Below are 54,279 nucleotides of genomic sequence, written 5' to 3' on the forward strand. Positions count from 1 at the left end.
GCTGCGCCGCGCGCGCCAAGGCGCGGCGGTCGAGGTGGCTCCCCGGCGGGAGGGGAGCCCGCACCTCGACCTCGGCGACCACGCCACGGGCCGACGCCACGCGCCACAGCGAGGCGAGGAGCGTGTCGTCGCCGACGAAGGCCGGTGCGGTGGCCGGGGTTCCGCGCGCGCTCCGGTAGCGGATGCGCACCGGCTGCACCGGCACCCGGGCGTCCAGCGCCGCCTGGAAGACCGCGCGGCGGAAGTGCCCCCGGGCCAGGCCGCACCAGGTGCTGCCCTCCGGGAACGCCGCGACCGCCGCGCCGCCGCGCAGGACCCCGGCGAGCGCGGTGACCGTGCCGGGCAGGGCGCGCAGCCGGTCACGGTCGATGAACAGCACGCCGCCGCGCGCCGCCAGCACCCCCGCCACGGGCCAGCGCCGTATCTCGGTCTTGGCCAGCATCCTGGCCGGACGGACCGCCGCGAGCAGCGGCACGTCCAGCCAGGAGATGTGGTTGGCGACGAGCAGCAGTCCGCCCGTGGGCACGGCGGTCCCGTCGATACGGACCCGGACCCCGGCGGCCCGTACGATCCACCGGCACCACCGGCGCACCGCGCCGGCCGGGATCCGCCGCCCGAGCGGGAGCAGCGCGATCCCGGCGAGGAGCAGCAGGCCCACCGCCGCCAGCCGCAGCACCGCCAGCGGTACGGCCGTCGCGGACGCCGTCGGTTCCACACAGCCCCGCGGGGTGCAGGGCGCGCCCGGCAGCCAGACGCTCATCAGGCGGGGACGAGGGAGAGGAAGTGCCGCAGATAACGGGGGTTGACCCGGTTCATCGGCAGCAGCACATAGAGGTCGGCGACACCGAAGTCCACGTCGTGCGCGGGCTCGCCGCAGATCCAGGCGCCGAGCCGGAGGTAGCCGCGCAGCAGGGCGGGCAGCTCACCGGGGGCGGCGGGTGCCGAGGTCCTCGGCACCCAGGGCAGCAGCGGGCGCACCCGGTACTCCTCCGGCGCGAGGTGTCCCGCCCGCACCCGGTCCCAGGTGGCGGAGGCGAGCGCGCCGCCGTCGGCGAGGGGGACGGAGCAGCAGCCCGCCAGCCAGGCGTGGCCGCGGTCGGTCATGTAGCGGGCGATGCCGGCCCAGATGAGCCCGATGACCGCGCCGTCGCGGTGGTCGGGGTGCACACAGGAACGGCCGACCTCGACGAGGGACGGCCGTATGGCGTCGAGGGCCGACAGGTCGAACTCCCCTTCGGCGTACAGCCGCCCGGCGATCCCGGCGCGCTCCGGCGGCAGCAGCCGGTAGGTGCCGACGACCTGCCCGCTCGCCTCCTCCCGGACCAGCAGGTGGTCGCAGTACGCGTCGAACGGGTCGACGTCCAGCCCCGGCTGCGAGCCGGACAACAGGGCGCCCATCTCCCCCGCGAAGACGTCGTACCGCAACCGCTGAGCGGCACGCACGTCCTCCTCGTCGCGGGCGAGGGTGACGGTGTAGCGGGCGGGTGCGGTGGGCTTCGGGGGGTGGTCGACGGTCAGCACGCCGGTCATGGCTCTCTCCTGATCACGCGCCGGAGCGGGGGTGGGGACACCCCTGTTCTCCCGACCGGGGTTGGCGTGTACGTGACCGGAGCCGGGAGTACGGATGTGGAGATGCTGAATGCCGGGAGCGCAAGCGAGACGGGGCCGGAGGGAGCACCTCCCCCGACCCCGTCCGTCCGCACTTCCGGCGAACGTTCACTGAAGCGCCCCTCCAGGGGCGCGGGGCTGTATCGATATGCGGCTCCGCCGCGTGGGCGCGACCAGCCACCGACGGCCCGCGGTCAGAGCACGGCCCGCCGCCGCACGGCGCTACCGCTTGCCCACCTTGCGGGTGGCCCGCAACCACTCCTTGTTCATCCCGGTGATGGAAGTGAGCGGAATGCCCTTCGGGCAAGCGGTCGCGCACTCGCCGGCCAGCGTGCAGCCCCCGAACCCCTCCTCGTCCATCTGCGCCACCATGTCCAGCACCCGCGTCTCCCGCTCGGGCGCCCCCTGCGGCAGCACATTGAGGTGATTCACCTTCGCGGAGGTGAACAGCATCGCCGCCCCGTTGGGACACGCCGCCACGCATGCGCCGCACCCGATGCACTCCGCGTGCTCGAAGGCGAGGTCGGCGTCCGGCTTCGGCACCGCCGTGGCATGGGCCTCCGGCGCGGCGCCCGTCGGTGCCGTGATGTAACCGCCGGCCTGGATGATCCGGTCGAAGGCGGACCGGTCGACCACCAGGTCCTTCACGACCGGGAAGGCGGACGCCCGCCACGGTTCGACGTCGATGGTGTCGCCGTCCTCGAAGGACCGCATGTGCAGCTGGCAGGTGGTGGTGCGCTCGGGCCCGTGGGCGTCGCCGTTGATGACGAGCGAGCAGGCGCCGCAGATGCCCTCGCGGCAGTCGTGGTCGAAGGCGACCGGGTCCTCGCCCTTGAGGATGAGCTCCTCGTTGAGGGTGTCGAGCATCTCCAGGAAGGACATGTCGGGTGAGATGCCGTCCACCTCGTACGTGGACATGGCGCCGTCGGCGTCGGCGTTCTTCTGCCGCCAGACGCGCAGGTTGAGCTTCATGCGTAGCTCCGCTGGGTGGGGTGGACGTACTCGAAGACCAGGTCTTCCTTGTGCAGGACCGGAGCCTCGCCGGTGCCGGTGAACTCCCAGGCGGCGGCGTAGGAGAACTCCTCGTCCCTGCGCGCGGCCTCGCCGTCGGGGGTCTGGGACTCCTCGCGGAAGTGGCCGCCGCAGGACTCGGAGCGGTGCAGCGCGTCGAGGCACATCAGCTCGGCGAGCTCCAGGTAGTCGACGACGCGGTTGGCCTTCTCCAGCGACTGGTTGAACTCCTCGCCGGTGCCGGGGACCTTGATGCGGCGCCAGAACTCCTCGCGGATCTGCGGGATCCGCTCCAGCGCCTTGCGCAGCCCGGAGTCGGTGCGGGCCATCCCGCAGAACTCCCACATGAGTTCGCCGACCTCGCGGTGGAAGGAGTCGGGGGTGCGGTCGCCGTCCACGGACAGCAGCAGGTTCAGCCGGTCCTCGGTCTCGGCCAGCACCTCCTGCACCACCGGGTGTTCGTCGGTGACCTCGTCCTGGTGCGGGTTGCGGGCCAGGTAGTCGTTGACGGTCGCCGGGAGGACGAAGTAGCCGTCGGCCAGGCCCTGCATCAGCGCGGAGGCGCCGAGCCGGTTGGCGCCGTGGTCGGAGAAGTTGGCCTCGCCGACGGCGAACAGGCCGGGGACGGTGGTCTGGAGGTCGTAGTCGACCCACAGTCCGCCCATCGTGTAGTGCACGGCGGGGTAGATCCGCATGGGCACCTGGTACGGATCCTCGTCGGTGATCCGCTGGTACATGTCGAAGAGGTTGCCGTACTTGGCCTCGACGGCCTTGCGGCCCATCCGCTTGATGGCGTCGGCGAAGTCGAGGTAGACGCCCTGCCCGCCGGGGCCCACTCCCCTGCCCTCGTCGCAGACGTTCTTCGCGGCGCGGGAGGCGATGTCCCGGGGGACGAGGTTGCCGAAGGAGGGGTAGACGCGCTCCAGGTAGTAGTCGCGCTCGTCCTCGGGGATGCTGCTCGCCGGCCGGTCGTCGCCCTTGGCCTTCGGCACCCAGATCCGGCCGTCGTTGCGCAGCGACTCGCTCATCAGCGTCAGCTTGGACTGGTGGTCGCCGGTGCGCGGGATGCAGGTGGGGTGGATCTGGGTGAAGCAGGGGTTGGCGAAGTACGCGCCGCGCCGGTGCGCCCGCCAGATCGCGGTGGCGTTGGAGTTCATGGCGTTCGTCGACAGGTAGAAGACGTTGCCGTAGCCGCCGCTGGCGAGGACGACGGCGTCCGCGAAGTACGTGTCGATCTTCCCGGTGATCAGGTCCCGGGCGACGATGCCGCGGGCCCGGCCGCCGACGACGATCAGGTCGAGCATCTCGGTGCGCGGGTGCATCTCGACGTTGCCGGCGGCGATCTGCCTGCTGAGCGCCTGGTAGGCGCCGAGGAGCAGCTGCTGGCCCGTCTGGCCGCGGGCGTAGAAGGTGCGGGAGACCTGGACGCCGCCGAAGGAACGGGTGTCGAGCAGTCCGCCGTACTCGCGGGCGAAGGGCACGCCCTGGGCCACGCACTGGTCGATGATCTCCACGGAGATCTGCGCGAGGCGGTGCACGTTGGACTCGCGGGAGCGGAAGTCGCCGCCCTTGACGGTGTCGTAGAACAGGCGGTGGACCGAGTCACCGTCGTTGCGGTAGTTCTTCGCCGCGTTGATGCCGCCCTGCGCGGCGATGGAGTGGGCGCGGCGCGGGGAGTCCTGGTAGCAGAACTGGACGACGCGGTAGCCCTGTTCGGCCAGGGTGGCACCGGCGGAGCCGCCCGCGAGGCCGGTGCCGACGACGATGACGGTCTTGCCGCGCCGGTTGGCGGGGTTGACCAGCTTGGCCTCGAAGCGGCGCTTGTCCCAGCGCTCGTGGACCGGTCCCGCGGGGGCCTTGGTGTCGGTGACCGGCTCGCCGGTCGCGTACTCGGTGTAGGAAGTCATGGTCAGCTCACCACTCCGGTCATGACGCCCACGGGTACGGCGAGGAAGCCGGCCGTGAGCAGCAGCGCGAGGGCATTGGCGGTGGTCTTGAGGGCGCGGTCGCGGGTGCGGCTGCCGACGCCGAGGGTCTGGGCGGCGCTCCAGAAGCCGTGCCGGATGTGCAGGCCGACGGCGAGCATCGCGACGATGTAGATGACGTTGCCGTACCAGGTGGAGAAGGTGTCCACGACGTTCTGGTAGGGCTTGCCGGACTCGAAGCCGCCGGAGTGCACGGTGCCGGTGGTCAGGTCGAGGAGGTGCCAGACGATGAACAGGGCGAGGATGACGCCGCCCCAGCGCATGGTGCGCGTGGCGTAGCTCGTCCGCGCCTTCTTGTGCACGTACTTGCTGGGGCGCGCCTTGATGTCGCGGCGGCTGAGCTGGTAGGCGGAGACGGCGTGGGCGATCACGGCGACGACGAGGACGACGCGGACGAGCCACAGCGTCCACTCGTAGTGCATGAACGGTTCGCCGACGGTGCGCAGCCAGTGGGCGTAGTGGTTGAACTCGCCCGCCCCGAAGAAGATCTTCAGGTTCCCGATCATGTGGGCGACCAGGTAGAGCAGCATGACGATGCCGCTGACCGCCATCACCGTCTTCTTGCCGACGGTCGAGTCCCACACGGTGCGTGCCATGGACGGCCGTCGGTCCGTCCGCGTTGCCAGAGCCATGTCACCAGACGCTAGGGCCGGAGGGCCCCATCGGTCCAAGACATGGTACGGCTCGTTTCGATAGGGCGAGCCTATGATGAGGTCATGCAGTTCCAGCAGCTCCAGTACTTCGTGGCCGTCGCCGAGACCCGGCACTTCACCCGGGCCGCGGAGCTGGTCCACGTCGCGCAGCCGTCACTGTCGCAGCAGATCAAGGCGCTGGAGCGGGAGCTGGGGGCGGATCTGTTCCGGCGGGCGCGCGGGAACATCACGCTGACCGACGCGGGTGAGGCGCTGCTGCCGCTGGCCCGGCGGATCCTCGCCGACGCGGACACCGCGCGGCACGAGGTGCAGGAGGTGGCGCAGCTGCGCAGCGGGCGGGTGCGGCTGGGGGCGACGCCGAGCCTGTGCACCGGGCTGCTGCCGGACGTGCTGCGCGCCTTCCACGACCGGTATCCGGGCGTCCGGCTGCTGATCGAGGAGGGCGGCTCGCACGACCTGGTGCGGGAGCTGGCCCGCGGGGCGCTGGACCTCGCCCTGGTGGTCCTGCCGCTGCCGACGCCCTCCCCCGCGCTCACCACGGTGGAGCTGCTGCGCGAGGACCTGGTGGTCGTCTCCTCCCCGGACGCCCCGCGGCCGGGACGGGGCCGGCGCACCGTGCGCATCGCCGACCTGGAGGGCGAGCGGCTCGTAATGTTCCGGCACGGCTACGACCTGCGCGAGCTGACCGTGGCGGCGTGCCGGGCGGAGGGCTTCGAGCCCGGATTCGCGGTGGAGGGCGGCGAGATGGACGCGGTACTGGGTTTCGTACGGGCGGGGCTGGGGGTGGCGGTGGTGCCGCGGATGGTGGCCGCGCGGTCGGGGCACGGGCTGCGGGTCACTCCGTTGGCGCGGCCGGGGCTGTACCGGGCCATCGCCCTGGCCCACCGCAGCGACGTGGCCCCGCCTCGGGCGGCGCGGGAACTGCAGCGGATGCTGCTGGAACGCTGACGCGGGTGTGCGTGGGGGGCCTCGCCCCGCCGCCCCTTCCCTCCCCGTCCCTGGGGGCTCCGCCCCCAGACCCCCGTGCGCAGTTCCCCGCGCCCCTGTATGCCCGGGCCCCGTGCCCCTTCAGGAGGCCGGGGTGCCCTGGTGGTAGTACATACGCCGGCCCGTCCGGTCGTCGTGCTTGCGCCGGAGGGAGCTGCGGCGGGCCCGGTGGCCGTCGAAGCGGGTCTCGTACGTGAGGTGCACCCGGCCGGGTGCGAGGAGGACGCCGGTGATCTCCGACGGTTCGCAGACCGGGCCGTCCGCCGAGCCGCCCGGGTGGCCGGGCAGCTCGGCGATCATCTCCGCGTACGTGTGGCGCCGGCCCGAGGCACCCGCCTCGGTGGACTCCGGATCCAGCAGACGCACGCCCTCGGCACGCGAGGAGCACACGACCGGGTCCATGAGCCGCAGCTCTCCTTCGATCGCCGCCCTCACCGGACCCCTCTCCCGGTCCATCCCCACCTGGTCCTTCTCCGTCCGTGAGAGCTTCCCCCGGGGGCGCGGGGCAGACACATGTGCGGCTCCGCCGCGTGGGCGCGACAAGCCCGACCGGCCCGCAGCCACCGTACGACCCGCACCCCGAGCCACTGGGCGGCTAGCCCGTGGCATCCACCAGCGCCAGCTCGTGCAACCGCTCCGGCGGCCCCGGCCGGGCGTAGTACCAGCCCTGCGCCGTGTCACAGCCGAGGATGCGCAGCTGCTCGGCCTGCGCCCCCGTCTCCACGCCCTCCACCGTGACCGCGAGGTCGAGGCTGTGGGCCAGGGAGACGATCCCCTCGACGATCTTCAGGTCGACGGGGTCGGCCGGGAACCGCTGCATGCTCTGGGTGAAGGAACGGTCCAGTTTCAGGACGCTCACCGGGAGCCGGCGCAGGTTGGCCAGGTTGGAGTAGCCGGTGCCGAAGTCGTCCAGCGCGATGTCGACGCCCATCTCCGCCAGCCGGCGCAGCGGCTTCAGCAGGTCGTCGTCCGCACCGATCAGCGCCGACTCGGTCACCTCCAGGCACAGCGCGTCCGGCGCCATCCCCGTACGTTCCAGGATCTCCACCGTGTCCTGGACCAGCCCGGGATGCGTGAGCTGACAGGGCGACAGGTTCACGTTGATGCGCAGCGGGCCGAGCGCCTCGCCCCCGTGCCGGTCCCGCCACTCACGGGCCTGGCGCACCGACTGCTCCAGCACCCAGCGGCCCAGCGGAACGATCAGCCCCGTGTGCTCGGCGAGCGGGATGAACCGGTCCGGGGACAGCACCCCGTGCTGCGGGTGCAGCCAGCGCACCAGCGCCTCCGCGCCCCGCACACTGCCGTCGCCGAGGTGCACCAGCGGCTGGTACTCGATGAAGAACTCGCCCCGGTCCAGGGCCGTCGGCAGCGCCGTGGTGAGCCCGTGCCGGGTGATGGCGCGGGCGTCCGCCTCCGGGTCGGCGAGCTCGAACCGGTTGCCGCCCGCCGACTTGGCCCGGTACATGGTGATGTCGGCGCTGCGCAGCACCTCCGCCGCACTGCGTTCCCCGGCCGGTCCCTCGACGATGCCGATGCTGCCGCGCACGGTCAGCTCCCGGCCGTCCACACTGATCGGGGCGAGCAGCGCGTTCATGATGCGGGCGGCGAGCTCGTCGACGGTGCGCTCGGTGTCGGGACCGGTGGTCAGCGCCACGAACTCGTCGCCGCCGAGCCGGGCCACCATCTCGCCGGACGCGGTGGCGCAGGCCTGCAGCCGGTCGGCGACCTCGACGAGCAGCCGGTCGCCGGCCGCGTGCCCGAGACTGTCGTTGACGGTCTTGAAGCCGTCCAGGTCGAGGTAGCACAACCCGAACCGCCGGCCCTCGCCGGCGCCGAGCGCCTTCTCCAGCCGCTCGAAGAAGAACGCCCGGTTGGGCAGCCCGGTGAGCGCGTCGTGGGTGGCCTCGTAGCGCAGCCGGAGGTTGAGCAGCCGCCGCTCGGTGGTGTCCTCCATGAGGGCGAGCTGGTACTGCGGGTCGCCGTCGGCGTCGCGGAGCAGGGACACCGTCAGATTGGTCCACAGGACCGTTCCGTCCGGGCGGTAGAACGCCTTTTCGAGGTGGTAGTGCTCGCGCTCGCCGCTCACCAGCTCGTCGTAGAGCCGCCATGTCTGCGGGGCGTCGTCGGGGTGGACCCACTCCTTGACGCTGCGACCGCGCAGGGCCTGCTCGGACAGGCCGAACATGCGCCGCAGCGCACCGTTGACCTGCAGGACGTTACCCTCCAGGTCGGCGATGCCGATCCCTATGGCCGCGCCCTCGAACACCGCCCGGAACCGGGCTTCGGTGGCGTGCAGCGCCTGCGCCACCACGCCCTGGGCCTCCAGCGCGGCCCGCGCGATGGCCTCCTGCTCGGCCAGCGTCCGCTCGCGCAGCGCCTGCGCGAACCCGGCGGCCATGGCGTGCTGGAGCCTCGCGGAGCGCGCCCGCAGGTCCTCCCGGTCGCCGTCCTCGCCGCAGTACAGGACGAGATAGGCGTCCACGCAGTCCAGGGTCCGGCTGAGCGCCTCCGGGGCGGTGCAGTGCGCCTCCACCAGCGCGGCACCGGCCGCCCGGCCCGCGTCCGCGTCGAACGACCGGGCCCGCAGCGCCTCGCTCAGCAGCCGGGCCAGCGGCAGCAGCCGCTCCTCGAACTCCGGGCGGGTCGACGACGTCGAGGTCACCGGGAAGACCGCCCGGCTCCAGATCGTCACGAACCGGCGCAGTCTGTCCTCCGGCCCGTCCGGCTCCGCGCTCACGCCGTACGCCCCACGCCCGCGAAACCGGAGAACGCGTAGGGATCCTCGTCCTCCGGTGCGGTGTCCGGCCGCCACTGCGGCATCGGCACCAGTCCCGGTTCCACCATGTCGTACCCCTCGAAGAACCGCGCGATCTCGTCGCGCGTGCGCATGATCAGCGGGTTGCGAATGTCCTGGTACACGTCCACCGCCCCCTCGGCCCGCTCCGCCGGCAGCGGGATTCCCTCGTACGAGGCATGGGTGAGCACGAGCATGCTGCCGGGCGCGAGGGCCCGGCGCAGTTCGGCCACCGCCGCGTACGGGTCGTCCGCGTCTTCCACGAAGTGCAGTATGGCAACGAGAAGCAGCGCCACCGGCCGATTCAGGTCGATCAGCCGCAGCACTTCGGGACTGTCGATGATCTCCCGCGGCTTCCGGAGGTCCGCGGCGACGATGTCCGCGCCGTCGTTGCCCTCCAGAACGGCCTGGCTGTGCGCCACGGCCACCGGGTCGTGGTCGACGTACATCACACGGGCGTCCGGTACGGCCGCCTGCGCCACCTCGTGGACGTTGCCGAACGTGGGGATACCGGAACCGATGTCCAGGAACTGGGTGATGCCCTCACCGGCCGCGAAACGCACCGCCCGCCGCATGAAGGCACGGTTCGCCTGCATGATCTTGGGCAGGCCCGGCATGAACTCCATGGCCCTGCGGGCCGCTTCCCGGTCGACCTCGAAGTTGTGGGAACCGCCCAGGTAGTAGTCGTACATCCGGGAGACGCTGGGCACCGAGATGTCGATGCTCCGCGGGGCCCAGACGGGACGCTCCATGTACCTCTCCAAGGCGTAGGCGATCCGGTGTTCGAGCAGAGGCTACTGATCGCCCGCCAAAGGAGCGACCCCAAACGGAAATTGACCATCCGTTCCCGGTCACTGCCAGTGGCACGTGCCTATTGGACGCCCGCGAAAGCGTGACGACATGTGTCCGCGGCGTTCCGGAGAGTTCCGGCACGTCGAGAGGTACGCGGAGAAGGGTGCCGATGATTCCACGGGTGCCGGGGAATCACGGCAGAACGGTCCGCCCCTCCGCACGCTGCGGAGGGGCGGACACGGGGCCGGCGACGTCCGGAGCGGACGACACCCTTGGGGGAGGTTGCTACTTCTCCGAAGCGCCGACCGGCTTTCCGTCGGGCCGTACGGCGTACCAGGTACCGCCGACGCCCTGACCGTTGGTGTCGCCGGGAGCCTTGTCACCGGCGAAGGTGTAGATGGGCCAGCAGTTGATCGTCTGCTGGTCGGCGCCGTCCGGGCGGGTGAAGGTCATGTAGCCCTTCTCCTGGATGCCCTTGGTGTCCTCGAAGTCGACCGGCGAGACCACCGGCCACTTCTCCAGGCAGGCGCCGGTGCAGGCCGACACGGGTTTCGGCCAGGCCTCGTCCTTCATGAAGCGGTAGACGGTCATGCCGTTCCCGTCGACGACGATCTCGCCCAGCTTCGCGTCCTCACGGGTGGACAGTCCGGGCCGGTCGGCCGCCTGGGCCTTCTTGCCCTGGGGGTTCAGCGCGTACCACTTGCCGCCCACGCCCTGGCCCTTGACGTCGCCGGCGTTGACGTCCTTGACGTAGCGGTAGGCCGGCCAGCCGGCGACGGTGAGCTGCTTGGTGCCGTCGGCCCGGTCGACCGACCCGAGCAGCGCCTTGTCGATGCCCTCGCCGGCCGTGGCGTCGTCGGCGGGCACCGGCGGCCAGGTCTTGGCGCAGTCGTCCTCGCAGTTGGAGGCGGGCGGCTCGGCGGTGTCCTGGTCGAAGCGGTACAGGGTCAGGCCGAGGCTGTCGGTCACCACCTTGCCCAGTTCGGCGTTGGTGGAGACGTTCAGCTCGCCCGCCGTGTCGGCGGGGCTCGCCGACGCCTGGGCGCCGCCGCCTCCCGCCTGGCCCGCGCCGATGCTGCCGAGGTCCCCGGCCCCGGTCGTGGCACCCACGTTCTGGCTGGCGGCGGGCGGCGGACTGTCCTGACCGCACGCCGTGGTCAGGGCCAGCACCGCCGCGGCGCTCGCCACCAGTGAGGCGGTCCGCCAGGAGGTCTTCATCGTCAACTCCACATCATCGCAAGGGTCGTGCAGCGCCCTGCTGTGCCGCCGCTCGACGATGGGTACGCATGGAGGCACGGGTCGTGTTCAACGGTGGCCCGGATTTCTTTTGTTAACTCCTTCGGGGCAATCACCGGGATCCCGGGCGCGGCCCGGCGGTTCACGATTCATGATCTTCGTCGTGCAAGCACTCGTACCGACCCAATCCCGCGCCACCGCACGCGCGTTGGCCGTGACGACGCTGATCTGGGCGCTCGTCGGCGCACCCGGCACGGCCGCGGCCGACGCCTGCGCGTACGCCTCGACGGGACCGGGCGGCACGGAGGCGGTGGCGGTCGCGGGACACGTCACCTGGACGGACCCCCCGTTCTGCTCACCACCGCCACCGTCCCCCACGCCCACACCCGCCCCTGCCCCCACACCCACACCCACGCCCTCTCCGAAGCCGCCGCCCCCGCCCGAGCCCGCGCCGGCCACCCCGCCGCCGAAGCCCCGCCCGACCCCGGAACCCGAGCCACCGCCCCCGCCGGCCGCCCGTCCGGCACCACCCGCGGCCCGTCCGACGCCGGCTCCCACCCCGCCGCCGCGCCCGCGCCGCCCGCCGCCGCCACCGCCGTCACCGGCCCCGACGCCGTCGGCCACGCCGAAGCCGCGTCCGTCCGTGACGCCCGTGCACTACCCGCGGTACCGCGCGGCCCCGGTCCGGCGGTCCTCCGGCGGTGCCACGTCACCGCTCACCTTCGTCCTGCTCATCACGGTTCCCGCGGTGGTCGCGATCGCCGCGCTGCGTCCGCGCTGAGGCCCGGACCGACCCGACCCCTTCTGGAGGCACCTCTTGCCGGAATGGCTTGTTCTCACCCTCGCGATGCTCGCCGCCTGTGTCGTCGTGGTGGTCATCACCCTCGTACGGCACCGCAGGGCGGCCGACGACGAGGACCCCAGCGAGACCCCGGACGTCATCGAGTACATGACGATGTGGATCGGCGTGGTGTACGCCATCGTCCTGGGTCTCGCCATCGCCGGCGTCTGGGAGGGACGCGGCGCCGCCCAGGAGCACGTACGGGCGGAGGCGGTGGCCCTGCACGAGATCTCGGAGCGGGTACGGGTCTACCCCGCCGAGGTGCGTGACCGTATCCGGGACGATGTCAACGCCTATGTCGGACACGTCGTCACCACCGAGTGGCGGGCCATGGCCGACGACGGACAGGTCACCGGACGCGGCACCGAACTCCTCGACCGTGTCCGCCGGGACGTCACCGACTACGAGCCGCGGACGGACTTCGAGGCGCAGGCCTACCAGCCCCTCGTGGACCAGGTGGCCGCCGCCGACCAGGCGCGCAGCGCACGGGCCGAGTCGACCGGGGAGACCATGCCGGGCGTGGTGTGGTTCGGGCTGCTCACCGGGGCCGCCGTCACCATCGGGATGATCTTCGCGCTGCAGATCCGGCGCACCACCCGGGAGATGGTCCTCGCCGGGCTGTTCTCGGCGCTGATCGCCTTCCTGCTCTTCCTCATCTGGGACTTCGACGCGCCCTTCGGCCGGGGCCTCGCCGCGTCGGCGGACCCGTTCCTGCGGCTCTTCCCGCACATCGAGGGCTGAGACCGCCCGCGGGTGAGCGGAGTGCCGCCCCGGATCCCACGGGATCCGGGGCGAGCGGTGTGCGAACTCGTGCGAAACGGCGGCCCGGAGGGGACAGCGGTTCAGATCCGCTTCTCGGCGCGGCGGCGCATCCAGAAGACACCGCTGCCGGCGACCGCGGCGGCCACCAGGGCCCCGCCGATGGCCATGTCGGTCGGAGTCGCCCCGCTGGTGCTGCTGCCGCCGATACCGCCGCGGACGCCGCCGATGACGGTGAAGGCGGCCGGCCGGGTCAGGCTCCGGCCGGAGCAGTGGACCGTGACGTCGTAGGAACCGGGACGGGCGTCGGCGTCGACGGTGGCGGTGCCCTTCGAGGTGTCGTTGGCACCGCTGATGGGCGTCAGGTTCGTCCGGGGGAAGGCGTTGGAGGTCGCCGTGCCGCCGTTGGGGCAGCCGTCGACCGTGATGGTCAGCTGACCGCCGCGGGGAACGACGCTGGGCAGGACGACGATGTTGGACGGGTTGGGAACCCGGCCGCCGTCCGCGACCGCCGCCGGGGCGGCGAGCCCGAGGACGGCGACCGCGGCACCGGCGGCCGCCAGGGCACGTGAATTGCGCATGTGATCCTCCGCGGAAGACGCCCCGGGTCCCGTTCCCGGTCGATCGGCGAGAAAGCGCCTCCCGGAAAGACCCTCAGTTGCCCTGCGCACGCCCGCATTTCGGGAATGGTCCGTACCGGTGAGGCGAACCCCGCGCGGAGAACCGCGAGAGGGGATATCACCGCAGGTCACGGACCGTCAGAAAATCTTCGTCCGGTACCGCCTCGGATGGCGCACCCGGCCGCGCCGGGGCCACCCGTTCGCCTCCGTCCCGTCGCCGGTTGCGCGCACGGCATTTAGCGTTTTCATCATGCGCGAGTGGTACGGCGACGGCCGTGTCGAGAGGGGAAGGCGAATGTCTGCTTTCGAGCCGGACGAAGCCGAATGGGAGGCACGGCGGAAAAAGCGCGCCCCGTGGGGCGTGATAGCACTGGTTCTGCTCACCGGCCTCGCGCTCATCCGGAACGGTTCGGGGGAATTCGACGTGGGCCCGCCGCAGCCGGCCGGCGCGGCCGCCGCCGACAGCCGGGTGCCCGGCACCGTCACGGCCGCGTCGGTGCGGCCACTGCCGTACGCGGTCCCGGACCGGGTCGTGATCCCGGGGATCCAGGTGGACGCGCCCGTCATTCCGGTGGGCCTGGACGTGGAGGGCTGGGTGGACGCGCCGCCTCCCCAGGACCCCAATCTGGCGGGCTGGTTCACCGGCGCCGTCTCACCGGGCGAGAAGGGCACGGCGGTCGTCGTCGGCCATGTCGACAACGCTCAGGGACCGGCCGTGTTCTACGGGCTCGGGGCGCTGCAGAAGGGGAACCTCGTCGAGATCACCCGCCAGGACGGGAAGACCGCCGTGTTCGAGATCTACGGCATCGAGGTCTTCGCGAAGAACGACTTCCCCGGCGACCGGGTCTACGCCTCCAAGGGGGTGGCGGAGCTGCGGGTCATCACCTGTGGCGGCGGTTTCTCCCAGCAGAACGGCTACGACGGGAACGTGGTCGTCTTCGCCCGCCTGGCCGAGGTCCGCTGAGCGGGCCCGCGTCCGGGCGGGGCCCGCTCAGACGTACTGCCGGCGGGGCACGGTGACGTGGTAGCCGGAGTCCAGCAGTTCGGGCAGGTAGGCGCGCAGGGCCCGTACGCTCTGCGAGCGGTCGCCCCCGGCGTCGTGCGAGAGCACCACGACGCCGGGGGCGGCGCCGTCCTCCACCCGCTCGACGATGGTGCGGGTGCCGGGCTCGGTCCAGTCGAGGGTGTCGACCGTCCAGGCCAGCGGTTCCATGCCCAGCTCGGCGCCGAGCTGGAAGGCGGCACGGTTCCAGGCGCCGTAGGGCGCGCGGAACCACTCGGGGCGTTCGCCGCAGATCTGCTCGACGATGTCGCTGGTGCGCTCCATCTCGGAGCGGATCCGGGCGCGCCGCAGCCGGGTGAGCAGGGGGTGGGACCAGGTGTGGTTGCCGACCACGTGTCCCTCGTCGGTCATCCGGGCCAGCAGGTCCCTGTTGTGGGCCGCCATCTCCCCGCACACGAAGAACATCGCCCGCACCTCGTACCGGGCCAGGGTGTCGAGGATGTGCGGGGTGTAGCGGGGGTCGGGGCCGTCGTCGAAGCTCAGCACCATGGTGCGGCCGTGTCCGGGCACGCTCAGCAGCGGTTCGCGCCGTACGGGCGTCCTGCCGTGCGGGGTGTGCGGGGGCCCGTAGCCGGTCAGGGGCCGCAGGCGGTACTCGGAGGGCCTGAGCGGGCGGCGGGCCGCCCGGGCGCCGGCGGCCGGCGGCGGCGCGGGGGCGGCACGGTTCCCGGCGCCCGGCACGAACGCCGCGGCCACACCGGCGGCGCCCAGGGAGACGGCGCCGGCGAGCAGCACCCGGCGCCGGGTGAGCAAGTGATCCTTCTGCATGACTCATCAGTCGCCCCGCGGAGGGCCGACGCACCTCAGCGACACCGGTGCGGCGGCACGATTCCACCCGATCGGCGCAGTGCGGGGTGACGGACCCCGGCGGGCGCGTGGGGGCCGGTGAACCGGACTCCGATAGCCTCGCTGTCGTGACGGAACAGCGGTTCGAACGGGGCACGGACGGCCCGAAGGTGATCGTGGCCGGCGTGGACGGCTCCGACTCCTCGCTGCGCGCGGCGGCGTACGCCTCCGGTCTGGCACGCCGTCAGGGGGCGCTGCTCGCCCTCGTGTACGTGCAGCCGGTGCTGGCCGCGGGAGCGGCCCTCGGCGCGCCGGTGACCGACACGACCGAGGAGGTGGCCGAGGACCTGGTGGCGCAGGTCCGGGAGGCGATGGAGCGGATCAGGGGCATCTTCGAGATCCGCTGGGAGTTCCACACCTTCCGCGGCGACCCCTACAACGGACTGGTGAAGGCGGCCGACGACCTGAAGGCGGACGCGGTGGTCGTGGGCGCCTCCGAGCAGGCCGGGCACCGGTTCGTCGGGTCGGTCGCGGTGCGGCTGGTGAAGGCCGGGCGGTGGCCGGTGACGGTGGTGCCGTAGTCCCGTACGGCGGGCCCGGGTGCGGTTCGCCGTCAGCGGGAGCGGAGGGAGCCGAGGAAGTCCAGCAGGATCTTGTTCAGCTCCTCGGGCCGCTCCAGGTTGGGGTAGTGCGCGGTGCCGTCGATGATCACGGAGCGGCCGTCGCGGACGATGCGGGCGAACCGTTCCGCCTCGGCGATCAGGTCGGGGGCGTCGAGGGCTCCGTTGACGGTGAGGACCGGGACGTCGATCTTCGGGACGCGGGCCCATGTGCCGGTCACGGGCACGTGGTGGTCCTCCTCGTCCGGGGTGTGCTTGGCGAGGGTGCCCAGGGCCATCCCGCGCAGCCGGTCCGTGATGTCCGGGTCGATGTCGGCGGCGGTGCGGTGCTCGCCGGGCACGTAGCGCAGGAACGCGGTGAGCCAGCCCTCCACGTCGCCCGCGCCCAGGGCCGCGGCCTGCTCGGCCAGCACCTGGCGGACCCAGGGGTCGGTGTACTGGAAGTCGCTGGTGGCCGCGGAACAGGCCACCACGGCGCGCACCAGCTCCGGGTACTCCAGCACCGCGTCGGTGGCGATGGCGCCGCCCATCGACACGCCGACGAGCACCGCAGGACCGGTGTCCAGGTGGCGCAGCAACGCGGCGAGGTCGTCGGCCCAGCGGAACGGCGCGGTGGCGTTGGCCGAGGCGCCGTGGCCGCGGACGTCCGGTGCGATCACCCGGTACCCGGCGGCCAGGGCCGGGATCTGGGCGTCGAAGACCCGGTGGTCGGCGAAGCCGGAGTGCAGCAGGACCACCGGGTCGCCGGAGCCGGTGTCGAGGTAGGCGAGGTCGCCGTCGGCGGAGGGGAAGAAGCGTAGATCCGAAGCACCATTCACGACAACCGAGGTGTCATGTCGACACGACTTTGGCAACCCAGGTGTCACGATGGCGGGATGAAGGACATCGACGCCCCCCTCCCCCCGGACGAGCTCGGCCGCCGCCTCACCGAGGTGTACGACCTGGTCGGCCCCCTCTACCGGCGCGCCCAGCGCAGCGTGGAACAGGGGCTGACCACCGACGACCTGTCCGTGGGCGTACGCGCCGTGCTGACCCTGCTGCACCGCAACGGGCCGATGACCGTGCCGCAGATGGGCAGGGCACAGGCGATCAGCCGGCAGTTCGTGCAGCGCATGGTGAACGACGCCGCGGCGCAGGACCTGGTGGAGGCCGTCCCGAACCCCGCCCACCGGCGGTCGTCGCTCATCCGTCCGACCGAGCGGGGCTCCGCGGTGGTCTCCGCCGTCCTGGAGCGCGAGCACCTGCTCCTGCGGGAGGTCGGCGGTGGTCTCACGGACGCCGAGGTGACGGCCTGTCTGCGGGTGCTGGGCGAACTGCTGACGGCGCTCGACCACGTCGACCTCGGCTGACGGTCCTCACTCCCCCATCACGAGCCCGTCCTGCGCGGCACCCCGGCTGAGCACCACGTTCCGGATCCGGTCGCGCACGGACCGCACCTCGGCACCCCGGGCGAGTGCCCGGTTGAGGTTGACGACCCGGCCGGCGTCCACGTCGAAGAGCTGCGGGACGAACTCGGCCCGGGTCACCTCCCAGCGCCCGCCGGGGCGCTCCGGCGGGGCGAAGGTGAAGCGGCCCAGGGTGGACTGGTTGCCGCGCGGATCGTGGACGCCCTCGCGGCCGATCATCTCGCCGGCGATCTGGTCGCCCATGCCGTAGACCACCCAGGTGCCGTTGACCTTCTCGTAGGCCTGCGGGACATGGGCGTGGGTGCTTGCAACAGGTGCAGGCGTCCCGGAGAAAGGGTCATCAGGCACAATGGAACACATGCACGAAAAGAACACAGAGCGCGAGCGTTGGGGGATATTGGCGCGCAAGTCAAAAGTCCTCGGCGAAGAAGACGCCCGCCGCGAACTCAGCACCGACGCACAGATTACGCAGGGCCGCCGAGCGGCCGAGCGGGAAGGTGCTGACGTTCCGTCAGAATTCATCTGGACAGAGCTTGGCTCCGCGTTCAAGGCGCGTCAGAGAGATGAATTCGAAAACGCCCTAGCAGCACTCGCCTCCGGGGAGATCAACACCCTGTGGTGCTACGACCTTTCGCGGTTCTCCCGTAAGGGTGCCGACGACCTAATCGGAATTCTGCGCCCCGGCAAGGGCCGCGTGATCTTCGACTATGACGGTCTCGACTCGTCCAACCCCCGTGACCGGCGCTGGATCATCAACCGGGCCGAGGAAGCGCGCGAATACTCAGAGCGGCTGTCCGCCAACGTCAAGAACACCAAGCGTCTGCAACGCGATTCCGGTAAGTGGCTCGGCGCCCCGACGTACGGCTACACCGTCCACCCCAAGACTCGGAAACTCCACCAGGACCGCAGCACCGAGGCTCACGAAACGTGTCCCGCTGCTGTCGTGTTCCGCATCTTCACCGAGGCAGCCGAAGGCGGAAAGAAAAACAGCCTGCGCCAGATCACGGCCCGACTGAACAGCGAGACAATCCCCGGACCGGCGGGCGGCGCGTGGAACGTCACGGCCGTTTATCGCATCATCCTTCACCCCGTTTACGAGGGTTGGCAGATTCTCAGTCAGTGGCCAGCGGGCGCACTCGCGTACGTCTACCGCGACAAGAACGGCGACAAAATCGCCGTTACCGACGAACCCATTGTGCCGCCGGAATTGGCCGCTAAGGCACGCGCCAATGTCCGCAAGTCCAAAAACCCCGCGTTCCTCGGAGCGCTCCCCCAACCCACAGCCGCAGCACACACGTTGACCGGTCTCCCCCGGTGCGCCGGTTGTTACGGCTCGTCACAGAAAACAGCGGGGGCATGGATGTGCGGAAAGCACCGCCGCTCCCCCGGCTCGTGCCCGGCCCCGGTTTCGCTTGATGGCAAGCACCTGGATTGGTGGGTAATCGAGACTTGGAAAACGCGCCTTTCCTCGCTGGACACCGACAATGAGGCGGACATGGAACTTGCCATGACCATCACCGCCCGGTGGTCGGCCCTACAGGCACCGGAGGAAACCGCCGAGGCAGCCGAGGCACGGCGCGCACTGCTGGAAGCTGAGGCAGCACTACAGGATCTTGTGGACGGCCGGTACAAGCGCAAGGAGTTTGAGGGGCCCATGCGCAAGCTGTACCAACCAATGTTGGATGACGCGCTGGCCGTAGTCGCAGCAGCCAAGGAAAACGCAGACAAGTACAGCGCGGGGCCGCTGGTTTGCCCGTTCATCGGTGACCGTGACTTGGTGGATGAGGCATGGGAGATAGCGACGCAGGAAACCCGCCGTGCATTGCTGGCACTGGCGATTAACTGCGTGGTCATTCGCAAGCGTCCGGACGGCCCCATGCCGAACCGGTGGACTCCGCTGGACATTACGGAGCGGGCGGAGATCTATTGGCACGGTGACCCGGTACCGCCCGAGCTTGCCGAGGCGTTGAAGCGTCGCCGAGGCGGACGGCGCAAGTCGAAGTAGCCCTAGACCCTGAGAGAGCCTGAGAGCCCCGTTCGGTCCCTGTGATCGGGCGGGGCTTTCCCATGCCCTCAGACGGGCCCCTGCGGCTCAACGACGACCAGGTGCCCAACTGGCCTACAGAACATGGGTTGTTGGGTGCCGGTGCTGCTCAACTGGCCAGCGAGGTAAGGCGACTTCATGAACTGGCTAAAGGGCCGTTCAGTCGACCGGGGCAGGTGCGGACGACCGGCGGGGCAGGGGCCAGAGAGCATCCAGGAAAGCCCCACACGTCCGACTGGCGGCCCCGAAGGCTCATTCCGGCACCCGAGGCCGTCGGGGTCGAGATAGGCCGTCAGAACGGCACACAGAGCCGTCGGCAAGGCAAGCCGGAAGGCAGTAGCGGCAGCGAGGAGCCTAAGCAGCCACGAGGAGAGCCCAGAGAGCCCGCCTACGGGCCGTTGAGCCTGAGCAGCGCCCTCACGGCCGTCCGACCGGCGGGCCGTCCTCAGCGAGGGGCAGGAGCGGTTTCCCGTGCCCGGCTACGCGCTGAGGGACGAGGGTGACGACTTGGGCAGGGAGGGTGACGAACAGCGCGAGGCATAACGGCACCGCTGCAAGCCTCTGACCTGCGGAAATACCTTGATGAGTGACGAAGTGACGAATATGACTGAAATTCTAGATCCACCTATACAGAGCCTCTTTTCCCTCTACGTAGGAACAACAGTGACCTAGTGTCACCTCGTCACCGCTGCCTATAAAAACCCGCCTGACCTGCGCTTTTGCAGTTTTCAGTTCGTCACCCTCTCCGCAGGTTCGTCACCCATTTCATAACAACAAGGTAACGCATTCCGTTCATACCTCATATAGGGCCGTTTTCGGCAGCCTTTGCGCTCTAGTGCAAATTGAGGAGACACCCCCGGTGTTCCTGTGAACGGCATCACTCCGGTTCACGCCCTAGGCACCGATTGCGCGTCGGTTTATAACGCGCAACTGAGACGCCCCTATCTGGGTTGACTTGCGCATTGGTAGTGATGCCCCGATGCGTCGAGTCCCTAGGTGGGGGCGTCTCTTGTTATCGGCATCACAGAAACGGACTTACGCAATGAGCGCTGAGTATGAGTACGCCCGGATTCACCGGGACGTGGTCATGTGCCACGGAAAAGCTAACGTCAACGCGTGCACCTTTTGCGGGGGCACGGCTACCGATTGGGCGTATAACTGGCGGGACTCTAAGCAGCGTGAGGCAGACGGCCGAGTCTGGTCTGAGAGCACCGCTTATTACATTCCGCTGTGCCGGACGGATCACAAGCTTTTTGATGCCGCTTATCGTCGTGTCGGTCTTGCTGGCCTTGACGCTGAGGTTGAACGGCTAAAGCCCCTTGCTTGGGCTCGTCTGACGGATGAGCGCCGGGAGGTTGAGGCTCAGCAGCGAACCCGACAGTTCGAAATCAACGAGGCTGTCATTGCTGCGAACGAGGAGCGTGTTTTCGCGCGGCATGAGACCCGGCAAGCCAAGCTGAGGGAAGAGGCAGCAGCGCGGGCAAAGCGTGAGGCTGAGCGGGCAATGACTCAAGAGTCCACGCTGCATGGCTTTTTCCCGGGCATTCTCGTTCCTGCCGACGAGAGCGCGCGACTGCTGGCGGACGAGGCTTTCCGGGCGTATGCCGCATGGTGCGAGCGTGAGGCATTCCCCGCTCGTTTCCGCATGGGACGCAGCACGTTTTACCGGGTGCTCGCCGAGCACGGTGTTGAGCGCCGCAAGACAAGTGAAGGCGTGACGTTCTTCGGAATCGCGCTTATCTAGCTACTGAAAGGATGAGCCCGCATGGACCCATACGCGTCCTTTCACGCATTGAGCGTGCTGGAGACTTTTACGTCACTACCCGTGAACGAGAGGGACCGTGCAGCCGTTCTGAATAGCTTTGCTGTGCTTACCGAGCTTGCCCGGCTTTATCGAGAGACCATGGACCCTGGCGAGCCAGAGCAATTCGTCACGGCTTGATAAAGAAATGCAAGGTGGCGGCCGGCTTCGACCTTAATTGTCCATTTTGCGGGCTGCGCTTGCGCTCTAGTGCTATTGAGGGGGACGGAATGAGCCCCGGTCCTCTCCAGCGCTTCACATGGCGCTCTCTTAGGGAACAGCCCGGATTGAAAACGTCCGGGCTGCACCCCCAATTCTCCCCTTGCGTGGTGTGAGGGTGTGGCGGCCCCGGTAGTCAGAGTGATTGATTGCCGGGGCATTGCCGCTCAGTTACTGAATTCAGTAACTGTCCGCCGCGCAGGTTCTCAGCGTCTAGAGCAGTGACGCTTTTCTGATTCTTCGGTAGGGCCTGTAACCACCCTGCCGACATGCCCGACCAGTGAACGCTACTGCTCCCACGCGTTCACCGGTCGGGCATTTTGCTATCTCACACCACATCCCAAGGATTCATCCCATGAGCGACGAAACCAAGAGCGAGACTCCTGCCGACACGCCCGACAATGAGGCCGCTAGCCCGAATGCTGAGGCTGCTAAGTACCGGCGAAAGCTGCGTGATGCTGAGGCGAAGCTAGAGACGGCGAACACGCGTATTGAAACTCTGCTGCGTCGGGATATCGAGCAGCGTGTTTCGGATCGGCTCGCTGTCCCGGCTGATCTCTTCGAAATCGGCAAGCGCAGCGTCTCGGATCTTCTGACTGAGGACGGCGAGGTTGCCGACGATGCGATAACGGCTGCTGTTGAGTCGCTACTAGAGAACCGCCCTGGTCTGGCAAAGGCAACGGCGGGTTGGGGGAGCGTCGGCGGGTCTTCCCGCTCTGCTGTCGCTCCTGCTGCTCCTACTTGGAGCGATGCTCTGCGTGCCTAACCGCTGGCATACCTAACCGAATATCGAGCTTTCCGAAATGCCGCATGACTCCGGGTGGGTCAGCGGCATTTCACGTTCGCGCCTGCGGCGCACCCCGTTTCGCCCGTGGCGACCGGGTTTCCCCGTAACCACATAGAAAGAATGGATGCGCCGCAATGGCTCTTTACACTTCTACCCCTGGTGTTCAGGGTATTCTGCCTCCCGAGTACGGTGAGCTAGTTACTAAGCCGGTTGAGGCTATCTCCGTCGCCATGCAGACTGGCACGGTTGTTAACACGTCTGCTCGGGATTACCGGATTCCAGTGCTGGCCTCTGATGTGACCGTTGGCGCGGTCGCTGAGGGCGCGGAGATTACCCCGTCTGACGCTGTGTTCGACGAGGTTGTTGTTACTCCTGCCAAGTTCGCTGGCCTGTCGATTATCAGCCGGGAAATGGCAGACGACAGTGACCCGTCTGCCGGTGACCAGGTTGGGCGCTCCATCGCTCGCCAGATTGCTAACAGCGTCGACAATGCGCTACTCAACTCGCTCGCGGCTCCTAACCCGGCGGGTCTTTCCTCGCTGTCCGGCATTTCGACGGTTGAGGCCCCGGTGACTTACGCCAACCTTGACCCGTTCGAGCACGCTCTATCTCTGTCTGAGGCTGCGGGCGGCAACGTGAACGCGTGGGTTACGAATGCCGCTACTGCGCTTGAGATCGCTCAGCTCAAGACGGCGAGCGGTTCGAACCAGGCTCTTCTAAACGGTGATCTCACCGCTGAGGGTCGGCGAACGATTCTCGGCCGTCCGGTGTTCGTTTCTCCGCATGCTCCTGCCGATGTTGTGTACGGCATCTCTCGTAATGACATGCTTATTGTGGTCCGTGATGACACGCGTGTTGAGATCGATAAGTCGGCTTACTTTACGAGCGACCGTGTGGCCGTTAAGGGCACAATGCGAGTTGGCTTCGCGTTCCCTCGTGCCGCTGCTCATGTCCGCATTCAGAATGCCGCTGCCTAACGCCTAGCCCCATTGCCCCCTGGTCCTCGTCGACCGGGGGGTTTTGGCGTATCTCAACTCGTTCGCGCATGCAAGATCAACCCGGAGCCGGCGAGGACCCCCTACCCCGCATGAACTGTACATACGTCGACGCTGCACGTTGCGAATGTGTGTGCTGCTGTTAAGGAGCTGTTCCCCATGCTGGCCGACGATTGCGCCCCGGCTCACGCTGACTCTCTGACCCAATCCCTGAGCTATGCGCACGGATATGCCGACGAGGTAACGCGCATGCTCGCTGCGGGCAATGTGGATTCCGATAGGGCCGCTCAGCTAGTACAGGCACTCAAAGACATGATCCTTAGCGCGACTGATGACCTGTACGCCCTGGACGACGTACAGCAGGAAATAGACGCACGGGAACACATGCGCAAGATGGGCGACGAGGAACTATTCCTGGCGATCACCTCTGAGCACTGACACCCTCTCACGCCCGATAGCTACCTATCCCCGGATATCAACAATGCCCCCCCCTGCTACTAACTAGCCCCCCTCTCCGAGGAGTAACCCCCATGCCCTCAAAGCCCCCTCGTCCATGCGCTCAACCCGGGTGCTCTGAGTTGATACGAGGGAAAGAGAGCGCATGCCCTGAGCATGCGAGGCAGAGGCATAAGCAGCGGGCTAATCGTGGTGGTTCTAGCTATGGCCGTGACTGGCGTGAGCGAGTGCAGCCAAGGTTTATCTACTCGAACCCTTGGTGTGTTCTCTGTGGTCGCACTGCCACTGTTGCCGACCATTGGCCGATCAGTCGACGTGACCTCGTGGCAAAGGGGGAACCGAACCCTGATGCCTTTAAGCACTTGCGGCCATTGTGTAAGGCATGCGATGCCAAGGAACGGCCAGCGCGTGAGCCTGGCGGATTCCTCGCTGAGCATCGCTCTCAGCGTGAGGCGCATGAGCGCGAATACCGCCGATGGGTGGACGACGCTCCGCCTTTCTGACCCCCACCCCTGGGGGGTGACTCCTCCTCCCCCCAATTGCGGCGCGGCAGGGAGGGAAAAACCTGTGATGGCTAATCAACATGTTCTCGTCAGTTCCTAGAAAGGGGTGTCTGATGCCCGCGCACCGAAAGCCACACCTACAGGCAGTACGTGAGGGGACGTTCCGCAACGACCGGCAAACGGCAGGTGTTCGCTTTGCTCCCTCAGACCCGGTAGAGCCGGACTGGAATGACCTACTGCCCGGCAGGAGCAAGGCAGCAAAGACCATGCGTGCCGACGCTGCCAACATTTGGGCTCGCACTATTCCGGCGCTTGTTGCTTCTGCTGGCCTGACTGACACTCAGGCTCTTTCTGCTGTGGAATACGTGATGACTGCGGTTCAGCTCAGGGAGGTTAACCGGCAGATCAGTGCGGACGGTTTCACCGTTACCGGTGCCCGAGGTGAAAGCAAAGTTCGGCATCCGCTGCTGTCTAGCGTTCCTCAACTCCGCATGGCACTAATTCGCCTTGCTGGTGAGCTTGGGCTTACTCCGTCTGCCGCAACAAAGCTTTCCTCACCGGAGGCGGAAGACAGCGGAGACGAAATTTGGGACTGACGTACAAGGAGCGCGTTGCAGCGTTCCTAGTCCGCAGCAACGAGGATCTTGAGCGGCCACTGTGGGAGATAGCTCCTGCCGACCGTACGGCTTTCCTTGCTGCTCGTTCTCGCAGACTCTTTTCCCTACGTTCCGGCGACGATTTCCAGATTCCTGCGCATGACCGGCGCGTGACCGATTGGGCTGATACTGAGTAAGTGCGCGATGCCGCCCGAACGAGCCTTATCACGAGCCACACGTAAAGCCCCGTATCTGCTGCCTTCCTGGTGGCCGGTACGGGGCTTTACGTGTTTCCTGCCTAGAGTTGCCTCATGCAAGCTGTCTCGTGTTCCGCGAGGAGCGCGGACACCTCTGGTACGTCTGGGAATTCCTGCAATCGGCTCAGGATGACGCGCACCCGTTCCGCTGTCCGTTCGCTGGCCACATCCGCCGATAGCGAGATAACCCGTTCGGCAACGGCCGCTGATTCTTCGGGCTCGTTCGCGTCGGCATATGCCACAGACAACCACGACAGATAGAGCGCAAGTTCCCGAGCATGGGTTGCGTCATACCGGCCGAGGACGTCACGCAGTATTGGCACGGCGCGGAGTGGTCTACGCAGTTCGGTGAAAACCCGTGCTTCCATCACTTGCAGTTCGCCGGAATCAACCCAGTACAGGTAATCGGGTTCGTCCTCCCCGCCATGCTGCGCTAGTGATTCCCCAGCTTCCCCAAGGGCGCGCATAGCCGGTTGTGCTTCCCCCGCTTTCGCGTGCGCCCAGGCCACCCGATCGAAGTAGAGAGCGCGTGCCCGTGGCGGCGCATCCTCGGCACTGTGCAATGCGGCTTGCGCCATGTCGATACCGGCCCGGAGATCCCCGGTGTTGGTCCGCTGGTAGGCGAGTGATCCAAGGAGGTTTCCGGCCAGCGTGGAATCCTCGGCCCGGTGTGCGGCCGATAGACCTAGCCGGTAGATCCTTTCTGCCTCGGCGTGCTGTCCGGCATCGCTGGCAATCCATCCCGCAATTTGGGCCAGCTCCCCAATCTGCACCAGTAGCTGACGGCCCGTCAGTTCCGAATGAGTGCCTTCCTGGTACAGCCGGACAGCGGACCGGAGTTCACGCAGCGCCGGACGCATGAGATCCCCGCCCGCTAGCACGTCATCGGCAAGCCGTAGGCCATGCACACGCTGTTTCAGGTCTGCCACTTGACCGGCTCCAATGCGACGGCCTGTATGGGCGCTGAGAGCGGCTAGCGGGTCATCGTCGGGGAGATAGTCCGCCAGTGTCGGCAAAGGCGGTTCAGCGGCCGTCTGTGGCTTTCTCAGCGCTTCCACGGGAACCCCGAGCGCAGCAGCGATGAACGGCAGCCATTCGCGCGGCGTGCGCTTCCCTGTCTCCCACCGGCTGACTTCCTGTCGGCCGACCGGTTCCCCGACCACACCGGCCGCCCGGCAAACCTCCCGCGCTAACCGTGCCTGACTCCACCCGCGCTGTTCGCGCTCCCGTCGGATGCTGGCCCCGATGTTCCCCATGCTCTAAGTCTGGCCTACAGCGCCGGATTCCTGGCCTACACCGGGCCGACAAAGGGCCGCTAGCCGTAGATCATCTGCGGGCGGACGCTGGCCCCCATGACGGAACCGAGGGCGTACCCGAATGAGCCGGTTGAACTGCCGTTATTGCAACCAGAGTTGGAGCCAACGCCCGTTGAAGGGTGCGCCGGTTGCGCTGAGTTGGCGAACGTTCGGGAGCGTGCGCGCGTGGTCGGGGACGTGGCCACGATCACGGACGCCAATGTCTTGCTGCGTCGGCACCCCGAGGGGCACTAGTGACGACAGCCCCGGAGAGGCCGCGTACGGCCCGCAGACGGCCCGCTGTGGTGCCCTCCACCCCCGAGCCCTACCACCCGAAACCGCGCGCCGGACGGACCGGAGGAGAGGAACCCTGGTCACTCTGGAAATGGGGTGATCTATGCGGCTGCTGCGCCGGTCACGGTGTCGTTTGGTGCGATGGCTGCTGCGGGTTCACCGGCTGTGCGCTGTGCGGCTGGACCTACAAACGACCGTGCCCCGCATGCTCCGGTGGAGACGCCGAGCCGATCCCGTGGTGAGTCTCCCGTCCTCGCCGGTTTGGGGGCACAAGGCTTTTGCCGTTTGTCGGTATCCAACGAACTATTGACCTTAGTATTCGATCATGGACGGATACCAGATGACCGAACGGCAAGCTGTATATGTCGCCGCGCAGCTCCAAACGATGGGTACGGAATGCGTCGCCATGCCGGAGGAATTGCCCGGCGGCGCATGGCGGGTCTACAGCGACACGGCCCGCACTCAGGACCTCAGCGCTGAGGGGGTGGACGCCGTGGCCGCCCGGTACGCGTTCACATAACCGCAGGTCAGACGCCTGTGGCGCGTACGCCTGTACGTGTAACATGGCCCTGGGTGCCGAGGATCAGGTCGATGTCGGGGCGGCCCCCGGTGGCCGAGGCGGTGAGCGAGCGGGCGAGGGCGGTCTGCCGCCCGTCGGGGGCCTCCTGCCATTCGGTGCCCCAGTGCAGGGAGACCACGACGACGTCGGCTCCGGCCTTCCGGGCCGCCCGCGCGTCGGCGACGATCCGCGCCTCGTCGATCAGACCGACGGCCCAGGGCGCGGCCGGCGGCAGCGGGAGGCCGTTGGTGTCGTGGGTGTAGGCGAGGTGGGCGACCCGCGCCGGGCCCGCGCGCAGCACGGTCGCCGTACGGGCCTCCCGCTCGGTGCGCGCCGAGCCGGCGTGGCGCACACCGGCCCGGTCGAGGGCGTCCAGGGTGCGGCGGATGCCCTCGGCACCGTCGTCCAGGGAGTGGTTGGAGGCGGTGGAGCAGCCGTCGTAGCCGGTGGCGGCGAGACCGCGGGCCACCTCGGGCGGGGACTTGAAAAGGGGGTAGCCGGTGTAGTCGCCGCCTGTGCCGTACACGGTCTCCATGTGGCACAGCGCCACATCGGCGGAGGCGACGACGGAGCGGACGCCGGAGAGCATCGGCCGGAAGTCGTACCCGGTGCCGCCCGCGTCGAAGCGGGCGCGTTCGATGACCGAGTCGTGGGGAAGCACGTCCCCCGAGGCGACCAGGGTGAAGCCGCGGGGCCCCGTGGCGGAAGGGGCCGGACGTCCCGGTTCCGGTGGCCGGTGGCCGCGGGCCTGGCAGGCGGCGCCCGCGGCGAGGACGACGGTCAGGACCAGGGCCACCTGCCGACTGCGTGTGATCATCACTCCACCCCGCTGTAGTCGTATTTATGGATGAACAGATAAGAAGCCACATCACACCCGTCGCCGTTCCGACACGCCCTTTAGGCCGTCCGGCGTGCGCGAACGACCGCCCCGACCGTTCGTCGAACCGTTCGTCGACGCGATCGACCGTCCGCCGCACGCTCCTGCGCACGCCCTGTCCCCGCGTCGCGCCGTGCGCTGCCATACGGCCATGACGGCCGGAACCACACTCATGAACGGGACGACCGCCGAGCACGAGCTCGCCGCACTGCAGCGCGAGCACGGCCGGCCCCTCTTCGCGCTGCTGCTCCGGCTCTGCGACGGGGACCGGCAGCGCGCGGAGGATCTGGTCCAGGAGACCCTGGTGCGCGCCTGGCAGCACCCCGAGGCCCTGCGCGCCGAGAACTTCGACTCCGTACGGCCCTGGCTGCTCACCGTGGGACGGCGGCTCGCCATCGACGCGCGACGGGCCCGGCAGGCCCGGCCGGCCGAGGTCGGGGACGCCGTGCTGGAGAACGCCCGGGTGATCTCCGACCACGCCGAGCGGGCCGCGGCCGCGCTCGACGTCCGCGAGGCTGTGAAGACACTCACTCCGGAGCACCGGGAAGTCCTGGTGCTCGTGTACTTCCAGGGGGCGAGTGTGGCGGAAGCGGCGACGGCCCTCGGGATTCCACCCGGTACCGTGAAGTCCCGCGCGTACTACGCGCTGCGCGCCCTGCGCCGGGTGCTCCCCGGATACGCCTCCGACATGCGGTGAAACCGAAGGCAGAGTCAAACCTTCGCAAAGCGCCTTGCCGACCACCCCGGTTGAGTAATCGGCTGTCCTCATCCGTGTTCCGGACCGGGGGCCCGGGTTCGGGCGACGCGCACGCACCGGAGGAAGGCAGGAAGGGATGCTGCACAGAGGTCGAGAGAACACGGACGGCACCGGCGACGGTGAACTGACCGTCCCCATGGCCTGGCTGTACGCCGAGTACATCGCCGACGAACTGCTGCGCAGCGGCGATCTGATGCCGCCGACGTCCTTCGAGTTCCGCGCGGGCCGGGACGCGCTGGCGCTGACCGTGTTCCTGTCCGACACCGACGGCGAGCTGTCCGGCATCCGGGTGGTCACCCAGTTGGAGACCTGGCTGTCGCTGACCGCGTACGACCAGCCGTGGCAGGAGTGGGTGCAGGGGCGCCTGCGGGGGCTGACCGCGGACGCCGCCGCGGCCGGCCGGGACGCACCGGATCCGGACCTGGAGCTGGCCCGGGAGGCCTGGCGCTGGCTGCGGGAGACGGAGCTGCTCGCGCCCGATCTGAACGCGGTGCCGGGCGGCGGCGCGGTGACCGGTGAGGACGAGGGACCCAAGGTGTGGACACCGGCGTGGCAGCTCGGGCTGCCGCTCGGTCACCTCGCCATCCACCTTTTCTAGATTTCCCGCCGATCCGGCCAATCCGGGGGCCGGTCCGCTCCGAATCCCTTGATTACGATTCGGCACGTCGCTTGAGTGATTCGGGTGCCTGGTGCGTACCGGTGGGAGCAAGGAGTAACCCCACCCGCACCCAACGGCACGAGGATTCGGCATGAGGTCCCTGGAGAGGCATCGCGACGTCGGCGCCTACGCGCTCGGCGTGCTGGACGAGGCGGACGCGTTCCGTTTTGAGGACCACCTCATGGAGTGCCCCCAGTGCGCTGTCCAGGTGACCGAATTCGGTCCCGCGGCACGCCAGTTGATGCTGTACCGGAGTTCCACCCCGCGGCTGGTGCACCCGCTGGCCAAGCCCGGCCCGAGGATGCTGGACCGGCTGCTGTCCCAGGTGGCGGCCCGCAACCGGGCGGGGCGGCGCCGGCTGCTGCTGGCGCTGGCCGCCTCGGTGGTGGTCGCGGTGTCCGCGCCGGCGGTCGCGGTGCTGGCGCGGGACGACGGCGCGAGCGTCGCGAGCGTCGCGGCGACCGACGAGCGGTCCGGGGTGTGGGCGCAGGTGACCACTCAGGACGAGGCCTGGGGCAGCAACGTGGAGATCGAGGTCAAGGACGGTGCCGGCCCCCGCACCTGCCGTCTGGTGGTGGTCGGCCGGGACGGCTCCGAGGAGACGGTGACCAGCTGGAGCGTGCCCCGTCTCGACGCCCGCCCCCACACGGTGCTCGGCGGCTCCGCCATGCACCCCGAGGACATCGCCCGCTACGAGGTGCGTACGGCGGAGGGCGACAGCCTGGTGACGTTGAAGCCCCGGTGAGGCCCCACGCGGGCAGCGCGGTGCGCGGCGCCCCCTTGAGCCGCCGGCGTCCGCCTTCGCGGGAGAGCGGTTCCGGCATACGTCAGGAGTGCCGTCCGGGGCACCGGCGGTCAGGCCGTTCGGGCACCGCGGCGGGCGCGACGGGGCCGCCCGGCACGGCACCGTCCCACGCTGCCGGCATCACCCCGGGCACGGTCCGCTCCCGGTACGGCACGCGCTCCACGCAGCCGTGCCGCCGCGGCACGACGACCGCGGGGCCCGCCCGTGCGGGCGGTGCTGCCCGCCGTGCCCGCAGGAGCCCCAAAACCGCGCCGACGGCACGGCGACCGCGCGTGCTCAGGCCGGGCCGGGGTCCTTCGCCACCACGAACTCGCTCCACACGCACTTGCCGCCGCCGCGTGCCTCCACGCCCCAGACGTCCGTGAGCGTCTCGATCAGGAGCAGGCCCCGCCCGGAGACGCCCGACTCGCCCGCCTCCCGGCGGCGCGGCAGGGCGCTGGAGGAGTCCTCGACCTCCACCCGCACGCGCCGCTCACTGCCGGTGAGGGCCCGCAGGGTGACGACCGCGGAGCCCTCGGTGTGCATCAGCACGTTGGTGATCATCTCGTCGGCGACCAGCTCGATCTCGTCGGCCCGCTCCCCCGCGCCCCAGGTGCCCACCGTCGTACGGATCATGCGCCGGGTCTCGGCCAGCGCCTCCGGGTCGCCGGGCGTCACCCGCTGCTTGAGCCGGCCGTCGGGCCGCGCGCTGTCCAGGGCACGGCGGCGCAGCAGGAGCAGCGCCACGTCGTCGCCGCCGCCGCGTTCCCCGGCCACGTCGATGAGCCGGTCGGCGAGGTCGCGTACGTCGTCGGGGCCGGCGGCGACCAGCGCCGAGAGGGCCTCCATGCCGTCGTCGAGGTCGGCGCCGGGCTGCTCGACCAGGCCGTCGGTGCACAGCAGCAGGATGTCGCCGGGATCGAGCTCCATCGTGCCGACCGGGTAGTCGAGCCGCCCGAACTCCGCGGACAGGCCGAGCGGCAGCCCGCCGGGGACGGGGACGCGCCGGCAGGAGCCGTCGGTGCGGCGCACCAGCGGGTCGAGGTGGCCCGCCCGGACCACCTGGAGCACACCGGTGGACAGGTCGGCCTCGGCGTAGAGACAGGTCGCGGAGCGGTCGGTGTCGAGCTCGTCCAGGAAGACGGAGGCGCGGGCCATCACGGTGGCCGGCGGGTGGCCCTCGGCCGCGTAGGCACGCAGCACGATGCGCAGCTGGCCCATGACGGCGGCGGCGTGCGTGTCGTGGCCCTGGACATCGCCGATGACGGCGCCCACCCGGCCTCCCGGCAGCGGGATCAGGTCGTACCAGTCACCGCCGATGTCCCGGCCCGGGGAGCCGCCGATGGAGGCGGCGCGGTAGCGCACGGCGAGGTCGGCGCCGGGCACGCTGGGGATGGTGCGCGGCAGCATGGCCTGCTGCAGCCCCTGGGCGAGGTCCATCTCCTGCTCGTAGAACATCGCGCGCTGCAGGCTCTGGGAGATGCTGCTGCCCAGGGCGACGAGGATGTTGCGCTCCTCGGCGGTGAAGCCGCGCCGGTCGCTGTAGAGCAGCCCCATCGCGCCGATGGGACGGGCCTGGACGATCAGCGGCAGATAGGCCGCCGAGGTGATGTTCAGGCCGGTGATGCCCCGCCACAGCCCCGGATAGCGTTCGGCGAACTCCTCCGGCGACTCGATGAAGCGCGGGCTGAGGGTGCGCACCGCCTCGCTCATCGGGTACGGCTCGTCGATCCCGGTGACGTCGGTGCCCGGTACGAAGCTGCCCGCGGGGCCCTCCGCGATGAGCCGGATCCTGCCCGCCTCGACCAGACCCATCACGAGGCTGGTCGCACCCAGATGGGTGAGGCCGTGGGTGTCCTTGAGGACGTCGATGACGTCCTGCACGGTGCGGGCGTGGGCGAGGGCGGCGGTGGTGAGCTGGACGACGTTGGTCTGCCGGCGGCGGATGTCCTCCTGGAGCGCCTGATCGCGCCGGGCCTCGGTGTCGCGGAGCTCCTGGGTGGCGTCCCGGACGATGCCGATGATGCGGCGGGGCCGGCCGGACTCGTCCCGGCGGATGTAGCCCTGGGTGTGGGTCCAGCGCAGGGAGCCGTCGCGGCAGCGGACGCGGAAGTAGGCGCCGTAGTTCTCGCTGCCGGCCTTCAGCGCCTGCGACACGACGGTGTCCAGGCGCCGGGCCTCGCCGGGCGGGACCCGGCTGCCCAGGGTCTCGGGGTGATCGTCGTACTCGTCGGGGCGCAGGTCGAAGATCTCGTGCGCCTGGGCGTCCATCTGCATCACCCCGGCGTCCAGGTCCCAGTCGAAACCGCCCATGCGGTTGAGCGCCAGGATCGGATCCGGGTGGTCCGGCCAGTCGTCCGGGAGAGACAGGGGGCTCGCTCCCCGATCAGCCATGGGCCCACCTTGTCAGGATTCACGCGATTCTTCGACCGCTGGGCGCCGTCCGCGCGCGGGTTGCGCGGCCCGCGCGGTGGTATACGGAGAGTCACGGAGGTGTCGGCGGGACGAGGCAGGAGGGAGCGTACGGCCGTGGAGTGGTTCACCGCGTCCGAGTACTGGACGGGCCGGCTGGTCTTCCAGCGGGCACTGGCCGGGCTGTACCTGGTCGCGTTCCTGACGGCGGCGCTGCAGTTCCGCGCGCTGATCGGGGAGCGCGGCATGCTGCCGGTGCCGCGTTTCGTGGAGCGGGTGCCGTTCAGGAGGTCGCCGAGCCTGTTCCACTGGCACTACTCGGACCGGTTCTTCGCGGTGTGCGCCTGGGCGGGCTGCGCGGTGTCGGCGGCGCTGCTGGCGGGGCTGGACTCGCTGCTTCCGCTGTGGGGCGGGATGCTGCTGTGGCTGGTGCCGTGGGCGCTGTACCTGTCGGTCGTCAATGTCGGGCAGACCTGGTACTCGTTCGGCTGGGAGTCGCTGCTCCTCGAGGTCGGCTTCCTGGCCGTCCTCCTCGGCAACGACGAGGTGGCGCCGCCGGTCGTGGTGCTGTTCCTGCTGCGGTGGATCCTGTTCCGGGTGGAGTTCGGCGCGGGGCTGATCAAGATGCGCGGCGACGAGTGCTGGCGGAAGCTGACCTGTCTGGACCACCATCACGAGACCCAGCCGATGCCGGGGCCGCTGAGCTGGTTCTTCCACCGTCTGCCGAAACCGCTGCACCGCGTCGAGGTGGCCGCGAACCACGTCACCCAGCTCGTCGTGCCGTTCCTGCTGTTCGCCCCGCAGCCGGTCGCCACGGCCGCCGCGTCGCTGATGATCGCCACCCAGCTCTGGCTGGTGCTGTCCGGCAACTTCGCGTGGCTGAACTGGATCACTATCGTGCTGGCCCTGCCCGCGGTCGCGTTCCCCGCCGATCCGCCCGCGGTGCCCGACGCGCCGCTGTGGTACGTGGTCGTCGTCCTCGCGGTGTGCGCGCTGCTGCTCGGCCTCAGTCACCGGCCGGTGCGCAACATGCTCTCCCGCCGCCAGGTGATGAACCGCTCCTTCGACCCGCTGCACCTGGTCAACACCTACGGGGCGTTCGGCAGCGTCAGCCGGATCCGGTACGAGGTGGTCGTGGAGGGGACGGCGGACGAGGTGCCCCGGAAGGACGCCGGCTGGCGGGAGTACGAGTTCAAGGGCAAGCCGGGTGATCCGCGACGCTGGCCGCGGCAGTTCGCGCCGTACCATCTGCGGCTCGACTGGCTGATGTGGTTCGCCGCGCTGTCGCCCGCGTACGCCGGTCCCTGGTTCGGCGCGCTGGTGGAGCGGCTGCTGGAGGGCGACCGGGACACGCTGAGGCTGCTGCGCCGCTCCCCGTTCCCCGCGGACGCGCCGCCCCGGCACATCCGCGCCCGCCTCTTCCGCTACCGCTACACGACGTGGCGGGAGCTGCGGGAGACGGGCGCGTGCTGGGAGCGGACGTATGTGCGGGAGTTCCTGCCGCCGACCCGGCTGACGGGGCCGGCTCAGAGGCCGTAGACGCGGGTGGCGGTGGTCTCGAAGAGCTGACGGCGTCCGGTGGCGTCGAGGCCCCCGGTCAGCTCCCGCGCGGTGGCGAGGACGTCGCCGTACGCCGCCGCGAGGGTGCACACCGGCCAGTCCGAGCCGAACATCAGCCGGCCGGGGCCGAAGGCGTCCAGCACGACGTCGGCGTACGGGCGCAGGTCGTCGACGGTCCAGGAGGCCCGGTCGGCCTCGGTGACCAGGCCGGAGAGCTTGCACACCGTGTTGGGCAGTGCGGCCAGGGCGCGGACGCCGGACGCCCAGGGTTCGAGCGCGCCCGAGGCGACGGGCGGCTTGCCCAGGTGGTCCAGGACGAAGGTGAGCCGGGGCAGCGCCCCGGCCGCCGCCACGCAGGCCGGCAGCTGCCGGGGCAGGACGACCAGGTCGTAGACCAGGCCCGCGTCGGCGACGGCGGCGAGTCCGCGCCGTACGTCCGGGCGCAGCAGCCACTCGGGGTCGGGTTCGCCCTGGACCTGGTGGCGGATGCCCTTCAGATACCGTCCGCCGGGCAGTTCCCGCAGCCGGGCCAGCTCGTCGGCGATGTCGGGGCGGGTGAGGTCGGTCCAGCCGACGACCCCGGCGACCGGCTCGTGGGCCTCGGCGAGCGCCAGCAGTTCGGGGGTCTCCTCCGGGACCGTGACGGTCTGCACCAGGACGGTACGGCCGACACCGGCCGCGCTCGTCTCGGGTGCGAGGTCGGCCAGAGTGAAGTTCCGCCGCAGCGGGCGGAGTTCGGGGCCGGTGATCCAGTCCTGGTCGCGGACGGCGAGGTCCCAGACGTGGTGGTGCGCGTCGACGGTCACGACGGCTCCCCCTCGGGCGGCAGCAGGCCGGTGTCGCGCAGTTCCTGCCAGAGGGCGGCGGGTACCGGGGCGGCGAACTGGTCGGCGCAGTCGCGGACTTCGGCGGCCGAGCGGGCACCGACCAGTACGCTCGCGACCGCCGGATGGGCGGCGCAGAACGCCAGGGCGGCGGCACGCAGGGTGGTGCCGTGCCGTTCGGCGGCCTCCTTCAGCCGCAGGGCACGGTCCAGCAACCCGGCGGGCGCGCGGGTGTAGTTGTACGTCGCGCCCGGCCTCGGGTCCGCGAGGAGCCCGGAGTTGAAGGCACCACCGATGACGACCGATCTGCCGTTCTCCCGGGCCGCGGGCAGCAGGTCGGTCAGGGCGCTCTGGTCGAGCAGGGTGTGACGGCCGGCGCACAGGACGACGTCGACGTCGGTGTCGCGGACGAAGCGGGTGAGCATCGCGGTCTGGTTCATACCGGCGCCGATCGCCCCGACGACACCCTCCGAGCGGAGCTGCTCCAGGGCCGGATAGCCCTCGCGGAAGGCCTGTTCGGCGTGGTCGTCGGGGTCGTGGAGGTAGACGACGTCGACCCGGTCCAGGCCGAGGCGTTCCAGGCTCGCCTCCAGGGTGCGGCGTACGCCGTCGGCGCTGAAGTCCCAGACGCGGCGGTGGGTGGCGGGGACGGCGAAGCCGTGGGCGAGGTCGTCGCCCACGGTGTGCGCGACGGGTTCGAGGCGGCGGCCCACCTTCGTGGACACCGTGTACGCGTCGCGCGGGTGCTCCCGCAGGGCCGCGCCGAGGCGGCGTTCGGCCAGGCCGAGGCCGTAGTGCGGGGCGGTGTCGAAGTAACGGATGCCGCGCTGCCAGGCGGCCCGCACCGTCTCGTGCGCCGCCTCCTCGCCGACCTCGGTGTACAGGTTGCCGATGCCGGAGGCGCCGAAGGCCAGGGCGGTGACCTCGACGCGGCTGCGGCCGAGCCGGCGGGGGTTCACCGGCTCTCCGGGCGCGGCCGCAGTCCCTGCATGCCGCCGTCGACCGCGAGGGCCGTGCCGGTGGTGGCGCCGGACAGCGGGCTCGCCAGGTAGGCGACGGCACCGGCGACCTCGGCGGCCGAGACCAGGCGGCCGGCGGGCTGGCGGGCCTCCAGGGCGGCGCGTTCGGCGGCCGGGTCGTCGGCCGCGTCCAGCAGCCGGCCGATCCAGGGGGTGTCGACGGTGCCCGGGTTGACGCAGTTGACGCGGATGCCCTCGCGGACGTGGTCGGCGGCCATGGCGAGGGTGAGGGAGTACACGGCGCCCTTGGTGGCGCTGTACAGGGCCCGCTGCGGCAGACCGGCGGTGGCGGCGATGGAGCAGGTGTTGACGATCGCCGCGTGCGCGGAGGCGCGCAGATGCGGCAGGCAGGCGCGGGCGGTACGGACCATGCCGAGGACGTTGACGTCGAAGACGCGGTGCCATTCCTCGTCGGAGTTGGTCTCCACGGTGCCCCGGGCGCCGATGCCGGCGTTGTTGACCAGTACGTCGAGGCCGCCCAGGCCGTCGACGGCGGCGGCCACCGCCGCGCGCACCGAGGCGTCGTCGGTGACGTCGGCACGGTGTCCGGTGAGGGGCTCGCCGACCGTCGACGGGTCGAGATCGAGTACGGCCACCCGGGCGCCGCGCTCGGCGAGGAGTTCCGCCGTGGCCCGGCCGATGCCGGAGGCACCGCCGGTCACCAGGGCCGTCAGTCCCTCGAAGTCGCTCATGCGGCCTGCTCCTTGTCCTGGTCCTTGTTCTTCCGTGTGTCCGGGTCGGCGGCCCAGAAGCCGCCGTCGGGATAGGTGTAGCGCGCCAGGGACTCCGGTCGCACGGCGGCGGAGAAGCCCGGCGCCAGGGGTGCCGCGTAGTGGCCGTCGCGGATCACCACCGGGTCGAGGAAGTGGTCGTGCAGATGGTCGACGTACTCGATGACCCGGTCCTCGGTGGTGCCGGTGAGGGCCACGTAGTCGAACATCGAGAGGTGCTGGACGAGTTCGCACAGGCCGACCCCGCCGGCGTGCGGGCACACGGGGACGCCGTACTTGGCGGCGAGCAGCAGGATCGCCAGGTTCTCGGGGACCCCGCCGACGCGGGCCGCGTCGATCTGGACGATGTCGACGGCGCCGGCCTGGAGGAGCTGCTTGAAGACGATCCTGTTCTGCGCGTGCTCGCCGGTGGCCACCTTCACCGGGGCGACGGCGCGGCGGATCGCCGCGTGGCCGAGGATGTCGTCGGGGCTGGTGGGTTCCTCGATCCAGTACGGGTCGAACGCGGCGAGGGCCTTGGTCCAGCGGATCGCCTCGTCCACGTCCCAGCGCTGGTTGGCGTCGATCGCGATGCGCACGTCCGGTCCGACGGCCGCGCGGGCGACCCGGCAGCGCCTCAGGTCGTCGTCGAGGTCGGCGCCGACCTTGAGCTTGATCTGGCGGAAGCCGTCGGTGACCGCCCGGGTGGCGAGCCGGGTGAGTTTCCCGTCGTCGTAGCCGAGCCAGCCGGGCGAGGTGGTGTAGGCGGGGTAGCCGCGCTCCAGCAGCAGGGCGGTGCGCTCCTCGGCGCCCTCCCGGCCGCGGCGCAGGAGGGTGAGGGCCTCTTCGGGGGTGAGGGCGTCGGTGAGGTAGCGGAAGTCGATCTGGCGGACCAGCCAGGCGGGGTCGGCCTCGGCGAGCAGCCGCCACAGCGGTTTGTCCGCGCGTTTGGCGGCCAGGTCCCAGAGGGCGTTGACGACGGCTCCGATCGCCATGTGCATCACACCCTTCTCGGGTCCGAGCCAGCGCAGCTGGCTGTCGCCGGTCAGGTCGCGGTTCAGGAGGGAGGGGTCGGCGCAGAGTTCGTCGGCGGACCGTCCGACGAGATGGCCGCGGAGTGCTTCGATCGCGGCGACCTGGACGTCGTTGCCCCGCCCGATGGTGAAGGCGAAGCCGTGCCCCTCGTGTCCGTCGGCGGCGTCGGTGCGCAGCACGACGTAGGCCGCCGAGTAGTCGGGGTCGGGGTTCATCGCGTCGGAGCCGTCGAGTTCACGCGAGGTGGGGAACCGGACGTCGTAGGTGTCGACGGCGGTGATGCGGGCGGGTCGCGGGGGCACGGAGAACCTTTCGACGGGGGACGGAATCGCATATTTATCAGACCACTTGCCGATGAGAACACCCTCCGGGCGCGCCGGACCCGCCATCTGACCGAATTTGGTCCGACCACTTCCGTCGTTAGACTGCGGCGCATCCGGTGAGTGGAGGAGTGGCGTGGAGGAGACGGCCCCGCAGAAGGGCACGGTGACGCAGCGCGCCATCGAGCGGATCACGGCGATGATCCGCGAGGGGGAACTGGAGCCCGGCGAGCGGCTGCCCACCGAGCGGGAGCTCGCCGCCCGGCTGGGCATCTCCCGCAGTTCGATGCGGGAGGCGATCCGCGCGCTCACGGTGCTGGGAGTGGTCGAGGCCCGGCACGGCTCGGGCATCTACGTCACCCGGCTGGAGGCCGGGGACCTGCTGGAGACGTTCGGGGTGGTGGCGGACCTGTCCCGGGGGCGGCAACTGGTCGAACTGCTGGAGGTGCGCCGCGTCCTGGAGTCGCACGCGACCGCCCTGGCCGCCGCCCGGATCACCCCGGACCGGCTGGCCGAGGTCGAGAAGCACCTGACGGCGATGAACGCCACCGACGACCCGGAGGAGATCCTCGCCCACGACCTGGCCTTCCACCGCGAGATCGCGGCGGCCGCCGGCAACGGGACGACGGCCGCGATCCTGGAGGGCCTGTCCTCGCGCACCTTCCGGGCCCGGGTCCGGCGCGGGTACCAGGAGGAGGGCGCCTTCGCCCGCACCCGGCGCGAACACGCCGCGATCCACCGCGCCCTGGCCGCCCGCGACCCGGAGGCGGCGCGGGCGGCGGCGGCCGCGCACGTGGGCGCGGTGGAGGAGTGGCTGCGCGCCCGGCTGGAGGACTGAGCCGGTCAGGCCCGCTTCAGCCGCAGCGTCATCAGCCGGCACGGACCGTGGTGGTCGTACCGCCGTCGCCGTCGGTGTGGGTGGGCCGGAAGAAGTGCCCGCACCGCGTCTCGGACGCGTACCGTTCGGCGTGCGGGTCAAGCGGGAGGGCGAGCTCGAGGAACTTCTCCGTCCGGTGCCGGTCGACCTCGGTGTCCACCACGAGCCGCCACTCCCCGGCGGTGACCTCGTCCGCGTCGGTCAGGAGAACGAGTCGACCGCGCGCCACGGCGGGGCCGGGCACCCCCCGGCCTGACCGCGACGGCATTGCGGTGATCGATCGCGAGGGTCTAGGATCGGCCGGGTGACTGCCGGGTCGGCCATGGGCCATTCACGTGAGGCGTTCCCGGCCTCGGTGTGAGGCCGGTGCGGGGCGCGCCCCCGCTCGCGCGCGCCCGTGGCCCGCCTCTTCTCCGCGTGTTCCCTCCCACCACGGAAACCGACACCGGAGACGAATCCCGCCATGTCCGCAGTACAGCACGTCCAGTTGAACCACACCGCCGTCTACGCCAGCGACCGCCGGTACTCCGCCGAGTTCCTCGCCGGGATACTGGGACTGGAGGTCGGCGCCCCGTTCGGCCCGTTCCTGCCGGTCGACCTGGGCAACGGCGTGACCCTCGACTACTACGAGAAGCGGGACGAGCCGGTCCAGGGCCAGCACTACGCGTTCCTGGTGCCCGAGGAGCGGTTCGATGCCATGATCGCGCGCCTGGAGGCGGCCGGGGTCACCTACTACGCGGACCCGAGCCACACCGAGCCGGGCAGGGTCAACGACCTCTTCGGCGGACGCGGCGCCTACTTCGACGACCCGGACGGCCACAACATGGAGATCATGACCCGGCCCTACGCCCGGCCGTAGCGACGGGGCGCGCCCGCCCGCACGTGCCGTCAGTCGACGCTGGGCAGGATGTGGGGCTCGGCGAGGTCGTCCTCGTAGCCCGCGAGGCGGATCGGGGCCGAACGGGCCCACACGTCGAGACTGCCGAGTTCTCCCGGCCGGCGGGCGGCGCGCTCCGCGTGCTCCCTGGGGCGCTGATCGCTCTTCGTCTGCTCCGGTGTCACCGCGCACTCCTTATGTGTCGGTCACCCTCGGGACGTACTGCGTCGGCCCTGTGCCTGGCGTCCGACGTCCGCGCGGGTCTGGAGGAAAACCGTTCGGACGCGGTGGCGTCGGCGACTTGAGGGAGAGCAGGCCGTTGTGAACCGGCTGGTCCCATGACGGACCGTGGGTGCGGGTAGAACCCTGAACTGCTGTCCGTCCGGATCAGAGTAACCAAATGAGCGGCCCCCCGCTCGATGGGGCTCAAAACCGAGGGTAACAATCCCGCGTCGGACGGTACTCGATAGACCGGGATATGCCCCTATTTCCGGATGGACGCGGCCAGCCGCCATCACCCGTTCGAAGTACATCGACGTCGGCGCTTTCGACCGGGCCGCGCGGCCGGGGGCGCGGTTCGGGTCCCGTCGGCCGGTACGCGGCACGGTCCGCTGCCGCACGGCGACGGCCTGCTCCCGGAAGGGCCGGCGCGCGGAGCCGTGCACCGCCGCGCCACGGCCGGGCGGACCAGGGGTACGGGCCGGCCGCGCGGCGGACGAGGAGACCCGCACCGTCCGCTTCGGCGCCGGTGTCCTGGGGCCGCCGGCGGCGCACGGCTCCCCGCCGGGCACGGCCGGCCGCCCTCACCACCGGCCGGGCGCGTAGTCCTTCATGAAGACGCCGTACAGGTCCTCGCCCGCCTCGCCGCGCACGATCGGGTCGTAGACGCGGGCCGCGCCGTCGACCAGGTCGAGCGGGGCGTGGAAACCGGCGTCGGCGAGGCGCAGCTTGTCGAAGTGGGGGCGCTCGTCGGTGATCCAGCCGGTGTCGACCGAGGTCATCAGGATGCGGTCGGCGTCGAACATCTCCTGCGCGCTGGTCCGCGTCACCATGTTCATGGCCGCCTTGGCGGCGTTGGTGTTGGGGTGCCCCGCACCCTTGTAGCCGCGGTCGAACACGCCTTCCATCGCGGAGACGTTGACGACGTACGCGCGTCCCGCGGACGCCCGGCGCGCGGCCTCGGCCATCGCCGGACGCAACTTGCTGATCAGGATGAACGGCGCCGTGTAGTTGCACAGCTGGGTCTCCAGCAGCTCCACCGGGGAGATCTGCTCGATGGTCTGGACCCAGGTGTTGGTGTCGACGACGTCGGGGAGCAGGCCGCCCGCGTCGATGGCGGTGCCCTCACGGTGCCGGACCACGCTGGCGTTGCCCGCGACCAGGGCGAGGTCGGCCACCTTCTGCGCCTCGAGTCCGCTGACACCGACGGGCAGCGCGGTCAGCCCGTCGACCGCGCCGGAGTTGAAGGCGCCGATGACGTGGTGGGCGGGCAGCTCACCGGCCGGCAGCGGGGCGCCCTCGCCCTCGACGAGCGCGGCGTACGCGGACGGCAGCCGGCGTACGGTCTGGGTGGCGTTGTTGATCAGGATGTCGAGCGGGCCCTGCTCGGCGACCCGGTCGGCCAGCGCGACGGCCTGGGCGGGGTCGCGCAGGTCGATGCCGACGACCTCCAGGCGGTGCATCCACTCCGCGGAGTCGTCCATGGCCTTGAAGCGGCGGATGGCGTCCTTGGGGAAGCGCGTGGTGATCGTGGTGTGGGCGCCGTCGCGCAGCAGCCGCAGCGCGATGTACATGCCGATCTTGGCGCGTCCGCCGGTGAGCAGCGCGCGCTTGCCGGTGAGGTCGGCGCGGGCGTCGCGCCGGGCGCGGTTCTCGGCGGCGCAGTTCTGGCAGAGCTGGTGGTAGAAGTAGTCGACCTCGGTGTAGCGGGTCTTGCAGGTGTAGCAGGAGCGGGGACGCTGGAGTATCCCCGCGATCCTGCCGGGCTCGACGCGGGAGGAGGGCAGGATGCCCTCGGTCTCGTCGTCGATGCGCTCGGCGGAGCCGGTGGCGGTGGCCTCGGTGACGGCCTTGTCGTGGGCGGTCTTGGCGGCCCTGCGTTCCTGGCGGCGGCGCTGCTTGACCGTGCGGTAGATGTGCGAGGTGGCCCGGCGGACCAGGATCGCGTCCGGGTGGTCGACGTCGAGTTCGTCGAGTTCCCGCAGCACGTCGAGGCAGACGGCCAGCCGCTCCGGGTCGATGCCGGGCCCGTGTGCCACCGCGTCCATGGCCTCGGGGCCGTCCTGTGTCACCGTCATCGCCGCTGCCGTTTCCCGCTCTGCTTCTCGCGGCGCTCCGTTCGCGCACGCTGTCGAACGGGGGATTTTACTTCAGCGCCGGGCCGCAGCGCCAAACCGGATACGTCAGTGATCGCAGACGGCGGTCAGCGTCGTCACCTCCTCGGTCAGCGCGCGGGCCAGCCGGTCGAGGTCAGGGACGGCCGCGCCGTCGGCGACCAGCCCGTAGTGGACGCGTCCGCGGTAGGTGGAGACCGCGACCGCGAGGGAGTGGCCGGGGGCCAGCGGCGCGAGCGGGAAGACGGCGCCGAGCGGGTCGCCGCCGAGCCGCAGACCGAAGCCGGGCAGCGGCACGCTGGTGACCAGGACGTCGAACCAGAGCCGGGCCGCCTGGCCGAGCAGCGGTCCGCCGAGCCGGTGGCCGAGCGGCGGCACGTGCTCGGCGAGCAGGGCGACCGCGCCCGCGCCCCGGTGCGGACCGGCGTCCTTGTTGCGGTCCATGGCGGTACGCACCAGCGCGAGCCGGACGAGCGGATCCCGCTGGTCGACGGGGAGCTGTATCAGGTACCCGGAGAGCCGGTTGCCCTGTGGATGGACGGTGCGCGGCCGGCGCCGGGAGACGGGGATGAGGGCGCGGGGCGCGACGCCCTCGCTGCCGTCGCCGCGCTCGTCGAGCCAGCGGCGCAGGGCGCCCGCGACGACCGCGATCAGTACGTCGTTGACGGTGCCGCCGGCGCTCTTGCGGATCCGGTGCACGTCGTCGAGGTCGACGACCACGCCGGCGGTGCGGCGGGTGCCGCTGGGCGCGCAGGTCAGCGCGGGCGAGGAGCGCACGTCGAGGGTGGAGCGGGCGACGGCGGCGCCGATGTCCAGGGCCCGGCCCGCGTCGGAGAGGGCGTCCCGGACGAGGCCGGGCACCTCGCGCACGTCCGGGAGGAGTCCGCGCGGGGGCTCGGCGGGGCGGGGCCGTGGTGCGGGGAGGTCCATCGGGTCCATCAGCGCGGCGGCGAGGGTGAGGGCGCGCAGCCCGTCGGCGAGGGCGTGGTGGAACTTGAACAGGACGGCGAAGGAGGTGCCGTCCTCCCCCGGCAGCACATGGGCCTCCCAGGGCGGCCGGGTGCGTTGCAGCGGGCGTCCCATGAGGCGTCCGGCGGCGGTGTGGAACTCGGCGGCCGGGGGGTGCAGCCGTACGTGGTCGAGGGGGTCGAAGCCGGGGTCGGGTTCGCGGGCGGCGCCGCCGAAGGCGAGGGACCGGCGCAGGGCGGAGACGAGGGGCTGCCGCAGCGCGGCGGCCAGGGGCTCGCCGGGCGCCGGCCAGGGGCGGCGCAGCGCCGCCAGCGGCCGGCGCAGACCGAGCGGCTGCCAGGTGTCGCGGATGCGCATGCGCAGCCCCGGCACGGCGGCGGCCCGGGACGCCAGCAGATCGGCAGCGTGGGCCGCCGCGGAGGGCGAGCCGGCGGAGAAGACGCCGAGCGCCGCGAGGTGCATGGGATGACCGGCGGACTCGATGTTCCAGAACGCCAGGTCGAGAGGGGCGAGCGGATCTGCGGTCATGGGCGGGGCCTCGCGTCGACGACGGGAACGGATCAGCAGTCAATCGCTCCCGGCCGATTACGGTCAAGTACGATCTGGCTACCCATAGTCAACAGCATGTGACGTCTTCGCCCCTCCCGCCGGTGCGGCGGAAGGGGCGGGACGGGGGTGACGGACGGGGCTACCGCGGCGCGTTCACCGCCTCATGGGTGACGGACGCCACCCGGACGGGCGCGGCCCTCTGGAGGAACGGTTCATCGCGCGGCGCCCTCCGTCACCGGGCAGCCCGCGGGCCGTGCCCGTGAGGCGTCCCGGATCAGGGCCTCGTGGGCGGCCCTCACCCGGGCCACGTCCGGCTTCAGCACGCGCCGGTCGTAGGTGAGCAGACCGTTGAGCTCGCCCTCGACGTCCGTGATCTGGGTGTAGACGGCGCCGTTGCCGCCCCGGCACACCAGCGCGCGCACCTCGTCGAGCTTGGTGAGGTAGTCCTCGGTGTAGGTCGCCGGGTCGACGTCGACGTACGACTGCTGCACGGACCAGGCGTGTCCGGGCACCGCGAGGCCGAGACCGCCGTACTCGCCGCTGACCAGGGCGCGTCTCCCGTCCGGGCCGGGCGGGAGCGCCGGGCTGGGGTATCCGTGCTCGTCCATGATGTCGCCGGCGTTCCCGTCGGCGCCGAGGTTGAGCCCGGACTGGTTGTTGACCAGCCGACTGGGGTCCCAGGCCTTGGCCTGTTCGGCGACGCGGCCGATGTCGTACTGGCCCCAGCCCTCGTTGAAGGTCACCCACATGACGACCGACGGGCTGCTGATGTGCTCGTCGATCATCTGCTTCATCTCGCGCTCGTAGCGGGCGCGGGCCTCCATACCCGGGTTCTTCCCGGCCGTCATGGCGGGCATGTCCTGCCACACCAGCAGCCCGAGCCGGTCGGCCCAGTAGAACCAGCGGTCCGGTTCGACCTTGATGTGCTTGCGCACGGAGTTGAAGCCGAGCTCCTTGTGCGCCTTCAGGTCGTACGCGAGGGCCTCGTCGGTGGGCGCCGTGTACAGGCCGTCGGGCCAGAAGCCCTGGTCGAGGGTGGCCATCAGGAAGACGGGCTCGCCGTTGAGGACCGTGCGCGGCACCCCGTCGACCTGCTCGACGGCGATGGAGCGCATCCCGAAGTAGCTGCCGACGCGGTCGGCGCCGACGGTCACCTCCAGGCGGTACAGGAACGGGTCGTCGGGCGACCACAGGCGCGGCTCGTGGATCCTCAGGGTGAGCGGTTCGCCGGTGCGGCCGGTCGCCGTGGCGACCTTGCGTCGTCCGTCGTACGCGGTCGCCCTGACCGGCACGCCGTCCCGGACGCCCTTCGCCTCCACGGTGAGCCGCTCGCCGGCCACGTCCGGGATCAGCTCCAGGGAGTCGACGTGGTCGCGGGCGACGGGCTCCATCCAGACGGTCTGCCAGATGCCCGAGCTGGACGTGTACCAGATGCCGCTGGGGTCCAGGCGCTGCTTGCCGATCGGCGGGTTCTCGCCGTTCGCCGCGTCGGTCGGGTCGTACACGCCGACGATGAGTTCCTGGGTGCGGCCGGGCTTCAGCGCGTCGGTGACGTCGGCGCTGAACTTGTCGTAGCCGCCCTCGTGATCGGCGACCTTCGTGCCGTTGACGTACACCTCGGAGCGCCAGTCGACGGCGCCGAAGTTGAGCCTCAGGCGCCGGTCGGAGCCGATGTGCCAGTCGCGGGGCACGGTGAAGGTGCGGCGGTACCACATGCGGTCCTCGTGCCGCTGGACACCGGAGAGCCGGGACTCCACCGGGTACGGGACGAGGATGCGCTCCCTCAGCGTCTTGCCGACGGGCGGCTGCTCGCCCTCCTCGGCGGCGGCGAACTGCCAGCGGCCGTTGAGGTTGCGCCACTCGTCACGGGTGAGCTGCGGGCGCGGGTACTCGGGGAGGGCGTTGTCCGGGCCCACCTCGTCGGCCCACCTGGTGCTCAGCTCGTGGGTGGAGTGGTTGGGGCCGCTGCTCAGGAACGCGCCCACGGGATCGCCGTCGGCGGCGGTCAGGCCGCCCTGTCCGTCGTAGCGGATGTCGGCGCTGCCGCGGGCCGTGCCGGTCCTGTTGCCGACGACGGGCTCGGCGAGCGTGACGAGCAGCGCCTTCGGGTCGGCCGGGTCGGGTTCCGCCGACTTCACCGGCCAGTCGGCGCCGCCGATCACCGCGTCGAAGTGGTCGGTGAAACCGGCCGGGGGTGCGGCGAGCGGCCGGGGGAAGTCCAGCTTCAGGGTGCGGCCGGAGGCGAGGACGGTGGCGGCGAGGGCACCGTCGTAGTCGAAGCCGTCCGGGAGGCGGAACGCCGACTGCGGTACGGGCTCCTTGCTGCCGCCGGGCTCGGTCCAGCGCAGGTGGAAGTTGGAGCCGCCGTAGTGCTCGAAGTACTCGACCTTGATGTCGTGGGCGCGGCCGGCGGTCAGCTCGACGGGCTCGGCGGTCTGTTCGCGGTCCCAGTCGTCGACCCAGTGGTCGATGGCGATCTCGCCGTCGATCCACAGGCGGAAGCCGTTGTCGGCGCTGACCGCGAAGGTGTGGGCGCCGGTCCGCTCCGGCACGATCTTCCCTGTCCAGCGGACGCTGACGTCGTCCGACCGGCCGGTGGTGAGGTTCAGTCGCGGCTCCAGGTTGTCGAAGTCGAGGTCGGAGTCGAAGGCGGTGGCCTTGAGTTCGTGGAAGTCGAAGGCGCCGGGGGCGGACTGGGTGTGGTACTCGCCCTTCAGTCCGTGGATCTCCGCCGGATCGTCCTGCGCCGCGGTCGCGGCCGGGACGGCCGCGGTGAGTCCGGTGACTCCCAGCGCGGCGGCCAGCAGAAGCGCGAATCGGTTCCTGAGTCGTCTGATGCGCACGGATCCTCCGTCGGTGAGGAAGGTGACGGCTCGTTGCTCAGTACGTGTCTCTGATGCTGTGCGTGTTCCGTTCTGTGCGCTGCACTCGCCCGTACAACGTTGTCAAAGAACAGCACTTGGCATAACAGCACGGATTCCTTCATCCGTCCAGGGACATGACAAAGGCCCCGGTGGCCACAGCCGACCGGGGCCTCTCACTCCGTCCCTAGGGCACGAGCTGTCCCTTGCCGAGCGCGATCACGCCGCTCCTGGACACCGTGTACAGCTCCGCGTCCCGCTCGGGGTTGACGCCGATCGTGGCGCCCGGCGGCACCTCGACGTTCTTGTCGAGCACGGCGCCGCGCACCACCGCGCCCCGCCCGACGTGCACGTTGTCGTGCAGCACCGAGCCCTGCACCACGGCCCCCGGATCGACGACCACACCCGGCGACAGCACGGACCGGGTGACCTGGCCCCGGATGAGGCAGCCGGCGCTGATGATCGACTCGCTCGCCATGCCGCCCGCGTTGAAGCGGGCCGGGGAGAGCTGGCCGGAGTGGGTGTAGACGGGCCACTGCCGGTTGTAGAGGTTGAACGCGGGGCGCTCGGCGATCAGGTCCATGTGCGCCTCGTAGTACGCGTCCAGCGTGCCGACGTCCCGCCAGTAGCCCTGGTCGCGGCTGGTCTCGCCGGGCACGTGGTTGGCGCTGAAGTCGTACAGCGCGGCCTCGCCCCGCTCGGTGAGCCGGGGCAGGATCGAACCGCCCATGTCGTGCACCGAGTCCTCGTCCTCGGCGTCCCGGTGGAGGGCCTCGATGAGCGCCTTGGTGGTGAAGATGTAGTTCCCCATGGAGGCGAACACGCACTCGGGGTCGTCGGCCAGTCCGGGCGGGTCGGCGGGCTTCTCCAGGAAGCGGTCCACGGACTGTCCGTCCGGGCCCGGCGTGATCACACCGAAGGCCGAGGACTCCGAGCGCGGCACCCGTATCCCCGCCACCGTGACCCCGGCCCCGCTCTCGATGTGCTGGGCGAGCATCTGGCGCGGGTCCATGCGGTACACGTGGTCGGCGCCGAACACCGCCACGTACTCCGGGTGTTCGTCGTAGACCAGGTTCAGCGACTGCAGGATCGCGTCGGCGCTGCCCAGGTACCAGCGCGGGCCGAGGCGCTGCTGGGCGGGGACCGGGGTGACGTAGTTGCCGAGCAGGCTGGACATCCGCCAGGTGGTGGTGATGTGCCGGTCCAGCGAGTGCGACTTGTACTGCGTGAGCACGCAGACGCGCAGGATGTCGCCGTTGACCAGGTTGGACAGCACGAAGTCGACCAGGCGGTACGTGCCGCCGAAGGTGACCGCCGGTTTGGCGCGGTCCGCCGTGAGGGGCATCAGGCGCTTGCCCTCGCCGCCCGCGAGCACGATTCCCAGGACCGAAGGACCTCCACGACGCACGGTCTCTCCCCTCACGCCGAATTTTCCCGACACTGCCCCGGACGGGCGGGACTAAGCCTGTTTGAGGATCTCCCCGTAGAGCCCGGCCGTACGGCGGGCCACCGCGCCCCAGCCGAACTCCGAGACCGCGCGCTCCCGGCCCGCCCCGCCCATCCGCCGTGCCGCCTCCGGATCGCCGAGGACCGAGTCGAGAGCCCGCGTGAGGCCCGCCTCGAAGTCGTCGTCCACGTCCACGAGTACCCCGGTGTCGCCGTCCGCCACGACCTCGGGGATCCCCCCGACCCGGGAGGCGACCACGGCGGTGCCGCACGCCATGGCCTCCAGGTTGACGATGCCGAGCGGCTCGTACACCGAGGGGCAGGCGAACACGGCGGCGTGCGTCAGGAGCTGGATCACCTCGGGGCGCGGCAGCATCCGCGGGATCCAGTGCACGCCCTCGCGGACCCGGCTCAGCTCCTCGTACAGCTCACGGAACTCCCGGTCGATCTCGGGCGTGTCCGGGGCGCCGGCGCACAGCACGACCTGCGCGGCCGGGTCGATGCCGCGCACCGCCCGCAGCAGCTGGGGCACGCCCTTCTGCCGGGTGATCCGGCCGACGAACAGCACGTACGGGCGGGAGCGGTCGAGGCCGATCCGGTCCAGGGCGCCGGTGCCGGGGTCGGGGCGGTACAGGTCCGTGTCGATGCCGTTGTGCACGACGTGCACCCGGCCGGGGTCCAGCGCCGGGTAGGAGGCGAGGATGTCGTCGCGCATGGCGCCGGAGACGGCGATCACGCCGTCGGCCGCCTCGACGGCGGTGCGCTCGGCCCAGCTCGACAGGTCGTAGCCGCCGCCGAGCTGCTCGGCCTTCCAGGGGCGCAGGGGCTCCAGGGAATGGGCGGTCATCACGTGCGGGACGCCGTACAGCAGCTTGGCGAGGTGGCCGCCGAGGTTGGCGTACCAGGTGTGGGAGTGGACGAGGTCGCGGCCCTGGAGGGCGGCGGCCATGGCGAGGTCCACGGAGAAGGTGCGCAGCGCGTCGTTGGCGCCGTCGAGCGCGCTCCAGGGACGGTGGCGCAGCACGCCGTCCGCCTTGCCCTCGCCCCAGCAGTGCACCTCCAGGTCCACCAGGGGCCGCAGCTCCCGGGCGAGGAACTCCACATGGACTCCCGCGCCGCCGTACACGTCCGGGGGGTACTCCCGTGTCAGCAGTCCCACTCGCACCCGTGAACCCCCTGTCTGAGCGGACGTTCCCTTCATGGTCACCCAGATGGGGCGCGTGGGGAAGAGCGGGGCGGCCGTGCGAGGCAGCAGTCGCCGCAGACGCCCCCGCCGGGCACCCGGTAGTACAGACAGCAGCTGCGGCGCCGGAAGGCGGTGCCCGTGAGGGTTCCGGTGCTGGTGAGCAGGGGGTGCGCGAGGAGTCCGGCCGCCAGGAAAGCGGCGCGGGCGGCGACGTCCGTACGGCCGTGGCGGCGCCCCCAGCGGTCCAGTTCCCGGGCGGCGCCCGCGAGCGCGGAGGCGGCGTTGCCGCGCAGCAGGCCCGGTGCGAGGCGGTGACGGGAGCGCAGGGCCGCGGCGAGGGGCTCGAGGTGGCCGTGCAGCACCAACTCCGCGATCGTCGCCGCGTCACCGGGCAGCGGCCGTACTTCCGTCAGCCACAGGTCGTCGGGGGCGCTGCCCTCGGGATCCCAGCGCAGCAGCGGCGGGGCGAGGTCGGGGACGGCTCCGTACAGGGCGGCGGAGCCGAGTGCCACGGACCACAGGCGGGCGGCGAGTCCCTGCTGGGCCACCGACGCGGCGACCCGCGCCTCGGGGGTGCGCAGGGCGCCGGCGACCCGGCGGACCCGCGAGGTCAGGAAGTCGCCCTGAACATCCGGGAGCCGCGGCCCGTATGCCTGGGCGAGCGTGGGCAGGCAGCGGTCGGCCACTCCCGCCGTGCGCAGTACGAAGAAACCACCGAGGCGGTGAAGGGCGGTGAGAGACGGGTCGAGGTCCACGACGTGCAGTAGTACCAAGGCCCCTAGGGGCGGCGACCAGGGGCCCTCCCCCCTGGGACACCCACCCTGGGGATGACGGGGCCGCCGTCGTACTCCATCGGCAGTAGGACTTATTGGGTGCTCAGGGACGACGACGGGAACACTCTGACACGGCATCGTGTTGGTTATGAAAGCCGACCGTTCGCCGTGCCGGGTCCACCGCCCCGGCCTCACGCAGAGGAGCAGCCGATGAGCGCCCTCGCGTTGTCCGTGCTGCTGTCGTTCGTCTCTGCCGTGGCCTACGCCGGAGGAGCGATCGTGCAGGAGCAGGTCGCGGTCTCCTCACCCGGCGCGCAGCAGTACGCACCGCTGCGCCGGCCGGGCTGGTGGGCGGCGGTCGCGCTCAACGGCCTCGGCGGACTGCTCCACGTGGTGGCGCTCGCCTACGGTCCCCTCAGCCTCGTCCAGCCCCTGGGCGCGCTGACCATCGTCTTCGCCCTGCCCATGGCCGCGCTGTTCGTCGGCCGGAAGGCCGGGGCGACCGCGTGGCGCGGCGCCATCATGGCGACGGTGGGCCTCGCGGGGCTGCTCTCCCTGGTCGGCGCGTCCGACGCGCAGTCGCTGGACACCACGCAGCGGGTGGCGGCGGCGCTGGGGACGGCCGGGGCGGTCGTGGCGCTGATGGCCGCGGCCCGCGCCGTGCACCGGCATCCCGCGGTGCGCAGCATCCTGCTGGCCACCGCGTCCGGTGTCGCGTTCGGCATGTCCTCCGTCTTCACCAAGACCGTCGCGGTCGACTGGACCGGCGGGGTCTCGGCGGCGAACCTGCCGTCCCTGGCGGTGATCGGCGTCCTGGCCACGGCCGGCATGCTGCTCTCCCAGGCCTCCTACCGGGGCGCCGGCCTCGCGGCCCCGCTGGCCACGCTGACGGTGGTGAACCCGGTGGTGGCGGCCGCGGTCGGCATCACGATGTTCGGCGAGACCTTCCGCTACGGCACGACGGGCACGGTGCTCGCACTGAGCTGTGGCGTGGTGGCGGCGGGCGGTCTGATCCTGCTCACGACGGAGCGGCTGTCACGGGAGCACCAGGAGGCGCGGGCGTCGGAAGCCCCCGTGCCGGAGCCCGCGCCCGAGGCGGTTCCCGCGGAGGCCGACGAGCGGCCGGCCGCCGGCCTCGCCGATCCCGCCGAGCGGCTGCTGGCCGCACTCGAACTCCCCGAGGACGTACGGCTGCCGGCCCCCGTGCCCGCACCGGGCGGCGCGCCGGACGACGCGGATTCCGTCCCGGTGCCCCTGGTGTCGTACGCGCCCTTCTACGGCGCCCCGTACGTGCCGGTGGCGGTGGTGGACCGGCACAGCACGCGGGTCACATCCTGACGCCGCCCGCCCTCAGGTAGGCGACCGGATCGACGTCCGATCCGAAGCCGGGCCCCGTCCGCACCTCGAAGTGCAGATGCGGGCCCGAGCTGTTTCCGGTCGAACCGGAACGGCCGATGCGCTGGCCCGCGCCGACGGACTGCCCGCTCCTCACGGAGATCGCCGACAGGTGTGCGTACTGGCTGTAGCGGCCGTCGGCGTGCCGGACCACCACCTGGTAGCCGAACGACCCCTCCCAGCCCGCGCTGACGACGGTGCCGGCCCCGACCGACTTCACGGACGTGCCGGTGGGGACGGGGAAGTCGACGCCCGTGTGGTAGCCCTTCGACCAGGCGGATCCGGCCTTGTGGTACGGCGTGCCGAGCGCGGCGCTGACCGGGGCGACCAGACCGCCGGTGGTCTTGGCGGCACGGTCCGCACGGTCCTCGGTGCGCTGGGAGGAGGCCTTCTTCTCGGCCTTCTTCTCAGCCTTTTTCTCGGCTTTCTTCTCGGCCTTCTCGGCTTTCTTCTCGGCCTTCTCGGCTTTTCCGGCTTTTCCGGCTTTCTTCCCGTCCGACTCGGCCGGTTTCCCGGCCGTCTTCGTCGTCCCGTCGGGCAGGGCGAGCCGCTGGCCCGGAATGATCAGGTCGGGGTCGCCGCCGATGGTGGAGCGGTTGGCGTCGTACAGCTTCTGCCAGCCGCCGCCGACCCGTTCGCCCGACGCGATGCCGGAGAGGGTGTCGCCGCGGACGACGGTGTACATCTCGGCGCGGCCCGCGCGGGACTGGGGTGTGGTGTGCGGTTCGACGTCCTCGATGGAGGACCCACCGGTCTTCTTGTCGCTCTTCTTGTTTCCGTCCGGCTTGTCGGTGGCCGGCCGGATGTCGGGGGTGTCGCCCCGGGTCAGTCCGGCCCGTACCGAGCACACCGGCCAGGCGCCGGGCCCCTGTCCGTCGAGGACCTTCTCGGCGACGGCGATCTGCTGGTCCTTGGTGGCCAGATCCGCGCGCGGCGCGTACCGGGTACCGCCGTACGCCTCCCAGGTCGACTGGGTGAACTGGAGCCCGCCGTAGTACCCGTTGCCGGTGTTGATGTTCCAGTCGTCGGTGGACTCGCAGGCGGCGACCTTCTCCCAGGTCTCCACGTCGGCCGCCTGGGCGGGGCCGGCGCCCAGCAGCGGGAGCGCCATTCCGGCGCCGCCCGCGGTGACGGTGAGCGAGGCCCGGTTGATCCTGTTCGGCTGATACCGGCGGTGCCGGCCGCGCACGGCCATGGAAATCCCCCTCGACAACGCGTCAGGAGGGGCAAAAGTAAGTGCTGCGAACTGGCCGTGACAAGACGGCTATCAGCCGCACGGATGCGCCAAGTGGCCGGGAGTTTTCGCCCGTTGCGCCCCCCTTGGCGCCCCGTGGGGAGCGTGCGCGGGCGGGTGTGTCCGTCCGCGGGGGCACGCGGGTGCGTGCGCCCGCTGAGTGCGCGGGGGGCGTCCGCGCGTATGTGCCTGGGCGGGGTCGCGACGACCCGCGCGTGCGCGCGCAAGTGCGGCACGTCAGGATGGTCGACGGCAGGACTGGCGGGCATCGACCGGCAGCACCGAGACTCGGCAGTACCGATACCAAGGTCATGAGGAGCCACCCCAATGAGCAGTTCAGCGCAGATCGGCGTCACGGGACTCGCGGTCATGGGCCGCAACCTCGCACGTAACTTCGCCCGCAACGGCTACACGGTCGCGGTGCACAACCGGACGGCGGCACGCACGCACGCGCTGGTGGAGGAGTTCGGGCACGAGGGGAGCTTCGTGGCGGCCGAGACGGCCAAGGAGTTCGTGGCGGCGCTGGAGCGACCGCGGCGGCTGGTCGTCATGGTGAAGGCGGGTGAGCCGACGGACGCCGTGATCGAGGAGTTCGCGCCGCTCCTGGAGCCCGGCGACATGATCATCGACGGTGGCAACGCGCACTTCGCGGACACCCGCCGCCGGGAGAAGGCGCTGCGGGAGCAGGGCATCCACTTCGTCGGCATGGGCGTCTCCGGCGGCGAGGAGGGCGCGCTGAACGGGCCGAGTATCATGCCGGGCGGCCCGAAGGAGTCGTACGACTCGCTCGGCCCGATGCTGGAGAAGATCTCCGCGAAGGCGAAGGACGGCTCCCCCTGTGTCACGCACGTCGGCCCGGACGGCGCCGGACACTTCGTGAAGATGGTGCACAACGGCATCGAGTACGCCGACATGCAGCTGATCGGTGAGGCGTACCAGCTGCTGCGCGATGTCGCCGGGTACTCCCCCGCGCGGATCGCGGAGATCTTCCGCACCTGGAACACCGGCCGGCTGGACTCCTACCTGATCGAGATCACGGCCGAGGTGCTGTCGCACGTGGACGCCGCCACGGGCAAGCCGTTCGTGGACGTGGTGGTGGACCAGGCGGAGCAGAAGGGCACGGGCCGCTGGACCGTGCAGATCGCGCTCGACCTGGGCGTGCCGGTGTCCGGCATCGCCGAGGCCGTCTTCGCGCGTTCCCTGTCCGGTCACGCGGCGCTGCGCGAGGCCTCGCGCTCCCTGGCAGGCCCGAAGGCCGCGCCGCTGGGCGAGGCGGAGGCGGCGGCGTTCGCCGACCGGGTGGAGCAGGCGCTGTACGCGTCGAAGATCGTGTCGTACACGCAGGGCTTCCACGAGGTCGCGGCCGGCAGTGAGGAGTACGGCTGGGACATCGATCTCGGCGCGGTCTCCGCGATCTGGCGCGGCGGCTGCATCATCCGCGCGGCCTTCCTGGACCGCATCCGCGCCGCCTACGACGCCCGCGCGGACCTGCCGAGCCTGCTGTCGGACGAGACGTTCGCGCGGGAGATCGCCGACGCCCAGGACGACTGGCGCGAGGTGCTGATCGCGGCGACCCGCCAGGGCGTGCCCACCCCCGGCTTCGCCGCGGCCCTCGCCTACTACGACGCCCTGCGCGCGGAGCGCCTGCCGGCCGCGCTCACCCAGGGCCAGCGCGACTACTTCGGCGCGCACACCTACCGGCGCACGGACCACGACGGCTCGTTCCACACGCTGTGGGGCGGGGACCGCTCGGAAGTGACCGCCTAGTACTCCAGTCTGACTTCGCGATTTTGTGGGGGACCCGGCCGGGAACGGGTGCGGCCACCGCGTGATCATCGGTTGGTGTGTGGACAAAC

Annotated in this window: 47 protein-coding genes and 3 pseudogenes (1 of these 50 running past the window's edge); 21 read left to right on the forward strand and 29 right to left on the reverse strand. The window is 70.6% G+C overall.

Annotated elements, in window-relative coordinates:
- The 5 genes from ACIA6T_RS07820 to ACIA6T_RS07840 all read right to left on the reverse strand — a co-directional run.
- A protein-coding gene (locus ACIA6T_RS07820; RefSeq protein ID WP_399445655.1) for a lysophospholipid acyltransferase family protein crosses the window boundary here: on the reverse strand, positions 1 to 760 show its 5' portion. 41 nt of this gene lie to the left of the window's left edge; 760 of the gene's 801 nt are visible here — the first part of the coding sequence; the start codon lies at positions 758 to 760; its stop codon lies off the left edge, out of view.
- On the reverse strand, positions 760 to 1,530 hold the full coding sequence (locus ACIA6T_RS07825) for a GNAT family N-acetyltransferase (protein WP_399445656.1): 771 nt from the start codon (positions 1,528 to 1,530) through the stop codon (positions 760 to 762). Before ACIA6T_RS07825 ends, ACIA6T_RS07820 begins: the two co-directional genes overlap by 1 nt.
- A gap of 300 nt (positions 1,531 to 1,830) precedes the next feature.
- Positions 1,831 to 2,580, reverse strand: coding sequence for a succinate dehydrogenase/fumarate reductase iron-sulfur subunit (locus ACIA6T_RS07830; RefSeq protein WP_399445657.1), 750 nt, complete (start codon positions 2,578 to 2,580; stop codon positions 1,831 to 1,833).
- The gene (locus ACIA6T_RS07835; RefSeq protein ID WP_399445658.1) at positions 2,577 to 4,526 is read right to left on the reverse strand and encodes a fumarate reductase/succinate dehydrogenase flavoprotein subunit; all 1,950 of its coding nucleotides are present in this window, start codon (positions 4,524 to 4,526) and stop codon (positions 2,577 to 2,579) included. The genes ACIA6T_RS07830 and ACIA6T_RS07835 overlap by 4 nt, the downstream gene beginning before the upstream one ends.
- Positions 4,527 to 4,528: 2 nt before the next feature.
- Entirely contained in the window at positions 4,529 to 5,200 is a 672-nt protein-coding gene (locus tag ACIA6T_RS07840) for a succinate dehydrogenase (RefSeq protein WP_399445659.1), read from the reverse strand.
- Positions 5,201 to 5,320: 120 nt separating this feature from the next.
- Between ACIA6T_RS07840 and ACIA6T_RS07845 the strand changes: the two genes are divergently transcribed.
- Positions 5,321 to 6,205, forward strand: a complete 885-nt coding sequence (locus ACIA6T_RS07845) for a LysR family transcriptional regulator (protein WP_399445660.1) — start codon at positions 5,321 to 5,323, stop codon at positions 6,203 to 6,205.
- A 120-nt stretch (positions 6,206 to 6,325) separates the two neighbouring features.
- On the opposite strand, the gene ACIA6T_RS07850 is transcribed toward ACIA6T_RS07845, so the two are convergent.
- The 4 genes from ACIA6T_RS07850 to ACIA6T_RS07865 form a co-directional block, all read right to left on the reverse strand.
- Positions 6,326 to 6,700, reverse strand: coding sequence for a DUF4440 domain-containing protein (locus tag ACIA6T_RS07850; protein WP_399445661.1), 375 nt, complete (start codon positions 6,698 to 6,700; stop codon positions 6,326 to 6,328).
- A 139-nt stretch (positions 6,701 to 6,839) separates the two neighbouring features.
- On the reverse strand, positions 6,840 to 8,981 hold the full coding sequence (locus ACIA6T_RS07855) for a putative bifunctional diguanylate cyclase/phosphodiesterase (protein WP_399445662.1): 2,142 nt from the start codon (positions 8,979 to 8,981) through the stop codon (positions 6,840 to 6,842).
- A complete protein-coding gene (locus ACIA6T_RS07860; RefSeq protein ID WP_399445663.1) occupies positions 8,978 to 9,790 on the reverse strand; it encodes an SAM-dependent methyltransferase in 813 nt (270 codons plus the stop codon). Before ACIA6T_RS07860 ends, ACIA6T_RS07855 begins: the two co-directional genes overlap by 4 nt.
- Positions 9,791 to 10,115: 325 nt before the next feature.
- Positions 10,116 to 11,048: an SCO0930 family lipoprotein gene (locus ACIA6T_RS07865; RefSeq protein ID WP_399445717.1), complete on the reverse strand. Its 933-nt coding sequence runs from the start codon at positions 11,046 to 11,048 to the stop codon at positions 10,116 to 10,118.
- A gap of 670 nt (positions 11,049 to 11,718) precedes the next feature.
- On the opposite strand from ACIA6T_RS07865, the gene ACIA6T_RS07870 reads away from it, so the two are divergent.
- Together ACIA6T_RS07870 and ACIA6T_RS07875 are read left to right on the forward strand one after the other, a co-directional pair.
- Positions 11,719 to 11,847: a hypothetical protein gene (locus ACIA6T_RS07870; protein ID WP_037873435.1), complete on the forward strand. Its 129-nt coding sequence runs from the start codon at positions 11,719 to 11,721 to the stop codon at positions 11,845 to 11,847.
- A 36-nt stretch (positions 11,848 to 11,883) separates the two neighbouring features.
- Positions 11,884 to 12,648 carry a DUF4239 domain-containing protein gene (locus ACIA6T_RS07875; protein ID WP_399445664.1) on the forward strand — a complete coding sequence of 255 codons (765 nt, stop codon included), beginning with the start codon at positions 11,884 to 11,886 and terminating at the stop codon, positions 12,646 to 12,648.
- Positions 12,649 to 12,749: 101 nt separating this feature from the next.
- Here the strand turns inward: ACIA6T_RS07875 and ACIA6T_RS07880 are convergent, their stop codons facing one another.
- Positions 12,750 to 13,247, reverse strand: coding sequence for a hypothetical protein (locus ACIA6T_RS07880; RefSeq protein ID WP_399445665.1), 498 nt, complete (start codon positions 13,245 to 13,247; stop codon positions 12,750 to 12,752).
- 334 nt (positions 13,248 to 13,581) lie between these two features.
- Between ACIA6T_RS07880 and ACIA6T_RS07885 the strand changes: the two genes are divergently transcribed.
- Positions 13,582 to 14,250, forward strand: a complete 669-nt coding sequence (locus ACIA6T_RS07885; protein ID WP_399445666.1) for a class F sortase — start codon at positions 13,582 to 13,584, stop codon at positions 14,248 to 14,250.
- Between the two features lie 27 nt (positions 14,251 to 14,277).
- Here ACIA6T_RS07885 and ACIA6T_RS07890 read toward each other — a convergent pair whose 3' ends face one another.
- The gene (locus ACIA6T_RS07890; RefSeq protein WP_399445667.1) at positions 14,278 to 15,117 is read right to left on the reverse strand and encodes a polysaccharide deacetylase family protein; all 840 of its coding nucleotides are present in this window, start codon (positions 15,115 to 15,117) and stop codon (positions 14,278 to 14,280) included.
- Positions 15,118 to 15,263: 146 nt separating this feature from the next.
- On the opposite strand from ACIA6T_RS07890, the gene ACIA6T_RS07895 reads away from it, so the two are divergent.
- Positions 15,264 to 15,716, forward strand: a complete 453-nt coding sequence (locus tag ACIA6T_RS07895; RefSeq protein WP_399445668.1) for a universal stress protein — start codon at positions 15,264 to 15,266, stop codon at positions 15,714 to 15,716.
- Positions 15,717 to 15,748: 32 nt separating this feature from the next.
- Here ACIA6T_RS07895 and ACIA6T_RS07900 read toward each other — a convergent pair whose 3' ends face one another.
- Positions 15,749 to 16,573: an alpha/beta fold hydrolase gene (locus ACIA6T_RS07900; protein WP_399445669.1), complete on the reverse strand. Its 825-nt coding sequence runs from the start codon at positions 16,571 to 16,573 to the stop codon at positions 15,749 to 15,751.
- Positions 16,574 to 16,630: 57 nt separating this feature from the next.
- Here ACIA6T_RS07900 and ACIA6T_RS07905 point away from each other — a divergent pair, with 57 nt between their 5' ends.
- On the forward strand, positions 16,631 to 17,104 hold the full coding sequence (locus ACIA6T_RS07905) for a MarR family winged helix-turn-helix transcriptional regulator (RefSeq protein ID WP_399445670.1): 474 nt from the start codon (positions 16,631 to 16,633) through the stop codon (positions 17,102 to 17,104).
- Positions 17,105 to 17,110: 6 nt separating this feature from the next.
- Here ACIA6T_RS07905 and ACIA6T_RS07910 read toward each other — a convergent pair.
- A pseudogene (locus tag ACIA6T_RS07910) lies at positions 17,111 to 17,473 on the reverse strand (CapA family protein); the annotation flags it as partial.
- Positions 17,474 to 17,519: 46 nt separating this feature from the next.
- Here ACIA6T_RS07910 and ACIA6T_RS07915 point away from each other — a divergent pair.
- The 6 genes from ACIA6T_RS07915 (at position 17,520) to ACIA6T_RS07940 (ending at position 24,562) form a co-directional block, all read left to right on the forward strand.
- Positions 17,520 to 19,166: a recombinase family protein gene (locus tag ACIA6T_RS07915; protein WP_399445671.1), complete on the forward strand. Its 1,647-nt coding sequence runs from the start codon at positions 17,520 to 17,522 to the stop codon at positions 19,164 to 19,166.
- Positions 19,167 to 20,247: 1,081 nt separating this feature from the next.
- Positions 20,248 to 20,949: a hypothetical protein gene (locus tag ACIA6T_RS07920; protein WP_399445672.1), complete on the forward strand. Its 702-nt coding sequence runs from the start codon at positions 20,248 to 20,250 to the stop codon at positions 20,947 to 20,949.
- A gap of 631 nt (positions 20,950 to 21,580) precedes the next feature.
- On the forward strand, positions 21,581 to 21,991 hold the full coding sequence (locus ACIA6T_RS07925) for a hypothetical protein (protein ID WP_399445673.1): 411 nt from the start codon (positions 21,581 to 21,583) through the stop codon (positions 21,989 to 21,991).
- A gap of 155 nt (positions 21,992 to 22,146) precedes the next feature.
- Entirely contained in the window at positions 22,147 to 22,989 is an 843-nt protein-coding gene (locus ACIA6T_RS07930) for a phage major capsid protein (protein ID WP_399445674.1), read from the forward strand.
- A gap of 177 nt (positions 22,990 to 23,166) precedes the next feature.
- Positions 23,167 to 23,445: a hypothetical protein gene (locus tag ACIA6T_RS07935; protein WP_399445675.1), complete on the forward strand. Its 279-nt coding sequence runs from the start codon at positions 23,167 to 23,169 to the stop codon at positions 23,443 to 23,445.
- A 787-nt stretch (positions 23,446 to 24,232) separates the two neighbouring features.
- Complete coding sequence (locus tag ACIA6T_RS07940; RefSeq protein WP_399445676.1) at positions 24,233 to 24,562, forward strand: P27 family phage terminase small subunit; 330 nt, start codon at positions 24,233 to 24,235, stop codon at positions 24,560 to 24,562.
- Positions 24,563 to 24,860: 298 nt separating this feature from the next.
- On the opposite strand, the gene ACIA6T_RS07945 is transcribed toward ACIA6T_RS07940, so the two are convergent.
- Positions 24,861 to 26,075 (reverse strand): helix-turn-helix transcriptional regulator, encoded by a 1,215-nt coding sequence (locus tag ACIA6T_RS07945; protein WP_399445677.1) that lies wholly within the window; start codon positions 26,073 to 26,075, stop codon positions 24,861 to 24,863.
- A 658-nt stretch (positions 26,076 to 26,733) separates the two neighbouring features.
- Here ACIA6T_RS07945 and ACIA6T_RS07950 point away from each other — a divergent pair.
- Positions 26,734 to 26,928: a hypothetical protein gene (locus ACIA6T_RS07950; RefSeq protein WP_399445678.1), complete on the forward strand. Its 195-nt coding sequence runs from the start codon at positions 26,734 to 26,736 to the stop codon at positions 26,926 to 26,928.
- Between the two features lie 13 nt (positions 26,929 to 26,941).
- On the opposite strand, the pseudogene ACIA6T_RS07955 reads toward ACIA6T_RS07950, so the two are convergent.
- Positions 26,942 to 27,784 (reverse strand): annotated as a pseudogene (locus tag ACIA6T_RS07955) (CapA family protein); the annotation flags it as partial.
- A 211-nt stretch (positions 27,785 to 27,995) separates the two neighbouring features.
- Between ACIA6T_RS07955 and ACIA6T_RS07960 the strand changes: the two are divergent.
- The 3 genes from ACIA6T_RS07960 (at position 27,996) to ACIA6T_RS07970 (ending at position 30,004) form a co-directional block, all read left to right on the forward strand.
- Positions 27,996 to 28,541, forward strand: coding sequence for a sigma-70 family RNA polymerase sigma factor (locus ACIA6T_RS07960; RefSeq protein ID WP_085571417.1), 546 nt, complete (start codon positions 27,996 to 27,998; stop codon positions 28,539 to 28,541).
- 136 nt (positions 28,542 to 28,677) lie between these two features.
- The gene (locus ACIA6T_RS07965) at positions 28,678 to 29,199 is read left to right on the forward strand and encodes a hypothetical protein (RefSeq protein WP_399445679.1); all 522 of its coding nucleotides are present in this window, start codon (positions 28,678 to 28,680) and stop codon (positions 29,197 to 29,199) included.
- A 151-nt stretch (positions 29,200 to 29,350) separates the two neighbouring features.
- A complete protein-coding gene (locus ACIA6T_RS07970; protein ID WP_399445680.1) occupies positions 29,351 to 30,004 on the forward strand; it encodes a zf-HC2 domain-containing protein in 654 nt (217 codons plus the stop codon).
- Between the two features lie 336 nt (positions 30,005 to 30,340).
- Here the strand turns inward: ACIA6T_RS07970 and ACIA6T_RS07975 are convergent, their stop codons facing one another.
- Positions 30,341 to 32,437, reverse strand: a complete 2,097-nt coding sequence (locus tag ACIA6T_RS07975) for a SpoIIE family protein phosphatase (protein WP_399445681.1) — start codon at positions 32,435 to 32,437, stop codon at positions 30,341 to 30,343.
- 135 nt (positions 32,438 to 32,572) lie between these two features.
- On the opposite strand from ACIA6T_RS07975, the gene ACIA6T_RS07980 reads away from it, so the two are divergent.
- On the forward strand, positions 32,573 to 33,994 hold the full coding sequence (locus ACIA6T_RS07980) for a lipase maturation factor family protein (protein WP_399445682.1): 1,422 nt from the start codon (positions 32,573 to 32,575) through the stop codon (positions 33,992 to 33,994).
- On the opposite strand, the gene ACIA6T_RS07985 is transcribed toward ACIA6T_RS07980, so the two are convergent.
- Genes ACIA6T_RS07985 through ACIA6T_RS08000 form a run of 4 tightly spaced genes read right to left on the reverse strand, consistent with a single transcriptional unit; the run spans position 33,982 to position 37,905 of the window.
- The gene (locus ACIA6T_RS07985; protein ID WP_399445683.1) at positions 33,982 to 34,821 is read right to left on the reverse strand and encodes an amidohydrolase family protein; all 840 of its coding nucleotides are present in this window, start codon (positions 34,819 to 34,821) and stop codon (positions 33,982 to 33,984) included. The genes ACIA6T_RS07980 and ACIA6T_RS07985 overlap by 13 nt on opposite strands.
- Positions 34,818 to 35,798: an aldo/keto reductase gene (locus tag ACIA6T_RS07990; RefSeq protein WP_399445684.1), complete on the reverse strand. Its 981-nt coding sequence runs from the start codon at positions 35,796 to 35,798 to the stop codon at positions 34,818 to 34,820. Before ACIA6T_RS07990 ends, ACIA6T_RS07985 begins: the two co-directional genes overlap by 4 nt.
- On the reverse strand, positions 35,795 to 36,550 hold the full coding sequence (locus ACIA6T_RS07995) for an SDR family NAD(P)-dependent oxidoreductase (RefSeq protein WP_399445685.1): 756 nt from the start codon (positions 36,548 to 36,550) through the stop codon (positions 35,795 to 35,797). Before ACIA6T_RS07995 ends, ACIA6T_RS07990 begins: the two co-directional genes overlap by 4 nt.
- The gene (locus ACIA6T_RS08000) at positions 36,547 to 37,905 is read right to left on the reverse strand and encodes an enolase C-terminal domain-like protein (protein ID WP_399445686.1); all 1,359 of its coding nucleotides are present in this window, start codon (positions 37,903 to 37,905) and stop codon (positions 36,547 to 36,549) included. Before ACIA6T_RS08000 ends, ACIA6T_RS07995 begins: the two co-directional genes overlap by 4 nt.
- Positions 37,906 to 38,059: 154 nt before the next feature.
- Between ACIA6T_RS08000 and ACIA6T_RS08005 the strand changes: the two genes are divergently transcribed.
- Positions 38,060 to 38,761 (forward strand): FadR/GntR family transcriptional regulator, encoded by a 702-nt coding sequence (locus tag ACIA6T_RS08005; RefSeq protein ID WP_385049461.1) that lies wholly within the window; start codon positions 38,060 to 38,062, stop codon positions 38,759 to 38,761.
- Between the two features lie 70 nt (positions 38,762 to 38,831).
- On the opposite strand, the pseudogene ACIA6T_RS08010 reads toward ACIA6T_RS08005, so the two are convergent.
- Positions 38,832 to 39,023 (reverse strand): annotated as a pseudogene (locus ACIA6T_RS08010) (glycoside hydrolase family 38 C-terminal domain-containing protein); the annotation flags it as partial.
- Between the two features lie 240 nt (positions 39,024 to 39,263).
- On the opposite strand from ACIA6T_RS08010, the gene ACIA6T_RS08015 reads away from it, so the two are divergent.
- Complete coding sequence (locus ACIA6T_RS08015; RefSeq protein ID WP_073935209.1) at positions 39,264 to 39,659, forward strand: VOC family protein; 396 nt, start codon at positions 39,264 to 39,266, stop codon at positions 39,657 to 39,659.
- A 29-nt stretch (positions 39,660 to 39,688) separates the two neighbouring features.
- Here ACIA6T_RS08015 and ACIA6T_RS08020 read toward each other — a convergent pair whose 3' ends face one another.
- The 7 genes from ACIA6T_RS08020 to ACIA6T_RS08050 form a co-directional block, all read right to left on the reverse strand.
- Positions 39,689 to 39,862, reverse strand: coding sequence for a hypothetical protein (locus tag ACIA6T_RS08020; RefSeq protein ID WP_399445687.1), 174 nt, complete (start codon positions 39,860 to 39,862; stop codon positions 39,689 to 39,691).
- Between the two features lie 618 nt (positions 39,863 to 40,480).
- Positions 40,481 to 41,974, reverse strand: coding sequence for an SDR family NAD(P)-dependent oxidoreductase (locus ACIA6T_RS08025; RefSeq protein WP_385049475.1), 1,494 nt, complete (start codon positions 41,972 to 41,974; stop codon positions 40,481 to 40,483).
- A gap of 105 nt (positions 41,975 to 42,079) precedes the next feature.
- Positions 42,080 to 43,507 (reverse strand): wax ester/triacylglycerol synthase family O-acyltransferase, encoded by a 1,428-nt coding sequence (locus ACIA6T_RS08030; protein WP_399445688.1) that lies wholly within the window; start codon positions 43,505 to 43,507, stop codon positions 42,080 to 42,082.
- Between the two features lie 233 nt (positions 43,508 to 43,740).
- Positions 43,741 to 46,371 (reverse strand): PA14 domain-containing protein, encoded by a 2,631-nt coding sequence (locus ACIA6T_RS08035; RefSeq protein ID WP_399445689.1) that lies wholly within the window; start codon positions 46,369 to 46,371, stop codon positions 43,741 to 43,743.
- A gap of 205 nt (positions 46,372 to 46,576) precedes the next feature.
- The gene (gene glgC / locus ACIA6T_RS08040; RefSeq protein ID WP_399445690.1) at positions 46,577 to 47,797 is read right to left on the reverse strand and encodes a glucose-1-phosphate adenylyltransferase; all 1,221 of its coding nucleotides are present in this window, start codon (positions 47,795 to 47,797) and stop codon (positions 46,577 to 46,579) included.
- A gap of 51 nt (positions 47,798 to 47,848) precedes the next feature.
- Positions 47,849 to 49,000: a glycogen synthase gene (gene glgA / locus ACIA6T_RS08045; protein ID WP_399445691.1), complete on the reverse strand. Its 1,152-nt coding sequence runs from the start codon at positions 48,998 to 49,000 to the stop codon at positions 47,849 to 47,851.
- 38 nt (positions 49,001 to 49,038) lie between these two features.
- A complete protein-coding gene (locus tag ACIA6T_RS08050) occupies positions 49,039 to 49,794 on the reverse strand; it encodes a (2Fe-2S)-binding protein (protein WP_399445692.1) in 756 nt (251 codons plus the stop codon).
- A gap of 210 nt (positions 49,795 to 50,004) precedes the next feature.
- On the opposite strand from ACIA6T_RS08050, the gene ACIA6T_RS08055 reads away from it, so the two are divergent.
- A complete protein-coding gene (locus tag ACIA6T_RS08055; protein ID WP_399445693.1) occupies positions 50,005 to 51,132 on the forward strand; it encodes a DMT family transporter in 1,128 nt (375 codons plus the stop codon).
- Here the strand turns inward: ACIA6T_RS08055 and ACIA6T_RS08060 are convergent.
- A complete protein-coding gene (locus ACIA6T_RS08060; protein ID WP_399445694.1) occupies positions 51,122 to 52,384 on the reverse strand; it encodes a transglycosylase family protein in 1,263 nt (420 codons plus the stop codon). The genes ACIA6T_RS08055 and ACIA6T_RS08060 overlap by 11 nt on opposite strands.
- Before the next feature lie 366 nt (positions 52,385 to 52,750).
- On the opposite strand from ACIA6T_RS08060, the gene gndA reads away from it, so the two are divergent.
- Positions 52,751 to 54,190, forward strand: coding sequence for an NADP-dependent phosphogluconate dehydrogenase (gndA, locus tag ACIA6T_RS08065; RefSeq protein WP_399445695.1), 1,440 nt, complete (start codon positions 52,751 to 52,753; stop codon positions 54,188 to 54,190).
- The last annotated feature ends 89 nt before the right edge of the window (positions 54,191 to 54,279 follow it).

This window comes from Streptomyces sp. NPDC051740 (assembly GCF_044453165.1).
GTDB classification, from domain to species: domain Bacteria; phylum Actinomycetota; class Actinomycetes; order Streptomycetales; family Streptomycetaceae; genus Streptomyces; species Streptomyces atrovirens.

Bases quoted from the DNA above. Each gene is read 5' to 3' on its own strand.
- ACIA6T_RS07915 (WP_399445671.1), top strand. From the start codon at position 17,520: ATGCACGAAAAGAACACAGAGCGCGAGCGTTGGGGGATATTGGCGCGC.
- ACIA6T_RS07965 (WP_399445679.1), top strand. From the start codon at position 28,678: ATGCTGCACAGAGGTCGAGAGAACACGGACGGCACCGGCGACGGTGAA.
- ACIA6T_RS07995 (WP_399445685.1), bottom strand. From the start codon at position 36,550: ATGAGCGACTTCGAGGGACTGACGGCCCTGGTGACCGGCGGTGCCTCC.
- ACIA6T_RS07975 (WP_399445681.1), bottom strand. From the start codon at position 32,437: ATGGCTGATCGGGGAGCGAGCCCCCTGTCTCTCCCGGACGACTGGCCG.
- ACIA6T_RS07930 (WP_399445674.1), top strand. From the start codon at position 22,147: ATGGCTCTTTACACTTCTACCCCTGGTGTTCAGGGTATTCTGCCTCCC.
- ACIA6T_RS07935 (WP_399445675.1), top strand. From the start codon at position 23,167: ATGCTGGCCGACGATTGCGCCCCGGCTCACGCTGACTCTCTGACCCAA.
- ACIA6T_RS08055 (WP_399445693.1), top strand. From the start codon at position 50,005: ATGAGCGCCCTCGCGTTGTCCGTGCTGCTGTCGTTCGTCTCTGCCGTG.
- ACIA6T_RS07850 (WP_399445661.1), bottom strand. From the start codon at position 6,700: ATGGACCGGGAGAGGGGTCCGGTGAGGGCGGCGATCGAAGGAGAGCTG.
- ACIA6T_RS07880 (WP_399445665.1), bottom strand. From the start codon at position 13,247: ATGCGCAATTCACGTGCCCTGGCGGCCGCCGGTGCCGCGGTCGCCGTC.
- ACIA6T_RS08015 (WP_073935209.1), top strand. From the start codon at position 39,264: ATGTCCGCAGTACAGCACGTCCAGTTGAACCACACCGCCGTCTACGCC.
- ACIA6T_RS07865 (WP_399445717.1), bottom strand. From the start codon at position 11,048: ATGAAGACCTCCTGGCGGACCGCCTCACTGGTGGCGAGCGCCGCGGCG.
- ACIA6T_RS07885 (WP_399445666.1), top strand. From the start codon at position 13,582: ATGTCTGCTTTCGAGCCGGACGAAGCCGAATGGGAGGCACGGCGGAAA.
- ACIA6T_RS08030 (WP_399445688.1), bottom strand. From the start codon at position 43,507: ATGACCGCAGATCCGCTCGCCCCTCTCGACCTGGCGTTCTGGAACATC.
- ACIA6T_RS07945 (WP_399445677.1), bottom strand. From the start codon at position 26,075: ATGGGGAACATCGGGGCCAGCATCCGACGGGAGCGCGAACAGCGCGGG.
- ACIA6T_RS07835 (WP_399445658.1), bottom strand. From the start codon at position 4,526: ATGACTTCCTACACCGAGTACGCGACCGGCGAGCCGGTCACCGACACC.
- ACIA6T_RS07825 (WP_399445656.1), bottom strand. From the start codon at position 1,530: ATGACCGGCGTGCTGACCGTCGACCACCCCCCGAAGCCCACCGCACCC.
- ACIA6T_RS07940 (WP_399445676.1), top strand. From the start codon at position 24,233: ATGCGTGCCGACGCTGCCAACATTTGGGCTCGCACTATTCCGGCGCTT.
- gndA (WP_399445695.1), top strand. From the start codon at position 52,751: ATGAGCAGTTCAGCGCAGATCGGCGTCACGGGACTCGCGGTCATGGGC.
- ACIA6T_RS07960 (WP_085571417.1), top strand. From the start codon at position 27,996: ATGACGGCCGGAACCACACTCATGAACGGGACGACCGCCGAGCACGAG.
- ACIA6T_RS07840 (WP_399445659.1), bottom strand. From the start codon at position 5,200: ATGGCACGCACCGTGTGGGACTCGACCGTCGGCAAGAAGACGGTGATG.
- ACIA6T_RS07925 (WP_399445673.1), top strand. From the start codon at position 21,581: ATGAGCGACGAAACCAAGAGCGAGACTCCTGCCGACACGCCCGACAAT.
- ACIA6T_RS07830 (WP_399445657.1), bottom strand. From the start codon at position 2,580: ATGAAGCTCAACCTGCGCGTCTGGCGGCAGAAGAACGCCGACGCCGAC.
- ACIA6T_RS08025 (WP_385049475.1), bottom strand. From the start codon at position 41,974: ATGACGGTGACACAGGACGGCCCCGAGGCCATGGACGCGGTGGCACAC.
- ACIA6T_RS07890 (WP_399445667.1), bottom strand. From the start codon at position 15,117: ATGCAGAAGGATCACTTGCTCACCCGGCGCCGGGTGCTGCTCGCCGGC.
- ACIA6T_RS07950 (WP_399445678.1), top strand. From the start codon at position 26,734: ATGGACGGATACCAGATGACCGAACGGCAAGCTGTATATGTCGCCGCG.
- ACIA6T_RS07920 (WP_399445672.1), top strand. From the start codon at position 20,248: ATGAGCGCTGAGTATGAGTACGCCCGGATTCACCGGGACGTGGTCATG.
- ACIA6T_RS07845 (WP_399445660.1), top strand. From the start codon at position 5,321: ATGCAGTTCCAGCAGCTCCAGTACTTCGTGGCCGTCGCCGAGACCCGG.
- ACIA6T_RS07905 (WP_399445670.1), top strand. From the start codon at position 16,631: ATGAAGGACATCGACGCCCCCCTCCCCCCGGACGAGCTCGGCCGCCGC.
- ACIA6T_RS07970 (WP_399445680.1), top strand. From the start codon at position 29,351: ATGAGGTCCCTGGAGAGGCATCGCGACGTCGGCGCCTACGCGCTCGGC.
- ACIA6T_RS07860 (WP_399445663.1), bottom strand. From the start codon at position 9,790: ATGGAGCGTCCCGTCTGGGCCCCGCGGAGCATCGACATCTCGGTGCCC.
- ACIA6T_RS08060 (WP_399445694.1), bottom strand. From the start codon at position 52,384: ATGGCCGTGCGCGGCCGGCACCGCCGGTATCAGCCGAACAGGATCAAC.